Raw genomic sequence first — 49,348 nt, forward strand, 5'->3', positions numbered from 1 at the left:
GATCGTTGCCCGCGCCGCCCGCCAGCGTGTCGTCGCCCGCGCCGCCCCACATCTGGTTGTTCCCGGCATTGCCGATCAGCTGGTTCGCCAGTTCGCTGCCGGCGGCGTTGACGTTGTTCGTCCCCATCAGCCGGACCACCTCGACATGCGCGGTCAGGGTGTAGTGGTTCCAGGTCTCGACCGTGTCCCAGCCCTCGTTCGCGTTCTCGACGATCAGGTCCACGCCGTCGAAGACATAGGTGTCGTTGCCGGAACCACCGCGCAGCGTGTCGAAGCCCGCTTCGCCGCCAAGGCGGTCGTTGCCCGCGTCGCCCACCAGCAGATCGTTGCCCGGACCGCCCGCCAGCGTATCGTCACCCGCGCCGCCCGAAAGCTGGTTGTTCGCGGCATTGCCGATGATGGTGTTGGACAGGGCGTTGCCGGTGATGTTCGCGGCGGCGGTCCCGATGACCTGCGCGGCCTCGATATTCGCGGCCATCGCCCAGTGGCTGGTCGTGTGGACGGTGTCGTAACCCTCTCCCGCCGCTTCCACGATGACGTCAGCGCCATCGGTGATATAGAGATCGTTCCCCGCGCCGCCGATCAGCCGGTCCGCGCCGGGGCCGCCGTTCAGCGTATCGTTCCCGCCGAGCCCCAGCAGCGTGTCGTTGCCGGCCATCCCGTTCAGGGAATTGGCGGCGAAGTTGCCGGTCACGCGGTCCGCGCCTGCCCCGGCGATCGCATGCTCGATCACCGTGTTCCGCTCGATCGAGAGATTGCCGATCCTGCCATAGACGTCCGAGATGCTTCCCGGACGCAGGTCGATCCGCTGCCCAGCGGTGTCGTTGCGCAGGTCTAGCGTGTCGATGCCGCCCTGATCGAAGACCGTCATCGTCACCGGGCGGCGCTGGGTCAGCATCGTCATCGCCGCGCCGAACGCGCCAGTCGCGGTGCCGCCCACGCCCCAGATCGTCGCCCCCGCCATCACCCCGGCCGGCATGCCGTAGAGGGTCTGGATGGCGATGATGTCGGCCAGCATCGGCGTGATCGGCAGGGCGGCAGAGGCGTCGATATTGGGATTCTGGTCCTGGCTGAAATAGGACATGAGCGTCGCCTGCATGCTGTCATTGGCATACAGGTTGTCCCGCCCCCAGATCGCATTGCCGTTGTAGTTGCCCGCGTGACCCAGCCCGAGCGCGTGGCCGATCTCGTGCAGGAAGGTCGTGTAGCCGTAAGTGGCGATGCCGTCGGCCGGGGCGCCATACCATGAGGTCGGAATGTTGATCGCCACATGGTCGGTGGTGCTGCCGTAGATCCGCAGATGCTGGGCATAGGCGCCGCTCGGATCGCGGTCGTCGATGACGATATGGGCGTTGCTGCCCGCGCGCGAGCTGGTATCGAAATTGATGCCCGTCAGCTGCGACCAGGCGCCGAGCGCCGACCGGGCGAGGCTCTGCCCGTGGGCGTTCAGCCCGCTCAGATCGACGGTGAGGGTCTGCCCCTGCTCGACCGCGAAGGTGGGGGTCGGGAGGCCCAGATTCTCCCAATAGCCTTCGGAGAGCTGCCACGCGATCTGGTCCATCGTCCAGACCTCGCCCGAGGTCGGCGGCGGGTCGGGCGGGATCTGCACGGGCTGATAACCCAGCACATACTCGCCCGCGCTGCTGCCGTAACCCGCGGCGCCCATGAAATACGTGCCGGTCTGCGTCGCCGTGAAGGTGAAGTAGGATTCGTCCAGATAGCCGCCGTAATCGTCATTCTCGGCGACGATGTAGCCCTGCGGATCGAACAGCGCGAGAATGGTGTCGGGCAGCGGATTGCCCCCGTTTCCCGTCATGATGAATTCATAGGTGACGCCCGCCACCAGATTGACGGCGACCGCGTCCTGATCGCCGGGCGTGATCGTGCCGCCGAACAGCTGTCCCGCCGTGATCCGATAGGGCGTGTCGAAGTCGAGGGGGGCGTCGGCCCGTTCGACGACATCGGGGATCACGTCCACTGCGCGCACTGGCCCGAAAGGCAGCGGCGCGTTGCCCGTCAGGGGCGTCTGAAGCGGGGCGGAAAGCGGTGCAGCGGACATCGAAAAACCTCGGGAACGGTTGGAGGTGCAACGGCAGACAATCGCCGGGGCCGCGCCAACGGATACGAATCAACATCCGAACCGTGGCGGGTCCGCAGGCCCGGAGCAATCTAGAATCGCGGCGTAAACAGACCTTTAATAGCGGCTCCCCGGTGGCGGCGCGCCCGCAGGGAGATCGTTCAGGGGTTGGTAAGGAATTTCCGTTAGGGCTTGGCCAATTCGGATTCGCCGGAAAGGAAACGGGATGAAGCTGACGGTCGAACCTGCCGGGGACCGCACCATCGTGCGGATGGACGAGGCGCGGCTCGACGCCGCCATCGCGCTGTCCTTCAAGGAACGCATGCGCGAGATCGTGCCGACCGCCGGGCCGGTGCTGCTGATCGACATGGAGGCGGTGCAGTTCATGGACAGCTCGGGCCTCGGCGCGCTGATCGCGATCCACAAGGCGCTGCCGGCGCGGGCGCGGCTGGAGCTTGCCGCGCTCGGCCCCAACGTCATGCGGGTCTTCCGGCTGACGCGGATGGATTCGGTCTTCACCATCCACGACGCCGCCCCTTCGCGCCCTGCCCCTGCGATCCCGGCGGATCACCATCCCGGCGAGACCAGGACATGACCGGCCAGCGCGCCCGCGCGGCGGGTCAGGCGCAGACCGCGGGGGCGCAGGCACTGTTCCACCGGGTTCTGCCTGCAGACCGGATGAGCGTGCGGCAGACGCTGACCGACCTGAACGCGCGGCTCTCGCCCCATGTCTCGGCCGATGTGATGGGGCGGGTCGAGCTGGTCCTTGCCGAGGTGATGAACAACATCGTCCTGCACGGGGCCGAGGACGCGGCGGCTTTCCGGCGCATCCACCTCTCGGCGGCCTGCCATCGCAACGGTGTCGCCTGCGCGATCACCGATGACGGCGTTCGCCTTCCAGGCGCCTGTCTGGCCCCTCCCCCGGCACGCGACCTGCCGCCTGATGCCCCCCTGCCCGAGGGCGGCTTCGGCTGGCTCATCATCCACGACCTCACCCAGTCGCTCGCCTATTTCCGCGAGGATCAGCGCAACCTGCTGGCCTTCAACATCCCCCTGCTGACGGAGCCGCAATGACTGCGCGCAGACCCTCTGGCACCCCTCGGCGGCGTGTGTCAGGCTGAAGCCATGCAGATCGGCTCCCTTTCCTTCGACCGTCCCGTGATCCAGGCCCCGATGGCCGGGGTCGCCACGCCCGAGCTGGCCGCCGCCGTCAGCAACGCAGGCGGGCTGGGTTGCCTCGGGCTGGCGACGATGCCCGCCACCGAGGCCGCGCAGGCGATGGCCCGGACTCGCGCCATGACCGACCGGCCGTTCGGGGTGAACGTCTTCTGCCACGCGCGGCCGCAGCGTGATCCCGAGGTGGAGGCCGCATGGCTCGACCGCCTCGCGCCGCGCTTTGCGCAGTTCGGGGCAGCGCCCCCGGCGGAGCTGCGCGACATCTATCCCAGCTTCCTGACCAACGACGACATGCTTCAGGCATTGATCGACGCCAGGCCGGCGCTGATCAGCTTTCACTTCGGCCTGCCCGATGCGGACCGCCTTGCGCGGCTGCGGTCGAGCGGAGCCGTCCTTGCCGCAACCGCAACCTCGCCCGCCGAGGCGCGGGCCATCGTGGCGGCGGGGCTCGACGTAGTGATCGCGCAGGGGTGGGAGGCTGGCGGGCATCGCGGCATGTTCGACCCCAAGGGCGACGATGCGCGGCTGCCACTGCCCGATCTGCTTGCCGCGCTGCGCGACCTGCCCGTGCCGGTGGTCGCGGCAGGCGCGATCATGGAGGCGGCGGACATCCGCGCCGCCCTTGCCGCAGGTGCCGTCGCGGTGCAATGCGGCACGGCGTTCCTGCGCGCCCCGGAAGCGGCGACGACCCCCGCCCATCGCGCGGCGCTGTCGCTGGGGCGCACGAAAATGACCCGCGCAATCTCGGGCCGGCCCGCGCGCTCGGTCGAGAACCTGTTCACCGCCATCGACGATTCGGCCGCGCCCGACTATCCGGTGACCTACGACGCCGGCAAGGCGCTCAATGCGGCCGCGCTGGCCGGGGGTGAAACGGGCTATGGCGCGCAATGGGCCGGCACCGGCGCGGCAAGGTCGGTGGCCCGCCCCGCCGCCGAGACGGTGGCCGCGTTGGCAGGGTAACACGGCCGCGGAGCCGGGCTGCCAGCGGCGGATCACTCCGACGCAGGCGCCGTGCTCCTGCCTCTCCGTATCGGCAGTCTTGCCGCTGCACTCCGTCCGCGGTGAACGCCTCAGATCCCCCAAGCCAGCCGATGTCGTCAGTTCCTGACGAATTCATCCTCGGCATAGCCTTGGAGATACAGAAGCGAGGTAAGATCGCCGAAACTGATCCGCAGCGGCGCCAGCGCGGCCACCGCCGGCTTGGCGTGCAGCGCGACGCCCATTCCCGCGAGTTTCAGCATGCCCAGATCGTTGGCGCCATCGCCCACGGCGATCGCATCGGCGGGAGTCACGCCCCGCTCGGCGGTGATCTCCTCGAGCGCCTGCACCTTGGCCTCGCGCCCGAGGATCGGCAGCGCGACGCGCCCGGTCAGCCTGCCGCCCTCCGCCAGCAGCACGTTGGCGCGCTGCGCGTCGAAGCCGAGCCGCTCGGCGATCGGCGCCGTGAAGCCGGTGAACCCGCCCGAAACCAGCACCGTCCACGCGCCCTTCGCCCGCATCGTCGCGACCAGAGTCCGCCCGCCAGGGGTCGGGGAGATGCGGCAGTCGAGCACCTCCGCGATCACTGATTCCGGCAGCCCCTTCAGCACCGCCACCCGCTCGACCAGCGCAGGTTCGAACTCCAGCTCGCCGTTCATGGCGCGGGCCGTGATCGCGGCCACCTGCGCGCCGTATCCGGCAACGTCCGCCAGCTCGTCGAGGCATTCCTGCCCGATCATGGTCGAATCCATATCGGCGAGCAGCACCGCCTTGCGCCGCCCGGCGGTCGGAACGATGGCGAGATCGAGCCCGCGGGCCTGCCAGTCGCGCCAGATATCGTCGAAATCGCCGGGGACCTGTCCGACCGCAAACTCCGCCGCGATGCCGCGCGAGAGCCAGGCCACCGGCCCGCCCTCCCAGCGCGCCCTCAGCGCCCCGGCCGCCTCGTCGGTCAGATCGGCGCGGTCGGGGGCGGCAAGCATGATGACGGTAAACATCGCGGCTCCTTCAGATGGCGGCGCAGGCTTAGGCCGGATCCTCCGCTTGCGCCAGAGAGGCCGGGCGTTGGCGGCAGATGAGCCAACCAGGCGTTGCCGTGCACAACGAATCAGTTGCCTCGTAAATGGACTGGAAGCTCTGTCCCGGTGAATAGATTGCGCCCCGCCGCCTATCCCGCCGAGGCGTAAGCGTGCACACCGCAGGTCAACGGGCATGAAAAAAGCCCGCCTGCCGGGGGCTCTTCCATCTTCCAGATGGTGGGGCTGTCAGTTTTCTCGGGAGCGTCTCGAGAAGCCGATCCGGATCGAAGCTCTTTAGCGCCCACGCAAGCTCTGGCTACCGGGCGAAGCCGGAACCGGCTGACGGGCGTGAAGACCCGGCTCAACCCGCGGCTCGAAAAATCGACATGGCAGTCGGCGCGTCCGAACTTCCTGACCTGTCACCCCAGAGTCACACTCGCCCGGTAGGCGGAGACCAGCCGCGGCCTTCTCATGGTCGGCCGCGATTCTCAGCAGATCGAGCCAGGAACGTCCTCATGACCCAGCAACCCACCTCCCGCCATGTCTTCCGCAGCAGCGCGCTGGAAGAAGCGGACGGCCCCGGCCGCAACCCGACCGACAACCGCACGATGGGCGAGATCATCGCCGCCCGCTTCTCGCGCCGCGGATTCCTGAAAGGCGCGATGGCGGCGACCGCCATCACCGCCACGGTCAGCCCGCTGGCCATGTTCGCCGCCGGCGAGGCGCGGGCGCAGGGCGCGGTCGAAGGCTCGGTCTTCGACTTCCCCGAGGTCATGGCCGGCGTGGACCGCGACCACCATGTCGCGGAAGGCTATGACGCCGACATCCTGCTGCGCTGGGGCGACAAGGTCTTCGCCGACGCGCCCGAATTCGATCCGCTGAACCAATCAGAGGCCGCGCAGGAACGGCAGTTCGGCTACAACAACGACTTCGTAGGCTTCATCCCGCTGGATGGCGCGGACGATCACGGCCTGCTGGTCGTCAACCACGAATACACCGACCCGCATCTGATGTTCCCCGGCATCGTCACCATCGCCGACGGCAAGATCACGATCACCGACGCCGACGAGAACCGCGTCAATATCGAGATGGCCGCGCATGGCGGCACCGTCATCGAGATCCGCAAGGTGGACGGCAAGTGGCAGCCGGTGCTGGACGGCGCGCTGAACCGCCGCATCACCGCCAGGACGCCGATGCAGATCAGCGGCCCCGCCGCCGGCCACCCGCGCCTGCAGACCAATGCCGACCCGACCGGGCGCGAGGTGCTGGGCACCATCAACAACTGCGCGGGCGGCGTGACCCCCTGGGGCACCTACATCATGGCCGAGGAGAACATCCACGGCTATTTCGAGGGCACGCTGCCGGCGGATCACCGCGAGGCCGCCAACTACGAGCGGCTGGGCCTTCCCGCCGACGCCTATGACTGGGGCAAGTTCCACGACCGCTTCGACGTGTCGAAAGAACCGAATGAGCCCAACCGCTTCGGCTGGATCGTCGAGGTGGACGTGAACGACCCGAACTCGACCCCGAAGAAGCGCACCGCGCTCGGCCGCTTCAAGCACGAGGGCGCCGAAAGCGCGGTGGCTCCCGATGGCCGCGTGGTCTTCTATCTCGGGGACGACGAGCGGTTCGACTACGTCTACAAGTTCGTGACGGCGGGCAAATACAACCCCGACGACCGCGCCGCCAACATGGACCTGCTGGACGAGGGCACGCTGTATGTCGCCCGCTTCGACGAGGACGGCACCGTGGCATGGCTGCCGCTGACCCACGGCGAGGGCCTGCTGACCGCCGAGAACGGCTTCGAGAGCCAGGCCGACGTGGTGATCGAGACCCGCCGCGCCGCCGACCTGCTGGGCGCCACCCCGATGGACCGCCCCGAGGACATCGAGCCGAACGCCCAGACCGGCCGCGCCTATGTCATGCTGACCAACAACACCCGGCGCGAGGAAGCGGACGCCGCCAACCCGCGCGTCAACAACGCCTTCGGCCACATCATCGAGATCATCGAGGACAATGCCGACCTCGCCGCGACCAGCGGCACGTGGGAAGTGCTGCTTCAGTGCGGCGATCCCTCGGTCGCCGAAGTCGGCGCGACCTTCTCGACGGCGACGACCGAGAACGGCTGGTTCGGGATGCCCGACAACTGCGCCATCGACAGCGACGGGCGGCTGTGGGTCTCGACCGACGGTAACAACCCCTCGGCCACCGGCCGCACGGACGGGCTGTGGGCGGTGGACATCGACGGCCCGGCGCGCGGCACCTCGCGCCTCTTCTACCGCGTCCCGGTGGGCGCCGAGATGTGCGGCCCCTGCCCGACGCCGGACCTGACGACCTTCTTCCTCGCGATCCAGCATCCCGGCGACGGCGGCGAGGACTGGGAGGGCCACGGCCGCCCGTCCTATTACGAGGACCTCTCGACCCGCTGGCCGGATTTCGACGACGCCCTGCCGGTCCGTCCGGCCGTGGTCGCGATCACGAAGCAGGGCGGCGGCAAGATCGGCTGAGTCTGCGAGGGCCGCGATGACCCAGGGGGCGGCCAGCGGGCCGCCCTTTCCGCTCTGGCCACGCCAAGCTCGCCTGCCATGCGTCGATCAGGTCGCTCGGCACCGAATTCACCACGCCGCCGCCGCCAAATAGCCACAATTTGGGAGGGTAACGTACGTCTGGAGAACATCCGCGGCTTCCAACACTGCCGCGGTCGCCGAGGGATACGCGCTTCTTTGCACTAATTCAGAAAACGACGGTGAGGATCATCGGCGCAATCGAGGACCAGCGCGCGATCTCATCCTGCACATCGTATGGTGTCGTCAGCTTGTCGGAAAACCTGCCCGCGAACCATGCGCTGCCCCCCGCTAAGTTGGAAGCGACCCATAGCCGCCCTAAGAGGTCGCTGAATTAGTCGGCGTATCGGAGGGGTTTCCTGTCGGTGGGACCGTCGGCCTTGCGCGTCCGGCCCGTTTCCACGAACGGCATGGGCGGTCGATGCCGTTTTCGGGCTTCAAGGCGCCAGCAGCCTGGGCAGTCGGGCGAGGCTGCTGGCGGCCATCGTCAGGACAAAGCGGGATCGCACCCGTTCGATGCGACGGTAGACGGTCGGGGCCATGCCGCCGACGGTCTTGGCCCAACCGAAAGCCTCCTCGATGCGCTTGCGGTGTTTCTGAGACAGGGCATGGCTCTCATGCCGGGTGGTGCGGCCGTCTATCGCTGAATGTCGCGTTTTCTGCGCGACATGCGGGGTCACGCAGGCCGGGCGCAGGTCGGTGACAAACCCCCTTGCGTCATATCCCTTGTCGGCTCCAAGCATCAGCCGCCGGGTGGATCCGGGGGAGTGGCGGTGGATCATGTCCAGCGCCGCACGCCGTTCGGCATGGCCGTCGGCCCGGGTCAGGTCGCCCTGGACGATCAGGCCGCTGCGGTTCTCCATGAGCGCATGGCCGATGAAGCACAGCATCGCGCCGGTGCCGGGGGATTTCTTGTAAAGCCGCGCCTCGGGGTCGGTGGTCGAAACACGGGTGGCGTTCGAGCGCTTCTCGCCCCGGAAATCGACCTCGGCGTTGCGGTGCTGGCGGGTGGGTCGGGGCATCGGGTTGGTCTCGGCTTTGGTCGGGTCGGGCTGGTCTTCAGCGATGGTCTCAGGTCCGGGCGGATCGCCCGAGCCGTCGTCCTCGGGCGGGGTGTCCCCCGCCTTGGACTGAAAGCTCTTCATCGAGGCCCAAGCCTTCACCAGCGTGCCATCGACCGAGAAATGCTCGTCCGACAACAGCGGCGCGACCTCCCGATGCGCCAGGATCGCGGCCATCACCTTGCGCGACATCTCGGTCGTCAGCAGCCGGTCACGGTTCTTGGTGAAGACGGTCGGCACCCACACGGCATCGTCGATGCCCAGCCCCACGAACCAGCGGAACAACAGGTTATACTGCATCTGCTCCATCAACTGCCGGTCGGAGCGGACCGAGAACAGGATCTGGATCAGGCTGGCCCGGATCAGCCGCTCCGGCGCGATCGAGGGGCGGCCGAAGTCGGTGTAAAGCGCCTCGAACTCGGCATCGAGGCTGGCCAGCGCCTCGTTGACTCGGAAGCACCGGCGCGTCAAAGTTGGTTCACATTATGGAGCACATGGTGCACCAGCAAGACCGCTTGCGTGGTATTGGTCGCCCTGCCCATATACCCCATGAAGCCCCCGACGATCATTCTGCGTGAAAGCATCTGGCACATCCGCAAGCGGGTTCCCGTGCGCTGCGCGTCGGTTGAGCCACGCTCGATCGCCCACGTCAGCCTGCATACAGACAGCCGTGCCATCGCCTCCATGAAGGCACCGCAGGTCTGGGCCGAGTTGATTTAGGCCTGAGAGGCCCAGCTCGATGGGCATGACCAGATGGCAAAGGACCGAATGGCGGCTGCGCGGAACCTCGGGCAGCGCCGCGGCTACCGCTACATGCCGGCCACAAGGGTGGCGCACCTGCCGATTGAGGCGTTGCTGACCAGAGTTGAGGCGACTGTTGATGGCGCGGGAAGATTCAACAAGCGCGAGGCGGATGCTGCTTTGGGACTTCCCCCGCCTCCGCGGCTGACAGTCAGCAAGGCACTGGACGCCTTCTACGAGGTCGCGGCCGAAGACCTGCGGGACAAGAACGCGGACCAGATCCGGCGTTGGAAGAACTCGCGCAATAAGGCGACAAAGAACTTTATTGAGGTGATCGGAAACAAGGCCCTGCGCGAGATCACGACCGAGGACATGTATGCGTGCCGCAAGTGGTGGGGGGATCGCGTCCTCGAAGGCGAGGCTGCGCCGTCCCGCGAGACAGGTGTGGAGGGCTGGCAAACCGCACGCCACCAGCGAAAGGCAGCCCCGGTTCAGCGCCGCCTGCGGCCGCCTTTACGTTCCCCGCCAAGCAGCCCGAAAGCCGCATGCGCCAGCGCCTCGGACAGCAGCCCGACCGCCGCGCCTGCCACCACGTCCAGCGCGTGATGGCTGGCACGCGGCACCTGCACCGCGCCGACCGCCGCCGCGCCGAGCCAGAGCGGCGCCCCGGCGCCCGGCGCCACGCGCGAAATCGCCCGCGCCGCCGCCACCGCATTGGCCGTGTGACCCGAGGGGAACGAATTGTAGTCCGCCTCGTCCGGGCCATCGAGGCCGGTCTCGTATTCCCCTTCGTCCAGCAGCTTGTAGGGGCGCGTCCGCACGACCTTCGACTTGATCGCCGCCTTGACCTGCGTGGCGATGAACAGCGACAGAAGGACCCGCGCCCCGCCCTTGGTCAGCCTGGGCCTCCCGATCGCAATCCCGCCGATCACCGCCAGCGCAGCGAGCGTGAAGGCGGGCGGCTGGTCCGCGATCTCGCTGAGCGCGCCGACTGTTCTGACCGCCGGATCGTGCCGCATCTCGCCAGCGTCCACGGACAGCGCGACGTCGGCCTCGTGCAGGTCGTCGATGATGTTGTTTTCCATGCCGCGACAACACCCGCGCGGGCAGGAAGGTTGCCGCAAGGCGCGCCGCCCGGCGCGATTTTCACCGCGCCGCCCGAGGCCCTATTCCACCGTCACCGACTTGGCGAGGTTGCGCGGCTGGTCCACGTCCGTCCCCTTGGCGACCGCCGTGTGATAGGCGAGGAACTGCATCGGCACCGCATAGACGATCGGCGCGAAGACCCCCCCGCCCGCCGGCATCGTCAGGACCGCGCGGGTGCCCTCGCCCGCCGCTTCGACGCCCTTCGCGTCGGAGACCAGCAGCACCTGGCCGTGGCGGGCCAGCACCTCCTGCATGTTCGAGACGGTCTTCTCGAACAGCGGGTCTGACGGGGCCAGAACCACCACCGGCACATTGCGGTCGATCAGCGCGATGGGACCGTGCTTGAGCTCACCCGACGCATAGCCTTCGGCGTGGATGTAGCTGATTTCCTTCAGCTTCAGCGCCCCTTCCAGCGCGATCGGAAACAGCGCCCCGCGCCCCAGGAACAGCACGTCCTGCGCCTCGGCCAGCCAGTTGGCAAGCAGGCGGCAATCCTCGCCGGCCGCCACGGCCTGGCTGACGAGACCGGGAATGGCGTTCAGATCGTCCAGATGCGCGGCAAGCGTCGTGTCATCCATCATGCCCCGATCGCGCGCCGCCTTCAGTGCCAGCACCGCCAGCACCGCAAGCTGGCAGGTGAAGGCCTTGGTGGACGCCACGCCCACCTCGATCCCGGCGAGAATCGGCAGGGCGATGTCGGCCTCGCGCGCGATGGCCGAGGTGCCGACGTTCACCACGCCCAGCGTCTTCGCCACCTTGTCCTTGCAGTAATGCAGCGCCGCCAGCGTGTCGGCGGTCTCGCCCGACTGGCTGACGAAGATCGCCCAGCTACTCGGTGACAACGGCGGCTCGCGATAGCGGAACTCGGAGGCGACATCGACATCGCAGGGCAGCCCCGCCAGCCGCTCGAACCAGTATTTCGCGACATAGGCCGCGTAATAGGCGGTCCCGCAGCCCACCAGCGTGATCCGGTCCACGGCCGAAAAATCCAGCGAATCCGGCAGGACGATGCGGCCGTCCTTGATGTAGTGGCTGAGCGCGTCACCCAGCACGACCGGCTGCTGCGCGATCTCCTTCGCCATGAAGTGGCGGTAGCCGCCCTTGTCGATGGCGGTCGCGCCCACGTCGATCCGCGCCGTCTCGCGGCTGGTCTGCCGCCCCTCGGCGTCGAAGAACTGTGCCCCCGCGCGGGTCAGCACTACATGGTCGCCGTCTTCCAGATAGCTGATCCGGTCGGTGAACGGCGCCAGCGCGATGGCGTCCGAGCCGAGGAACATCTCGCCGTTCCCATGCCCCACCGCGAGCGGAGAGCCCTTGCGCGCACCGATCATCAGATCGCCCTGCCCCTCGAACAGGAAGGCGAGCGCGAAGGCGCCGTGCAGCCGCGAAAGCGTGGCCCGCACCGCCGCGACCGGGTCCATGCCCTGCGCCATGTGGTGCCCGGTCAACAGCGCGACCGTTTCAGTGTCCGTCTCGGTCTGCGCCACGATTCCGTGCTCCGCCAGTTCGGCGCGCAGGTCGCGGAAGTTCTCGATGATGCCGTTATGGACGACCGCGACCGGCCCGTGCCGGTGCGGGTGGGCGTTGCCCTGCGTCGCCGCGCCGTGGGTGGCCCAGCGGGTGTGGCCGATGCCGGTGCGGCCTTCCAGCGGGTTCAGCACCAGCGCGTCGGACAGGTTGACCAGCTTGCCGACCTCGCGCCGGCGGTCCAGCCGCCCCTCGTCGTCGATGGTGGCGATCCCTGCGCTGTCATAGCCGCGATATTCCAGCCGCCGCAGCGCCTCGATCAGCTGCGGGCCGACCTGGTGATTGCCGAGGATTCCGACGATTCCGCACATCTCAACGCTTCTCCTTCGCGGCGCGCAGCGCCTGCATGATCCGGGTGCCAAGCCCCGCCTTCGTGACCTGCCGCGAACGGCCCAGCCCCAGCGCGTCATCCGGCACGTCCTCGGTGATGACCGAGCCCGAGCCCGTCATCGCCCGCGCCCCCACCCGCACCGGGGCGACCAGCATCGTGTCGGAGCCGATGAAGGCATCCGCGCCGATTTCCGTCCGGTGCTTGCCGACGCCGTCGTAATTGCAGGTGACGGTGCCCGCGCCGATATTCGCGCGCTCACCGATATGGGCGTCGCCCAGATAAGTCAGGTGGCCGACCTTCACCCCTTCATCCAGAACCGAGTTCTTCACTTCCACGAAGTTGCCCACATGGACATCGCCGCCCAACTCCGCCCCCGGTCGCAGCCGCGCGAACGGGCCGACAGTCGCGCCGGCCGAGACGTGGCAGCCTTCCAGATGGCAGAAGGGCAGGATCTCGGCCCCGCTCTCGATGGTGACGCCGGGGCCGAAGACCACGTTCTGCCCGATGATCGCGTCGCGCCCGACCACCGTATCCAATGCGAGCCAGACGGTGCCGGGATCGGCCATCGTCACGCCGTCCTCCAGCGCCTCGGCACGCTTGCGGGTCTGGAACTGCGCCTCGGCCGCCGCCAGTTCGGCGCGGGTATTGATGCCCAGCGTCTCGGCCTCATCGCAGGTCACGACCGCGGCGCTGCGGCCCGCCGCGCGCGCAAGGGCCACCACGTCGGTCAGGTAATACTCGCCCGCGGCGTTGTCGTTGCCCAGGCGCCCGACCAGATCGCGCAGCAGCCCCGCATCGGCCGCCATCACGCCGGAATTGCACAGCGCGATCCCGCGGGTGGCGGCATCGGCGTCCTTGAACTCCACGATCCGGTCCAGCGCGCCGCCCTTCACGACCAGCCGGCCATAGCGGCCCGGATCGGCGGCCTCGAACCCCAGCACGACCACATCGGCGGTGTGCGAGGCCAGCGCCGCCAGCGTATCCGCGCCGATGAACGGCGTGTCGCCATACAGCACGACCACGCGCCCCTCGAACCCCTCCAGCAGCGGCAGCGCCTGCGCGACCGCGTGGCCGGTGCCGAGCTGTTCGTGCTGCATCGCGATCTGTGCGTCGGGATCGAACTTCGCGACCGCCTTTGCGACCGCCTCGCCGCCGTGGCCGGCGACGACGATCACCTGCTCGGGCTCCAGCGTGCGGCCCGCCGCCAGCGCGTGCGCCACCAGCGGGACGCCGCCCAGCCGGTGCAGCACCTTCGGCAGGTCCGACAGCATCCGGCTGCCCTGCCCCGCCGCGAGAACGATCAATGCGACCGAGCCTTCCGTCATGCTGCCACTTCCCGGTTCCGGTTTCGTTGCGGGCGTTCTAATCAGCCCAAGATTACGCCGGCAAGTGCGGCCGGATCACAAGCTGCGACAGAAGGTTACGGTGGATGACGGGAACGGTGGTATTCGATCTGGACGGAACGCTCGCCGACACGGCGGCCGATCTGGTCGCGGCGGCGAACGGCTGCTTCGCCTCGCGCGGGCTGGGGGCGCTGCTGGACCCGGTGGCGGATGCGAGGATCGCGTTCCATGGCGGCCGTGCCATGCTGCGCGCGGGCTATGCGCGGGCACCTGCCGACACCATCATCCCGCCGGGCGCGGAAGACGAGGACTTCCTGCGCCTGCTGGATTTCTACGCCGAGGACATCGCCCGCCACACCCGCCTCTATGACGGCGCCGGCGAGGCGCTTGAGGCGCTGCGCGGGGCCGAGCTGATCCTCTCGGTCTGCACCAACAAGCCCGAGCACCTGGCGGAAAAGCTGCTGCAGGCCCTCGGCATCCGCGATCATTTCGCGGCGCTGGTCGGCGCCGACACGCTGCCGGTCCGCAAGCCCGATCCGCTCGCCTACCGCGCGGCGGTCGAGCGGGCGGGCGGCCATGTGGCCCGCTCGTTCCTCGTCGGCGATACCGAGACGGACCTCAGGACCGCCCGCGCCGCCGGGGTGAAGGTGGCGCTGATCGGCTTTGGCCCGGAGGGGCCGGGGATCAGCCGGCTGGGCCCGGATTGGCTGCTGGAGGATTTCCACGGCCTGCCGGACCTCGCCGCGCAGTGGCTGGCGTCGGATCGGAAAACGCTTTGAAGGGTGATGCCGAAGCGCGACGCCGGAACCATGCCGAGGGTTGACCTCGCCCGAAGCCCCGCCGACAACCCGGTGATGCAGCTTTCCGATTTCGACTTCGACCTGCCCGAGGGGCTGATCGCCACGCGCCCCGCCCGCCCCCGCACCGCCGCGCGGTTGCTGGTGGCGCAGGAGGGCGCCATCGAAGATGCGACCGTCGCGGAGCTGCCCCGGTTCCTGCGCCCCGGCGACCTCTTGGTGCTGAACGATACCCGCGTGATTCCCGCGCGACTTTCCGGCACCCGCACCCGCGCCACGCCGCAAGGGGATGCCACCGCGAAGATCGAGATCACGCTGCTGGAGCCCGGCCCCGAAGGCACGTGGCGGGCGCTCGCCAAGCCGCTGCGGAAGCTGAAAACCGGCGAGGTGGTCCGCTTCGGCGACACCCTGTCGGCCGTAGTCGCGGCGATGTCCGATATCGACCTGAGGCTGCGTTTCGACGCCTCTGGCGCGGCGCTGGACGAGGCGCTGGCCCGCCTCGGCGCGATGCCGCTGCCGCCCTATATCGCCGCGCTGCGGGCCCCGGACGAGCAGGACCGCACCGACTACCAGACCGTCTGGGCGCGCGAGCCCGGCGCTGTCGCCGCCCCCACCGCCAGCCTGCATTTCGACGAGCCGCTGCTGGACAGCCTGCGCGCGCAGGGGATCGAAACCACGAACGTCACGCTGCATGTCGGCGCGGGCACCTTCCTGCCGGTCAAGGTCGAGGACGTCACCACCCACCGGATGCACGGCGAGCGCGGGATCGTCTCGGCCGAGGCCGCTGCCGCCATCAACGCCGCGAAGGGCGAAGGGCGGCGGGTGATCCCCGTGGGCACCACCGCGCTGCGGCTGATCGAAAGCGCCGCGGATGAAGGCGGGATCGTCCGTCCCTATGAGGGGGTTACGGAAATCTTCATCTATCCGGGCTATCGCTTCCGGGTGACGGACGCGCTGATGACCAATTTCCACCTGCCCCGCTCGACCCTGCTGATGCTGGTCGCGGCCCTGATGGGCAAGGACCGGATCGACCGCATCTATGCCCATGCCATCGCGCAGGGCTACCGGTTCTTCAGCTACGGGGACGCCTCGCTGCTGGTGCCGGAACGGACATGACAAAGGTGGCGACATGCTGAACGTCATCCGCTCCGCCTGGCCGCTGCTGCTGGGCATCCTGCTGTTCATGCTGGGCAACGGGATGCAGGGCACGCTGCTGGGCGTCCGCGGCGGGATCGAGGGGATCACGACCGGCCAGATGTCCTATGTCATGGCCGCTTATTTCGGCGGCTTCGTGGTGGGCAGCCAGGTGGTGCCGTCGCTGATCCAGCGCGTCGGCCATGTGCGGGTGTTCGCGGCCGTGGGATCGCTGATCTCGGCGATCCTCGTCGTCTATGCGGCGGTGCCGCACTGGATCGCCTGGGTCATCCTGCGCTTCATGATCGGGTTCTGCTTCTGCGGCGTCTACATCACCGCCGAAAGCTGGCTCAACGCCGGGGCCACGAATGAAAATCGCGGCCAGACCATGTCCACCTACATGATCGTGCAGATGCTGGGGCTGGTCACGGCGCAGCTGCTGATGAACGTGGGCGATCCCGCCGGCTGGATGCTGTTCGTGATCCCGTCGGTGCTGGTTTCGCTGGCGTTCACGCCGATCCTGCTGGCTTCCACCCCCGCCCCGAAGTTCGAGACGACGTCGCCGATGAGCATCCGCCAGCTCTACGAGGCCTCGCCGCTCGGCTGCGTCGGCATCTTCCTGATGGGCGGGGTCTTCGCCGCGCTGCTCGGGATGGCGGCGGTCTGGGGCACGGTCAGGGGCCTCAGCGTGCGCGAGATTTCTGCCTTCGTCGCGGCGATCTGGCTGGGCGGGCTGATCCTGCAGTACCCCATCGGCTGGATTTCCGACCGGATGGACCGGCGCGTGCTGATCATGGCGCTGACGGTGTTCGGCACGCTGGTCACGCTGGCGGTGGTGCTGGCCGATCCGGGCATCTGGGGCTATCTGCTGGGCGCCGCGCTGCTCGGCGGGGTCGCGAACCCGGCCTATTCGCTGCTGATCGCCTATACCAACGACTTCCTCGACGCCTCCGACATGGCCTCCGCCTCGGCGGGGCTGCTGCTTCTGAACGGCGCGGGATCGTTCCTCGGGCCCATCGTCACGGCGTGGCTGATGGCCGGGCTGGGGCCGCACGGGTTCTGGATCTACATGGGCGTGCTGCTGGCGGTGCTGTCCGTCTATGCCGGCTGGCGGATGACCCGCCGCGCCGCGCCCGCCGTGGCCGACACCGGCGCCTTCGCGATCCTGACGCCCGGCGCCACGCCGATCGCCGTCGAGACCGCGCTGACCGAAGCCGGCGAATCCACCAACCCACCGGAAGGGGAGTTCTACATGACGCCTGACGAGATCAACCGCTTCTGGCTGGACGAGGTCGGCCCCAAGGGCTGGTATGTCCAGAGCGATGAGCTTGACCAGCAGATCCGCGCCCGTTTCATGGGCGCGTGGCAGGATGCCGGGCAGCTGACGCAAGGCTGGGCCGACACGCCCGAGGGCGCGCTGGCCGCTTTGATCCTGACCGACCAGTTCCCGCGCAACATGTTCCGGGGCGACAGCCGGTCCTTCGCCACCGACCCGCTGGCGCAGAAGATCGCCGAGGCCGCCATCGAGGCCGGCCACGATCTGGCGACGCCCGAACCGGGGCGGCAGTTCTTCTACCTGCCGTTCGAACATGCCGAGGATCTCGACGCGCAGGACCGCGCCGTCGCGCTGTTCGCCGAGCGGATGCCGGGAGAGAACCTGCTCCACGCGCAGCTTCACCGCGACACGATCGCCCGCTTCGGCCGCTTCCCGTGGCGCAACGCGGCGCTGGGGCGCGAGAGCACGCCGGCCGAGCAGGCGGTGCTGGATGCGGGCGGCTATGGGGCGCTGGTGTCGGGCAAGGTCTCGCTTGCCGATCACGGCTGACCCTGCAACATTCCTCTCAACGGACACCGGAACGGCATTGGGGAACAGCATGGCGCAGAGCTTCGACATGGTGGTGATCGGATCGGGACCGGGCGGTTATGTCTGCGCGATCCGCGGCGCGCAGCTGGGGCTGAAGGTCGCCGTGATCGAGCGGGCCGACCTCGGCGGCATCTGCCTCAACTGGGGCTGCATCCCGACCAAGGCGCTGCTGCGCTCGGCCGAGGTGTTCCACCTGATGGGGCGGGCCAAGGATTTCGGCCTGAAGGCGGACGGCATCGGCTTCGACCTGGACTCCGTGGTGAAACGCTCGCGCGGGGTGGCCAAGCAGCTTTCGGGCGGGGTGTCGCACCTGCTCAAGAAGAACAAGGTCACGGTGATCGCCGGCCACGCGAAGCTGACCGCGCCGGGCAAGGTCTCGGTCAAGGGCGACAAGGGCGAGGAAGAGGTGACGGCCAAGGCCATCGTCGTCGCCACCGGCGCCCGCGCCCGCAACCTGCCGGGACTGGAGCCTGACGGCGAGCGGGTCTGGACCTACCGCGAGGCCCTGGTGCCAAAGCACATGCCGAAGAAGCTGCTCGTCATCGGCTCGGGCGCCATCGGGATCGAGTTCGCGAGCTTCTACAACACGCTCGGCGCCGAAACCACGGTCGTCGAGGTGATGGACCGCGTCCTGCCGGTCGAGGACGAGGAAATCTCGGCCTTCGCGAAGAAGCAGTTCGTCAAGCAGGGTATGACGATCCTGGAAAAGGCGACGGTGAAGAAGCTCGACCGCGCCAAGGACAAGGTGACGGCCCATATCGAGATCGGCGGAAAGACCGAGACGCGGGAATTCGACACGGTGATTTCCGCCGTCGGCATCGTCGGCAACGTCGAGGACAGCGGCTTCGAGGAAGTCGGCCTGAAGATCGACCGCACCCATATCGTCGTGGACGAATACTGCCGCACCGGAGTGGACGGCGTCTACGCCATCGGCGACGTGGCGGGCGCGCCTTGGCTCGCCCACAAGGCCAGCCATGAAGGCGTGATGGTCGCGGAACTGGTCGCCGGGCGGAAAGCCCATCCGATCCGCCCGAACTCGATTCCCGGCTGCACCTATTGCCATCCGCAGGTCGCATCGGTCGGGCTGACCGAGGCGAAGGCCAAGGAGGCCGGGCACGAGGTCAAGGTCGGCCGCTTTCCCTTCATCGGCAACGGCAAGGCCATCGCGCTGGGTGAGCCGGAGGGGATGATCAAGACCGTGTTCGACGCGAAGACCGGCGAGCTTCTGGGCGCCCACATGGTCGGCGCCGAGGTGACGGAACTGATCCAGGGCTACGTCGTCGGCCGCACGCTGGAGACGACCGAGGCCGAGCTGATGGAAACGGTCTTCCCGCACCCCACCCTGTCCGAAGCGATGCACGAATCGGTGCTGGATGCCTATGGGCGGGCGATCCACTTCTGACCGCCCTCTGACCGAAAGGACGCGCCGATGAGCGAAAAGGTTGCCCTGATCACCGCCGGCGGCTCCGGGATGGGGGCGGCGGCCGCGCGGCGGCTGGCCGCCGACGGGTATCGCGTCGCGGTGCTGTCATCATCCGGCAAGGGCGAGGCCTTGGCGCAGGAGCTTGGCGGCGTGGGCGTCACCGGCTCGAACCAGTCCGCGGACGACCTGCAAAGGCTGGTCGATCTGGCGATGGAGCGCTGGGGCCGGATCGACGCGCTGGTGAACTCGGCCGGACACGGGCCGCGCGCGGCTATCCTCGACATCCCCGACGAAGACTGGCACCGGGGGATGGAGGTCTATCTGCTCAGCGCGATCCGCCCGACCCGGCTGGTGACGCCGATCATGGCGGCGGCGGGCGGCGGCGCGATCGTCAACATCTCATCGGCCTGGGCGTTCGAGCCTGACGACATGTTCCCGACCTCGGCCGTGTTCCGCGCCGGATTGGCGAGCTTCACCAAGATCTTCTGCGACACCTATGCGGCGCAGAACATCCGCATGAACAACGTCCTGCCCGGCTGGATCGACAGCCTTCCGGGAACCGAGGAACGCCGCCGGATGGTCCCGATGGGCCGCTATGGCCGGGAAGACGAGATCGCGGCCACGGTCGCGTTCCTGCTGTCCGAGGGCGCGGGCTACATCACCGGCCAGAACCTGCGCGTGGATGGCGGGCTGACCCGGTCGGTGTGACGCGGGCTGGCGAGCCTCGGGGCCCGTCGCGGCCCGCACGGAAACGGGACTGCGCCCGTTTCCTTCAGCGGCACCGAAGCCGGCCTGAGAAGGCCAGCCCCCACCTGCCCGCTGGCTCACGCCACCGGCATCCGCGCCTCGACCATCCCGGCGAGCCAGCTCGACCCTGCCGGAATGGCGTCGTCGTCGAAATTATAGGCCGGGTGGTGCAGCATCGCCGTGTCGCCGTTGCCGAGGAAGATATAGGCCCCCGGCCGCGCGTTCAGCATGTAGCTGAAATCCTCGCTTGCCATCATCGGATCGACGCTCATATCGACCTCGCCCGAGACGGCGCGGGCGACCTCGGCGGCGTGAAGGGTGGCCTCCGGCGCGTTCATCGTCACCGGATAGCCGCGCTCGAAGATCAGATCGACCGCCCCGCCATGGGCCGCGGCGATCCCTTCGCAGACGCGGCGCATGGACGGCTCGATCATCTCGCGCACGTCCGGGTCCAGGCTGCGGGCGGTGCCCTTCATCCTCACGACCTCGGGGATCACGTTGCTCGCCGTCGAGTCCGTGTGGATCGTGCAGACCGAGACGACCGCGCTTTTCAGCGGGTTCACGTTGCGTGACACGATGGATTGCAGCGCGACGATCATCTGGGCCGAGATCAGCAGGGTGTCGATCCCGTCGTTCGGCTTGGCGGCGTGGCTGCCCTTGCCGGTCACGACGATCTCGAGCTGGTCGGCGGCGGCCATCATCGCGCCCTCGCGGATCGCGAAGCTGCCGGTCGGAAGACCCGGCATGTTGTGCAGCCCGTAGAACTCCTGGATGCCCCAGCGCTCGGCCAGCCCGTCCTCGATCATGGCGAGCCCGCCGCCGCCGCCCTCCTCGGCGGGCTGGAAGATCACGACCGCCGTGCCGTCGAAATTGCGCGTCTCGGCCAGGTATTTCGCCGCGCCCAGCAGCATGGCGGTATGGCCGTCATGGCCGCAGGCATGCATGGCGCCGGGACTCCGCGAGGCATAGGCCACACCGGTCCGTTCGGTGATCGGCAGCGCGTCCATGTCGGCCCGCAGCCCGATCACACGCCCGCTGCCGTCCGTGCGGCCCCTGATGACGCCCACCACGCCGGTCCGGCCCACCCCTTCGACCACCTCGTCGGCGCCGAAGCCGCGCAGCAGTTCGGCCACCTTGCCGGCGGTGCGATGGACCTCGTATCCGATCTCGGGATTTTCGTGGAAATCGTGGCGCCAGGCGGTGATTTCCGGCAGCAATTCGGCCATGCGGTTCTTGACGGGCATGATGGGTCTCCTTCGCGGCCACGTTGGCGCGGCGTCATGGCCCGCGCAAGTGCCGCGTCACCCCGCCGCTGCGGGAAAGACCGAATCAACCTTGTGTTTCGGCGTCGCCCCGTCGGACAATCCATACAACCGCAAGGACCGCGTCCGCCGGGGCGCCGACAAACGCGGACCGATATCGACACGGAGGAATGCATGAAATTCGGAACCCTGCTGCTGGGCGCCGCGGCCGCGGTCGCGATGGCGCCCGCGGCCCATGCGGAGCGCGGAACCGACGGGCAGGTCAACATCATCTATTCGCAGGCCGTCTCCACGATGAACGCCTATCTGTCGTCCGGCACCAAGGACGTCGAGGTCGGCAGCCTCGTGCTGGAGCCGCTGGCAGGGTTCGACGAGACGGGCGCGCTGATCCCGCGCCTCGTGACGGAAATTCCGACGCAGGAGAATGGCGGCATTTCAGGGGACATGCGGACGATCACCTGGAAGATCGCGCCGGACCTGAAATGGTCGGACGGCTCGGCCTTCACCGCGCAGGACGTGGTGTTCACCGCCGAATACTGCATGCATCCCGAAGGCGGCTGCGCCCAGCTTTCAAGGTTCGAGGGCGTCGGATCGGTCGAGGCGGTGGACCCGCAGACGGTGCGCGTGACCTTCACCGGGCCGAAGGCCAATCCCTACACCGCCTTCGTCGGGGCGCGGTCCCCCGTCCTGCAGAAGGCGCAGTTCCAGGACTGCCTCGGCCCGGCGGCGTCCGGCTGCACCGACCGGAACGCCGCGCCCATCGGCACCGGCCCGTTCCGCGTGACGGAGTTCCGCGCGGGCGACGTGGTGCATCTCGACGCCAATCCCGAATACCGCGACTCCGCCAGACCCGCCTTTGCCACGGCAATGGTCAAGGGCGGCGGCGACGCGGCGGGCGCAGCGCGGGCGGTGATGGAGACGGGCGAATACGACTATGCCTGGAACACTCAGCTCTCCCCCGAGGGTCTGGCGCAGATGGAATCCGGCGGCAAGGGGCAGCTCGTGACGGAGTTCGGCGGCCTGGTCGAGCGCATCCACTTCAACCTGACTGACCCATCCCCGTCGCTGCCCGAGGGCGAGCGTTCCAGCCCGCAGCACCCGCACCCGATCCTCGCGGACGAAAAGGTGCGCCGGGCGCTGTCGATGGCCATCGACCGGACCATGCTGAACGAGATCGGCTATGGCGCCGCCGGCCGCCCCACCTGCCATCTCGTGCCCGCCCCGGAAGGGGCCGTGCCCGACAGCGCCGAATGCCTGACGCAGGACATCGTGGGCGCACGGGCGCTGCTGGACGAGGCCGGCTGGCTGGTCGGCGGCGACGGCCTGCGCGAGAAGGGCGGGCGCAAGCTGCATCTGCTGTTCCAGACCTCGGCCAACCCGGTGCGGCATGATTTCCAGGCGCTCATCAAGCAGTGGTGGTCGGAAATCGGCGTCGGGACCGAGCTGAAGACCATCGACGGCTCGGTGTTCTTCGGCGGGGATGCGGGCTCTCCCGATACGGTCCAGCGGTTCCATGCCGACGTGCAGATGTATGCCGGCAGCTTCGACCGCACCGACCCGGAGGCGTATCTGGCGCAATGGGTCTGCGGCAATATCCCCGGCGATGAAACCCGGTGGCGGGGCGAGAATGTCAGCCGCTTCTGCAGCGAGGAATACGACGCCCTGCTGGCCGAGCTTGGCCGCACCGCCGACACGGGCCAGCGCAACGAGATCGCCCGGCGGCTCAGCGCCATGCTGACCACGGACAGCGTGGCGGTCGTGCCGCTGATCGACCGCGCCCGCGTGTCGGCCCATTCCGACACGCTGGGCGGCGTCGTGATGAACGTCTGGGACAGCGAGCTGTGGAACGCTGCGGAGTGGTATCGCATCCAGTGACGCGGGGTTGACGGCCCTGCCCGGTCCCGCCGGATGGCGGCCGGGCATCGTCTGCGCAGCGGATCAGCGGAGGGCGATCCCGCAGCCCGCAAGCGCCGCGGGCAGATGTGCTTTCGGCACGATGACGAGGCACGGGCCCTGGGTCCGCAGGGACACTGGCCCGGTCGCCTCGTTCGACGTGCCCACGCGGTCCGCCGGGGTGAAGGTCAGCCCGTCGATGGGCCAGCGCAGCCCCTCGCTGGTCCCGCGCACCTCGCCGAAGGGGAACAGCGACAGCCGCGTTCCGGCGGGCAGGTCCAGCGTCAGGGCAGGCGGCGCGGCGAACACCACGTCATCGGCGCCGAGCATGAAGCACGGCGGCGAGCGGCGCCGGATCAGCGTGGCCATCGCCGCAAGCGCGTGATCCAGCCTCGGCCCCGCGAACCCCAGCGCCAGCACGAAAGGGGCGTCGATGTTGCGAAGGCATTTGTCGAAATCGGTGCTGTCCTGCTCGGCAATCCGGTGCAGCCGCTCGGCCGGAATGGCCGCGCGGGACGCGGCGGAGATGCTGTCCAGATCGCCCGCCACCGCCTGCGGCGTCAGCCCCAGCGCCAGCGCGGTATCCGCACCGCTGTCGGCCGCCATCACCACCGGCGCGAGCGCCACGGCGGACCGGACGTCGCCGGCCAACATCTCGCCGCCGCCGATCAGCGTCACGCCGCCGCCGGTGCGAAGGATCACCGCCTTCTCACCGCCCGCTGCCGTGGAACACGCGGCGGAACGGGATCGCCCAGGCAAAGGCCAGCACGATGTAGAGCGGCAGTTCCAGCAGCAGCGGCAGCCGGCCCCAGCGGTCGAAGATGACGTTCAGCAGCCACCAGGCCAGGATCAGGTAGACGGGAAGCCAGACGACCAGAAGCAGCAGCGCCCAGCGTTTGCGTTGCTGCGGGCTCATGCGACGCCCTCCTGCACTTCGGCGGCGATGCGCCGGGCCACGGGGCGGCGGCGCAGGCGCGGGGCGGTTGCCGCGGCATCGGCCAGCCGGCGTCGCCAACGGGGCATGTTGCGCCCGGCCGCGCCCTCGCGCACCCGGCCCAGATAGATGCGGCGGATCGGGTCCAGCCCGCAATAGCCCAGAACCTGCCAACCCATCCGTGCCCCCAACGGGTCGCGCATCACCAGCCGATACAGCAGCGGCGGCGTGTCCATCGTCACGACCAGATCGACCGAACGCCCCGCGAGCATCGGTTCGGGCAGCAGCGCCCCCTCATCCACCGAGAACGCCTTGGCGGGCAGCAGAAGCCGGTCCCACAACCCCTTGAGCCGCGCGGGCTCGGCCCCCCACCACAGCGGGAAGCCCAGCACGATATGGTCGGCGGCCAGCATCGCCTGCCAGATCAGATGCAGATCCGGCTCCCATTCCTGGATCGTCTCGTAGCCGCGCCGCAGGTTCGGGTCGAAGTCGAGATCGCGGACGGCGATCCGGGCAATTTCCGTCTCCTCGGGCAGTCCGCTTTCATAGACATCCAGCAGCGCCTGCGTCAGCCGGTCGCCGTCTGGGTGGCCGTCGAGGATCAGGACGCGCATGGGTTCAATCCGCGAAAGGGTCGTGGACCAGGATCGTGTCATCCCGCTCCGGGCTGGTCGAGAGCAACGCGACCGGGCACTGGATCAGTTCCTCGATCCGGCGCACATACTTGATGGCGGCGGCGGGCAGGTCGGCCCAGCTGCGCGCGCCTTCAGTGGTTTCGGTCCAACCCTCCATCTCCTCATAGACGGGGACGGCGCGGGCCTGAAGGGCGGCGGCGGTGGGCAGGTGGTCGTAATGCTTGCCGTCCACCTCGTAGCCGGTGCAGATCTTCAGCGTCTCGAACCCGTCCAGCACGTCCAGCTTGGTCAGCGCGATGCCGTTCACGCCGGAAATGGCGCAGGTCTGGCGCACCAGCGCGGCATCGAACCAGCCGCAGCGGCGCTTGCGCCCCGTCACCGTGCCGAACTCGTGCCCACGCTCGCCGAGGCGCTGGCCGATCTCGTCGTCCAGCTCGGTCGGGAACGGGCCGGAGCCGACGCGGGTCGTATAGGCCTTCACGATCCCCAGCACATAGCCGATCGCGCCCGGCCCCATGCCGGTGCCGCTGGCCGCCGCGCCCGACATGGTGGTGGAGGAGGTAACATAGGGATAGGTGCCGAAGTCGATGTCGAGAAGCGCGCCCTGCGCGCCTTCGAACAGGATGCGTTTGCCGGCCTTGCGGGCGTCGGCCATGATCTTCCAGACCGGCTGCGCGAAGGGCAGCAGCTTCGGCGCGATCTCCAGCAGCTTCGCCTTGAGTTCGGCCCGGTCCACCGGCGTCGCCCCCAGCCCCTGCCGCAGCGGATCGTGATGGGCGAGCAGGCGGTCGAGGCGGCTGTCCAGCGTCTCGTCGTCCGCGAGGTCGGCGACGCGGATCGCGCGGCGGCCGACCTTGTCCTCATAGGCCGGGCCGATGCCACGGCCGGTGGTGCCGATCCTGGACGCGCCCGCCGCGTCCTCGCGCAGCTTGTCGAGGTCCTGGTGCAGCGGCAGGATCAGCGGCGTGTTCTCGGCGATCATCAGGTTGTCGGTCGAGATCTCGACCCCCTGCGCGGCGAGCTTGCCGATTTCCGAGAACAGCGCCCAGGGGTCCAGCACGACGCCGTTGCCGATCACGGCCAGCTTGCCCTTGCGGACGATGCCCGAGGGCAGCAGCGAGAGCTTGAACACCTCGCCCCCGATGACCAGCGTGTGACCGGCATTATGGCCGCCCTGAAACCGCGCGATCACGTCGGCGCGTTCGGACAGCCAGTCGACGATCTTGCCCTTGCCCTCGTCACCCCACTGGGCGCCGACCACCACCACATTCGCCATGTCCGGTCCTTTTCTGCGATCCGGCGGGGGTATAGCTGTCCCGGCCGCCGCGGAAAAGCCGGTAAAGCGGCACGGGCGGAAGCGGGGGCCGTCTGCCCCCGCCCTTGCGGGCCTGCCTCGCTGAAAACGGTCCACTGGACCGTTTTCCGGGCGCTCGGCAGCCCCGACGCTATTTGGGCACCAAAGACGCCCATCGCGGGCCGAGGCAACCTGCGGGCGCATTGCGCCGTTAACGCTAACTTCCTATGTCGAGGGAAGCGCAAGCCGGAGGCCCGCCATGCTCAACGACACCGTCGTCCGCGTCACCGACCGCATCCGCGAACGATCCGAGGGAAAACGCGCCGCCTATCTGGCGAAGATCGCGCGGCAGGCCGAGGAGGGCCCGCGCCGGGCGCATCTGAGTTGCGGCAACCAGGCCCATGCCTATGCCGCGATGGAGGACAAGGCCGACATGGCGCAGACCGCGCGTCCGAATATCGGGATCGTGACGGCCTATAACGACATGCTGTCGGCCCATCAGCCCTATGAGCGCTATCCCGACCTGATCCGCCGCGCCGCCCATGAGGCAGGCGCCACGGCACAGGTCGCCGGCGGCGTTCCCGCCATGTGCGACGGCGTGACGCAGGGACGCGCGGGGATGGAGCTGTCGCTGTTCTCGCGCGACGTGATCGCGCTGGCCGCCGGGGTCGCCCTGTCGCATGACGTGTTCGACGCCGCCGTGTGGCTCGGCATCTGCGACAAGATCGTGCCGGGGCTGGTGATCGCCGCCGCGACCTTCGGCCATGTGCCGGCGGTGTTCCTGCCGGGCGGGCCGATGCCGTCCGGCCTGCCCAATGACGAGAAGGCCCGCACCCGCGAGGATTTCGCGGCCGGGCGGGTGGACCGCGCCACGCTGATGGCGGCCGAGATGGCGAGCTATCACTCGCCCGGCACCTGCACCTTCTACGGCACCGCCAACAGCAACCAGATGCTGATGGAGTTCATGGGCCTGCACCTGCCCGGCGCAAGCTTCGTCAACCCGAACACGCCGCTGCGCGAGGCGCTGACCGTCGCCGGGGTCCACCGCGCGGCCCAGATCACCCGGCTGGGGAACGACTACACCCCCGTCAGCGCGATCCTGGACGAGCGGGCCTTCGTCAACGGGATCGTCGGGCTGATGGCGACGGGCGGGTCCACCAACCACGTCATCCACCTGCCGGCGATGGCGCGGGCGGCGGGGATCGTGCTGGACCTGCAGGACTTCCACGACCTCAGTGAGGTGACGCCGCTGCTCGCCCGCGTCTATCCCAACGGGCTCGCGGACGTGAACCATTTCCACGCGGCGGGGGGCCTCGGGTTCCTGATCGGCCAGCTGCTGTCGGGCGGGCTGCTGCATCCCGACACCACCACCGTCGCCGGCGAGGGGCTGGAGCGTTACACGACCGAGCCGCGCCTGACGGGTAACGGCGTGGAATGGGTGGACGGCCCGCGCGAGAGTCTCAATGACCGGATCGTGCGTCCGGTGGCGGCGCCGTTTGCCAGAGCCGGCGGGCTGCACACGCTGACGGGCAATCTGGGCCGTGCGGTCATCAAGGCCTCGGCGGTCAAGCCCGAGCTGCACGTGGTCGAGGCGCGCGCCCGCATCTTCGACGATCAGGACGCGGTGAAGGCCGCGTTCAGGGCGGGGGAGTTCACCGAGGATACCGTTGTCGTCGTCCGCTTCCAGGGACCGCGCGCCAATGGCATGCCGGAGCTGCATAGCCTGACGCCCACGCTTTCGGTGCTGCTGGACCGCGGATTGCGGGTCGCGCTGGTCACGGACGGGCGGATGTCGGGTGCCTCGGGCAAGGTGCCGGCGGCGATCCATGTCACGCCCGAGGCGGCGACCGGCGGGCCGCTCGCCCGGCTGCGAGACGGTGATCTGGTCCGGGTTGACGCGGTGACGGGCACGCTGGAATGTCTGGAGCCGGGCTTCATGGACCGCCCGCCCGCGCCCTACGATCCGGCGCCGAGCGCCGAAGGCATCGGGCGCGAGCTGTTCGCCGCCTTCCGCGCCCATGCCGCGCCCGCCGACGAGGGGGCGGGGCTGGTCGTCTGAGATTGCGCTTCCTTGGTGCCCGGACATGGTGCCGAACGAGCCGCTGGCCAGCATCACGCAAACAGCGGATTGCGGACCGGCGTCACGTTCAGGTCATGGCGTGAGCGCAGGAACGACGCGACCGGCAGCCTGACGCCGTCCCGCCCCACGAATGGGACGCAAAGCCACCCCCCCGGCGACGCTATCTCAGCTTGATCCAGGTCTGGCTCTTGCAGATCAGCCCGCCCGCCACGCAGCCCGACAGCTTCATCGACTGCCCGCTGAGCGAGGCCTTGCCCTGATAGACCTTGTCGTTCGCGGGCCGCCACACCTGCCCTTCGTATGAGCCGTCCCCGATCGGGGCCATGCTGCGGACGATCTGCTTGCCGACATTGGGCGAGGGGTATTCCGCGCCGTCCTTGTAGGTCTTGACGATGGTGCCGCAGAACGCGCCGCCGCAGGGCTCGATGCTGACCAGCGCCAGCGAGCCCTCATCGGCCTGGGTCTGCCAGATTCCCTCGATGGGGTCGGCGGCCACGGCGCCGGACGCCGCCAGCGCGAAAGCGGCGGCGAGTGCGAAAATCCTCATGGGTTCCTCCCTTGATCCCGGCTGACCATCATCCCGAGCGGCCCGATTCCCGCAAGAGCGACGCAGCGTGGAAATGCCGCGCTCTGCCTGCTTTCCCCCGCGCCGCCGCTGTGGCAATGAACGCGCGGCCCATCACCACAATCAGACGGAGAGCAGCCGGCATGATCCTCTATCCCGCCATCGACCTGAAGGATGGCGCCTGCGTGCGCCTGCTGCGCGGCGACATGAACGCGGCGACCGTGTTCGGCACCGATCCGGCCGCGCAGGCGCGCAGCTTTGCCGCGGCCGGGGCGCAATGGCTGCATCTGGTGGACCTCAACGGCGCCTTCGCCGGCCGCCCGGTGAACGGCGGGGCCGTCGAGGCGATCCTGTCGGCGGTGGAAATCCCCGTCCAGCTTGGCGGCGGCATCCGCGACATGGCGACGATCGAAGCCTGGCTTGCGCGCGGCGTGGCCCGCGTTATCCTCGGCACCGTCGCGGTCGAGCAGCCCGACCTGGTGGCCGAGGCCGCCGCCGCCTTTCCGGGCCGTGTCGCCGTCGGCATCGACGCCCGCGGCGGCCGGGTGGCGACCCGCGGCTGGGCCGAGGAGACCGAGGTGAAAGCCACCGACCTCGCCCGCCGGTTCGAGGACGCGGGCGTCGCCGCCATCATCTATACCGACATCGACCGCGACGGGGCGATGGAAGGGCCGAATATCCTGGCGACCGAGGCGCTCGCGCGGGCGGTCACGATCCCGGTGATCGCCTCGGGCGGCGTCTCGTCGCTCAGCGACCTGATCGCGCTGCGCGACACCGGCGCGATCGCCGGGGCGATCTCGGGCCGCGCCCTTTATGACGGGGCGCTGGACCTGAAAGAGGCGCTGGCGGCGCTTCGGGCATGACGGCGCGGGCCGGGCGCATGAGGGCCTGCCGCCCGGCTCGAGGCGCGTCCTTGCCACGCCTCCACCTGACGTTGCGGGACGCCCCGCGCGTCGCTTGCCATCACCCGCGCGCCTGACTAGTAAGGCGCGTCCCGCGAGAAAGGCCATTCCGTGCAGAACGTCGTCCTTACTGTGCATCTGATCCTCGCCCTGCTGCTGATCGGCGTGGTGCTGCTGCAACGGTCCGAAGGGGGCGGGCTGGGACTCGGTGGCGGAGGCGGCGGCGGGGGCGTGATGACCGGGCGTCAGGCGGCCAACGCGCTGACGCGGGCCACCTGGCTGCTGGCGGGCGCGTTCCTCGTCACCTCGATCGCACTGACCGTCATCGCCGCGCGAAACTCGGCGGGCGCCTCGATCATGGACCGTATCTCGCCCGCACCGGGCGGGCAGGCCGACGCGCCCGCTGGCGTGCCGTCGCTGCCCGACTATGCCCCGCCGCCCGGCGTGGGCCAGCCGATCCTGCCGCCCGGCGCGACCGGCCCGGCAATTCCCGGCACGGCGCTTCCGGCGTCCGATACCTCGGCCCCGCTGCCGGTGCTGCCCGGCACTGCAATCACGCCGCCCGCACCCGCTCCGGCAACCGAGGTGGAAGCCCCGGCCGCCGCCAACGGCGCGGTCCGCGTGCCGATGGGCGAGACCGCACCCGACGCGCCCGAGGGCGCGCGCACCATCCGCGTTCCGCTGACCGAACCGGCAAGCACGAACTGACAACCACCATCAGGGGGCGCCATCCGGCGCCGCCACTCTTTGTCGCGGTCCGTTGCGGGCTGGCGGAGAATCGGGTATTGCCCGACTCCCGTGATGCGGGTCGCATGGACCGCGCGCATCGACTGCAGGAAACATCACGGGGGCCCGCATGGCGCGTTACATCTTCATCACCGGCGGCGTCGTGTCCTCGCTTGGCAAGGGCCTTGCCTCGGCCGCGCTGGGGGCGCTGCTTCAGGCGCGGGGCTACACCGTGCGGCTGCGCAAGCTCGACCCCTATCTGAACGTCGATCCCGGCACGATGTCGCCGTTTGAACATGGCGAGGTGTTCGTCACCGACGACGGCGCGGAAACCGACCTCGACCTCGGCCATTACGAACGCTTCACCGGCGTCTCGGCCCGCAGCACCGACACCGTCAGCGCCGGCCGCATCTATTCCAACGTGCTGGAAAAGGAACGCCGCGGCGAATATCTCGGAAAAACCATCCAAGTGGTCCCCCACGTCACCAACGAGATCAAGGACTTCCTCTCCATCGGCGAGGACGAGGTGGACTTCCAGCTCTGCGAGATCGGCGGCACCGTGGGCGACATCGAGGGGCTGCCCTTCTTCGAGGCGATCCGCCAGTTCAGTCAGGACCGCCCACGCGGCCAGTGCATCCTGGTGCACCTGACGCTGCTGCCGTATCTGGCTGCGAGCGGAGAATTGAAGACCAAGCCGACGCAGCATTCGGTCAAGGAACTGCGGTCCATCGGGCTTCAGCCGGACGTGCTGGTCTGCCGCTCGGAACATCCCATCCCCGACCGCGAGCGGGCCAAGATCGCGCTGTTCTGCAACGTGCGTCCCGACGCCGTGATCCCCGCCTATGACCTCAAGTCGATCTACGAGGCGCCGCTGGCATATCACCGCGCCGGGCTGGACCGGGCCGTTCTGGACGCCTTCCAGATCAGCCCCGCCCCGCGCCCCGACCTGCGCCGGTGGGACGACGTGATGGACCGCCTGACCAATGCCGAGGGCGAGGTGAAGATCGCCATCGTCGGCAAATACACGCAGCTCGAGGACGCCTACAAATCCATCGCGGAGGCGCTGACGCATGGCGGGATGGCCAACCGCGTCCGCGTGCGCCCCGAATGGATCGACGCCGAGAAGCTGGAAAAGCCCGAGGGCACGCACCTGCTCGACGGCTATCACGGCATCATCGTCCCCGGCGGCTTCGGCGAGCGCGGGACCGAAGGCATGATCGCGGCGGCGAGATACGCGCGCGAGCGCGAGGTGCCGTATTTCGGCATCTGCCTCGGGATGCAGATGGCCGTGGTCGAGGCGGCCCGGAACCTCGCCGGCATCCCCGACGCCGGGTCCGAGGAGTTCGATCACGAGGCGGGCGAGGCCCGGTTCACGCCGGTCGTTTATCACCTCAAGGAATGGGTGCAGGGCAACCACCGGGTCGAGCGAAAGATCACCGACGACAAGGGCGGCACGATGCGGCTTGGCGCCTATACCGCCTGCCTCGCCCCCGGCTCGAAGATCAGCGAGATCTATGACGGCGCGACCGAGATGGAGGACCGCCACCGTCACCGCTATGAGATCGACGCCGCCTATCGCGACCAGCTGGAGGAGGCGGGGCTGTGGTTTTCCGGCATGTCGCCGGATGGGCGTCTGCCGGAAGTGGTCGAGGTCCGCGACCATCCGTGGTTCATCGGCGTGCAGTCGCACCCGGAACTGAAGTCGAAGCCCTTCGAGCCGGCCCCGCTGTTCCGCGACTTCGTGCGCGCGGCGAAGGAGCTGGAGCGGATGGTCTGAAGGCGCCGGTCGGTGCCTGAGAAGTGGGGCGTGGGAATCACGCACCCCACCGGGCAAAGCCTCAATGCTCAGGCTGACCCGCGCTCGCCGGTGTAAAAATCCCATCTCCTGCCTGCGCAGGGCGTAGATGTCGGACGGGGAACACTCCCCCAGGATGCGTGCCCCCACGCACCGGCAAACCGGGCTGCTCAGCCGCCCAGCACCGCCCGCAGCGCCACCATATCCACCCGATCGGTGACGAACGCCTGCCCGATCCCGCGGGCGAGGATCATCCGCAGCCGCCCCTCCACCACCTTCTTGTCCTGCCCCATCAGCGCGATCAGCGCGTCGGCACCGAGCAGGTCGCCCGGAATGTCGGCCAGCCGCGAGGGCAGTCCCATCGCCGCGAAGTGGGCGGCGACGCGCGAGGGGTCTTCCTGCGGGGAAAGGCCCATGCGCGCCGACAGATCGAACGCCAACGTGCAGCCGATGGCGACCCCCTCGCCGTGCAGCAGCCGGGCGGAATAACCCGTGGCGGATTCCAGCGCATGGCCGAAGGTGTGGCCGAGGTTCAGCAGCGCCCGGTCGCCCTGCTCGGTCTCGTCCCGCGCGACGATATCGGCCTTCATCGCCACCGAATGGGCGACGGCGTGCTGCAATGCGGCCCTGTCATCGCGCAGCCTGGGGCCGTTCTCCTCCAGCCAGGCAAAGAACGCCGCGTCCCCCAGCAGCCCGTATTTCGCGACCTCGCCGTAACCGGCGCGAAAATCGCGTTCGGGCAGGCTCGCCAGCACGTCGATATCGGCCAGCACGACGCTCGGCTGGTGGAACGCGCCGATCAGGTTCTTGCCCTGAGGAGAGTTGATCCCCGTTTTGCCGCCGACCGAGCTGTCCACCTGCGCCAGCAGGGTCGTGGGCAACTGCGCGAAGCGCACGCCCCGCCGCAGGATCGCCGCCGCGAAGCCCGCGAGATCGCCGATGACCCCGCCGCCCAGTGCGACGATCAGATCGCCGCGCTCGACCTTCTGCGCGATCAGCCATTCCACCGTGCGGCCAAGCTCCGCCCACGACTTCGTCGCCTCACCGGCCGGCAGAGCAAGCGCCGCCGCTTCGATCCCCGCGGCCGCCAGCGCCGCCGTCAGCGCCGGCAGATGCAGCGCGGCGACGGTCTCGTCGGTGACGATGGCCACGCGCGGGCGTTTGAGCAGCGGCGCGAGATGCGCGCCCGCATCCGCGATCAGGCCTGGGCCGATGCGGACGTCGTAGGAACGCTCACCCAGGGCGACGGGAACGGTCTGGATGGTGGTCATGCGGGCTCCAGCAGGTCGGGGCGGGTGGACTTGATGGCCGCGGTGACGCGGTCGGCGGTGGCCGCGATGGTGTCCTCGCGGGCGACATCCACGACGATGTCGGCGGTGGCATAGACGGGCATCCGCTCGGCCAGCAGGCGTTCCAGCGTGCCGCGCGGGTCGGGGGTCTGCAGCAGCGGGCGGGTGGTGCGGGCCTTCACCCGCCGCCACAGCGTCTCGAGATCGCAGTTGAGCCACAGCGCCGCGCCCGAGCGATGGATCAGATGGCGATTGCGCGGCTGGATCCACGCGCCGCCCCCGGTCGCCACGATGCGCGGCCCGGCGGCAAGCAGCCGGTCCAGCACCTCGGTCTCGCGGTCGCGGAAGAACGCCTCGCCATCGCGGGCGAAGATTTCCGACACGGACATGGCGGCGGCGGCCTCGATCTCGGCGTCCGAATCGACGAATTGCCGGCCGAGGCGGCGACCGAGTTCGGTCCCGACGGCGGTCTTGCCGGCCCCCATCATGCCGATCAGAACGATATTCCTGCCCATCCTTCGCGTCCTGCCATTCCCGTTCCAGCTGTGCTTCGCGGCATTTTCATGCCGGTTACGGTCAATGGCGTGATCTTGCCGGAAATTCCATCTATAATTCCGCCGAGCCGGCGGGCAGACCGGCGCACAAGCAATGATGAGGCGAACGAGATGCGGCTTTTGCGGCTGGTGGTGGTCCTGCTGATTCTGGCCCTGATCGGGCTGGCGGGCTACGCCTATTTCGGGGACATGGCGGCCGACCCGACCGAAATCCGGGTGCCGGTCCAGCTTGAACTGGGCGCCCCCGACCCCCAGGACGCGGCGGCGGTTCCGAACGTCGCCCCCGTCCCGTCCGCCGAAGCCGATGCCGACACCGCGGGCGAGTCTGCCGATGACCTGGACTGATCGCCCCGCCACCGCCGGGCTGCGGGCGGGTCTGCTGGCGCTGGCCTGCGCCGCGCTGCCGGGCCTTTCGGCCGCGCAGGCGCCGCTGTCGGCGAATGACTGGATCGCGGGCAATGCGCCGCCGCCGGATACGACCTCGGGCTGGCGCCCCTCGGACGGCGTGCCGCCCGACGCCGCCCGGCGCCGGCCGCCGTCTCGGGGGACGCTCGCCGCGCCGCCGGGCCAGCCCGCTGCGCCAGCGGCAGGCAGCCGCGCGCCCGTGGCTGAAAGCGCGGCCCCCTCGCCCATCACCGTGACGCGGCTCGGCCAGGGCAATGCCGATGCGGCGGGGCTGCAATCAGCGCGGGCGGCAGGGCTTCCCGCCGATCTGTGGAGCGGGATGACCGCCGACGAGATGGCGGCCCTGATCGCCGAAACCGACCCGCGCCTGCCCGCCATGCAGGCGCTGTTCCACCGCATCCTCAGCGCCCAGCTTGCCGTGCCCCCGCGCGAGAGCCTGCCCGAAGGCGGCCTGCTGCTGGCCCGCGTGGACCGGCTGATCGCGGCGGGCGACCTGCCCGGCGCGCGGGCGCTGCTGCAGGCGGCGGGCACGAACGATCCGCAGCGATTCGCCCGCAGCTTCGATCTGGACCTGCTGGCGGGCGAGGAGCTGCGCTCCTGCGCCGATCTCGCGGCCCGGCCGGGGCTGGCGCGGGACATGGCGACCCGCATCTACTGCCTCGCGCTGAACGGCGACTGGGCGGCGGCGGCGCTGAGCCTCGGCGGGGCCGAGCCGCTGGGGCTCGTGGACGCCCCCACCGCCGCGCTGCTGGCCCGGTTCCTCGACGATGGCTACGCCGAGATCGAGGACGGCCTGCCCGACCCCGCCTCCGTCACCCCGCTGATCTTCGATCTGCACGAGGCGGTGGGCCAGCCGCTCGCCACCGGCCCGCTGCCGCTGATCTACGCCTGGGCGGATATCACCCAGAACGGCGGCTGGAAGGCCCGGCTGGAGGCGGCCGAGCGGCTCGCCCGCGCGGGCGTCCTGCCGCCGGCGCAGCTCGCTTCGATCCATACCGAGCAGAAGCCCGCCGCGTCGGGCGGCGTCTGGGACCGGGCGGCGGCGCTTCAGGCGCTGGCCGCCGCGCTGGAATCGGGCGATCCGGCAGCGCTGGATACGGCCCTGCCCGAGGCCCTGCGCCAGTTCTCGGCGGCGGGGCTTGCGCCTGCGCTGGCCGACATGATCGCCGGGCGCCTGCCCGAGCGTCCCGCCGCCGGCCCGGCAGGCGATGCCGCCGTCACGCTGCGGCTGCTGGCCGGGCTGCCGGTCACGCCGGCCGAGGATGCGCCCGAAAGCCTGCGCTGGACCGCCAGCCTTGCCGCAGGCGCGCAAGCCGCGCCGCCGGGCAGCGACCCGCAGAACCGCGCCGCCCGACTGGGCGAGGCGCTCGCCGCCGCCGAATCCCCTTCGGACGCGCCGGTCGGCCGGGCGCTGCTGGAGGCCATCGCCGATGTCGATGCGGGGCTCGACGGCGACATGGACCGTGCCGCGCGGGGGCTGCGGACCCTGCGGGCGCTGGGTCACGCCGATGCCGCCGGGCAGGCCGCGGTCGAGCTGATGCTGCTGCCCGAACTGCCGCGGGGCGCGCCGTGAGCGCCCTGCTTCCATGACCGGACAGGCGGCCATGGCGGATCTGCGGCGGATCGGCGCGTTCCTCGACGCGCAGGCCGCCGATGCGGGCGCAGCGCGGAACACGATCCTCGCCTATGGCCGCGACCTGCGCGATTTCGCCGAGTGGCTGTCCCGGCGCGGGCTGACCATTCCCGCCGTGCCGCGCGAGGGGATCGAGGGCTACCTGTCCCATTGCGACTCCATCGGCCTCGCGCGCGCGACACGGGCGCGGCGGCTGTCGTCGATCCGCCAGCTTTTCCGCTTCGCGCTGGAGGAGGGCTGGCGGCAGGACGACCCCGCCATCCGCATCAGCGGCCCCGGCCGGGCGCGGCGCCTGCCGCGGACCCTCACGCAGACCGAGATGACCGCCCTGCTGGACGCCGCCGCCACGCTGGACCGCTCGCCCGAGGATGCGGCCCGGACGATCTGCGCGATGGAACTGCTCTATGCCACCGGGCTGCGGGTGAGCGAGCTGGTGGGCTTGCCCGTCGATGCCTGCCGGGGCAATCCGCGCCTGCTGCTGGTGCGCGGCAAGGGCGGGAGGGAGCGGATGGTCCCCCTGACCCGCCCGGCGCAGCAGGCGCTGTCGCGCTGGCTGGAACTGCGCGACGGCGCGGATGCCGACACGCCGCTCGGCAGGCTGGTGCGCGGCAACGGCGCGCGCTGGCTGTTCCCGGCACGGGGCGCGGCGGGGCACATGACGCGGCAGGCGTTCCACGGGCTGCTGGGCCGCATCGCCGCCGCCGCCGGGCTGCCGCCTCAGCGGGTGACGCCCCATGTCATCCGCCACGCCTTCGCCACCCACCTGCTCGAAGGCGGGGCCGATCTGAGGTCGATCCAGACCCTGCTGGGCCACGCCGATCTGGGCACGACCGAGATCTATACCCATGTCCTCGATGAACGGAAACGCGAGCTGGTGCTGAAGCATCATCCGTTGGCGAGGGACGGCTGAGCGGGGAGGGACGTCCGCGCCCGCAGAGCCGCGCCAAGCCGAAGCCGGGCGCGCATGTCTTGGCATCGGCACGGCCAGCCAGATTGTTGGCGCTTGAGCCGCGCGGCACGGGCTGCACCCCGACGTCAACCGCCTGCGGGTGATGCTCGAGCCGCGCTCGCCGGGTCGGCGGCCCGCGCCGCCTGCTTCTTCAGCCGCCGCTGCACCCTTTCCGCCATCCCGAACTCCGGCCACAGCCGGACGGCGGCGGCGAGATGGTCGCGGCGGCGGTTCGGGAAGCCGTGCTCATGCGCCCGCAGTCCCGCCGACAGATGCAGCAGCGCGTTGCCCGGCGCACGGGAAATTGCGTTGTCGAGCCACATCCATCCGGCCTTGCGGTTGCCCGCCTGGAAGAAGGCGTTCGACAGCCGCCTGGCGGTGATCGCATCGGCGGGGCGGACCTTCTCCAGCCAGTTCAGCAGCGGATAGGCCCGGCGAAGGCGCCCGTGCAGGACCATGACGCTGGCCGCATAGCCGAGGAGCAGGGCGACATCGTCGTCAGGCTCGGGCGGGTCGATCCCGGCGCCTGCCGCCGCCTCGAACAGGTGCAGCGGCCGCTCGGCCGCGGCCAGCTTGACGTTGATCGCCGGGCGGTGGCGCATCCCGGCGCGCAGGCTCTCGCTGCGGACCAGATCGTCCCAGTCGCACAGGAACGCCCACAGCGGCAGCAGCTTTTCCGCCTGCGGGTCCGGCTCGGCCGCGGACTGGATCATCTGCCCCAGAAGCGGCGGGAACAGAAGCTGCGTCCCCGCGGCACCCGGCCGCGACAGGATCAGCCACGCCGAGGCGGCCAGCGACCGCGAATCCGCGCCCTGCGCCTTGAGCGCCCGTTCGACAAAGGCGGCGTCCAGATCCCCGGCCTCCTCGTCCTGCGCCGGCTCGGTCCGCGACAGCTTCGCCCGGCTTTGCCCCAGCATGATGAGGTTGCGCGCCCGGTTCCGGTCGCGGGGGCGGAGCATCTTTTCGGCCAGCGCCCGCTCGGCCAGATCCTGCGCCACGGCGGCATGGCCGGTCTGCTCGGCCGCCTCGGCCAGCGCGACGAGTACGAACGGAAAGCGCCTCGTGAAATCCGCGCGGCCCTCGAAGGCGGCCAGCAGGTCGGGGACGCGATTCGTGCTGACCACGTGGCGGATGGCATAGGCGGCGGACTGCGCCAGATCGCCCGGCGCGTAGAAGCTGTCCGGCGCCGCGATGACCCGGTCCAGCAGCGCGTCATAGGCCTGCCGGTTGACCTGCACCGGCAGGTCATAGGGCAGCGCCACGACCTCGCCCCCGCCGACCACCTGCGCGGCGCGCGAGAACGCGCTTTGCGAGGGCGCCCCGACCGAGCGGCAGCGGGCCATCAGCAGCAGTTCCAGCACGTCGCGGGCGGCGCCCGGCGGGACATCCCCGGCATGTTCCGCCAGCAGGCGATCCACCGGGATGATCCGCTCGCGGCCCTTCGCGAGATGCAGCACCGCATCGGGCGTGTCGGAAAAGGCCACCACCGGCCCCGGCTGGCGATCCGCATAGGCCTGCAGGAACTCGTCGGGCACATATTTGCTGGGCCAAGCGCTGTAGGACCACGGATCGCCGTCGAGGATGTCGCCGCGCCGCACATGGATCGCGGCGGGCGGACCGCCGCCCATCTTCTCGATCTGCCGCTGCATCTTCCGCAGCGCCTTGGCGAGCGGGGCGGCCAGCTTCAGCTCGGCGGCGATATCACGGACCCGCATGGCGACCTGCGCGGCATCCTCGCCCTGAAAGCGGTCCACGGCGAAGGCCGACTCGCTGTGAAACAGCGCCCCGCCCTCCAGCGCCCTGCCGAAGTTCGCCAGGTTGAGCTGCGCCGATGCCGCGGTGACGCTGCGCCGCCCGCCCAGATCCGGCGCCTCGGTCACCACGTCGATATGGCGGGCGATGAAGTTCGGCTTGAAGAACGCCGCCGGGTCGGAAAGCTCGGGGTAAGGGCCGCCCGGCTGGCTGAGCCACTGGAAACGCGCCTCCACGCCGAACAGCCGCGACAGCCGCATGACGTTCAGGATTCCGACGATCCGCGCCCCCGCGCGGTCCTGCCGAAATCCGATGATGGCGGGCGCATTGCTCATCGCAGCGGTCCTTTGGCGGAGGGCACGCCCCCGTGCTTACGGCCTGCGCTGGCAGGCGGCAACCACCGAAGCCGCGCAGCTTGCAACCGTCCCGGCCTCTGCCTATCAGGGCGGGCAATCCCGCACATGAAGGACCGCCGTCATGGATCTGACCCCGCACCGCCTGGCCGACCCCGATCACTGGAGCCTCGCCAGCGCCATCCGCGTGCTGTCGATGGACGCCGTGCAGGCCGCGAACTCGGGCCATCCGGGGATGCCGATGGGCATGGCCGATGTCGCGACCGTCCTGTGGGGGCGGCACCTCAAGTTCGACGCCTCGGCCCCCAACTGGTTCGACCGCGACCGCTTCATCCTGTCGGCGGGCCACGGGTCGATGCTGATCTATTCGCTGCTGCACCTGACCGGGTTCGAGCAGATGACGCTGGACCAGATCAAGAACTTCCGCCAGTGGGGCGCGGCGACGGCGGGTCACCCGGAATACGGCCATGCCGAGGGGATCGAGACGACCACCGGCCCGCTGGGTCAGGGCCTCGGCGCCGCCGTGGGCTTTGCGATGGCAGAAGAGAAGATGCGGGCCGAGTTCGGCGCGGAACTCTGCGACCACCGCACCTGGGTCATCGCCGGCGACGGCTGCCTGATGGAAGGGATCAGTCAGGAATCGATCGCGCTCGCCGGGCACCAGAAGCTGGGCAAGCTGATCGTGCTGTGGGACAACAACGACATCACCATCGACGGCGCGGTGTCGCTGTCGGATTCGACCGACCAGCTGAAGCGGTTCGAGGCGTCGGGCTGGCGCACGATCTCCTGCGACGGCCACGACCCCGCCGACATCGACCGCGCGCTGACCGAGGCGAAGCAGGATGACGGCCGCCCGGTTCTGGTGTCCTGCAAGACCATCATCGGCTTCGGCTCGGCCGCCAAGGGCGGCACCTCGGGCGTCCACGGATCGCCGCTGGGGATCGAGGAGATCGCGGCGACGCGGCTCGCCTATGCCTGGGACCACGGCGATTTCGAACTGCCGGACGAGCTGGTCGCCCGCTGGCGCGAGCTTGGCGCGCGCGGCAGGGCCGAGCGCGAGTCGTGGGCCGCCCGCGTCGATGCGCTGCCCTCGGACCGCCGCAACGCCTTCGCCGCCCGCGTGGCCGGCGAGGCGAACGACCGGCTCGCTCCGGCCATCGCCGACCTCAAGCGCAAGGCCAGCGCCGACAGGCCCAAGGTCGCGACCCGCAAGGCGTCGGAACTGGTGCTGGAGGCCGTGAACCCGATCCTGCCGGAAACCATCGGCGGCTCGGCGGATCTGACCGGCTCGAACAACACCCGGACCAAGGACCTCGGCATCTTCTCGGCCGAGAACCGGCTGGGTCGCTACGTCCATTACGGCATCCGCGAACACGGCATGGCGGCGGCGATGAACGGCCTCTACCTGCATGGCGGCTTCCGTCCCTATGGCGGCACGTTCCTGGCCTTCACCGACTATGCGCGCGGCGCGATGCGGCTGTCGGCGCTGATGGGCGTGCCGGTCGTCTATGTGATGACCCACGACTCGATCGGTCTGGGCGAGGACGGCCCGACCCACCAGCCGGTCGAGCATCTGGCGCTGCTGCGGGCGACGCCGAACACCTGGACCTTCCGCCCCGCCGATCTGGTGGAAACCGCCGAGGCGTGGGAGTTGGCGCTGACGACCGAAAGCACCCCCTCGATCCTCGCCCTGTCGCGGCAGAACCTGCCGACCGTCCGCACCGAGCACACCGACGAGAACCTGACCGCCCGCGGCGCCTATGTCCTGCGCGAAGCGTCGAGCGAACCGAAGGCGATCCTGCTGGCCTCCGGCTCCGAGGTGGAGATCGCGGTGAAGGCCGCCGAAACGCTCGAAGCCGAGGGCACGCCCACCCGCGTCGTCTCCGTCCCCTGCATGGAGCTGTTCCGCGATCAGGACGAGGATTACCGCGCCGGCGTCCTGCCCGAAGGTCCGGTCCGCGTCGCCATCGAGGCGGCGATCCGTCAGCCGTGGGACTGGCTGCTGATGGGCGAGCGCGGCGCGGAAAAGCGCGCGGGCTTCATCGGCATGACCGGCTTCGGTGCCTCCGCCCCGGCGGAACGGCTGTATCAGGAGTTCGGCATCACCCCGGAAGCAACGGTCGCCAAGGTCAAGGCCCTGCTGTGATCGCCGCTTGGGGACGGCCGGCCCATCTTCTGTCCCCAAATATCCCCCGCGGAGCGTCCGGCAGTGACGCTCCGCCCAAGGCGCGCCGCTGATGCGCCCCCTGCCCCGCGCCAAGGCCCTGATGGGGCGCGAGGCTGACGGCCTGCGCCATACCCCCCGCGATGCCCCGACCATGAGCGCGCAGAGCACCGGCATCCTCATGCTGCTCGGCTCGGTGCTCATGTTCACGCTGATGGACGCGACCGGCAAGCACCTGACCGCGCATTACCACCCGGCGCAGGTCGTCTGGACGCGCCTTGCCATCAACCTCGCCATCGTCCTGCTGCTGCTCGGGCCGAGGCTGCCGAAGGTGGTCCGCTCGAACTCGCCCTGGCTGCAGGTCGGGCGCGGGCTGACGCAGCTCGGCTCGCTGGCGCTGTTCTTCGCGGCGCTGCAGTATATCGGGCTGGCCGAGGCGACGGCGATCATGGACATCAACCCGGTGCTCATCACGCTGGCCGCGGCGATCTTCCTGGGCGAGCGGATCGGCATCCGCCGCGTCCTCGGCATCCTGGCCGCGCTGGTCGGGGCGCTCATCATCATCCGCCCCGGCTCGGGCGTGCTGCATCCGGCCGCCATTCTGCCGCTGTTCGGGGCAGTCAGCTATGCCGCCGGGGCGGTCCTGACGCGGATGGTGCGGGGCGACGGCACGGCGACCTCGATTCTGTGGTCCACGGGGGTCGCGACGCTCGGCGCCTCGCTCGTCGCGCCATTCGTCTGGGAACCGATCCGGGCCGAGGATCTTTGGGCCTTCGCAACTCTGGGAGTCCTGGGGACGATGGCGCAGGCATTGCTGATCAAGGCCTTCTCGCTGGCCGAGGCCTCGGCCGTGGCGCCGTTCGGCTATACCGGGCTGATCTGGGCCGGGCTTTGGGGGTGGCTGTTCTTCGGCGACGTGCCGGACGGCTGGACCTTCCTCGGCGCCGCCATAATCGTCGCCGCCGGGATCTACGTCTGGACGCGAGAGGCGCAGGCCATGCGCCGGGCCCGCTGATGGCGGAGGGCCGCATTCCCCTGCGCGACCGGCTGACAAGCGGGCTGTTCATCGGGATGATCCGGCTGGCCCGGCTGCTGCCCTATCGCCGGCGCATCCCGGCGATGGGCTGGGCCTTCGCCCATATCGCCGGCCCGCTGGCCGGCTGGCCGAAGCGGGTGCGCGCCAATCTCGCCCTCGCCCGCCCCGACCTGCCGGAAGCCGAGGTCCGCCGCCTCACCCGCGCCGTCCCCGACAATGCCGGCCGCGCGATGATGGAGACCTATTCGGGCGCCGAGTTCACCGCCCGCATCGCCGCATCGGACCCGCTGACCGGCCCCGGCCTTCCGGCGCTGGAACAGGCGGTCGCGGCGGGGCGTCCCGTGGTCCTCGCCGCCGCGCATTTCGGCAATTACGACGCGATGCGCGCGGGGATGATCGCGCGGGGCTGGAAGGTCGGCGGGCTCTACCGCCCCATGAACAACGAGGCGTTCAACCGCCATTACGTCCCCGCGATCTCGACCATCGGCGAGCCGCTGTTTCCGCGCAGCCGCGCCGGGCTGATCGCCATGATCCGCTTCCTGCGCGGCGGCGGGCTGCTGGCGCTGGGGTTCGACCAATATGACCATCACGGCACGACCCTGCGTTTCTTCGGCCTGCCGACGGAAACCGTGCTGACCCCGGCCGAACTGGCGCTTCGCCATGACGCCCTGCTGATCCCTGTCACCGCCATCCGCCAGCCGGACGGTCTGAGCTTCCGCATCCGCGTGGGCGAGCCGGTGCCGCATGGCGAGCCCGCCGAGATGATGCAGGCGCTGAACGACGATCTGGAGGTCATGGTCCGCGCCCATATGGAGCAGTGGCTGTGGGTCCATCGCCGCTGGAAGAAGCGGCGCGGCGGCGACGTGGAACCGGGCGACGAGCCGGACGATCGTCCCGCCCCGGTCGGCGGGCCTGAAACGGTTTCCCTTGACCCGGACAACAGTCTATAAGCGGCGCACCGCCGCAACCGCAGAACGGCACGAGGCAGAGACCCGATGAGCGACAAAGACGAAAAGACGCATGAAAGCGACGTGGCCTTCATCCAGGCCTTGGCCGAACTGCTGAACCGCAACGAACTCACCGAACTCTCGGTCGAGCGTGAATATGGCGAGAACGACCGCCTGACAGTGCAGCTCGCCAAGCAGGGCGCGCAGGTGGTGATGCAGGCGCAGGCGCCCGCCTATCAGATGGCGCCGCAGATGCTGGCCGCGCCCGGCCATGCCCCGGCAGGCGCCGGCCCCGCTGCGGCCCCGGCCGGCAACGATCCGGCGAACCTGCCCGGCGCGGTGCCTTCGCCCATGGTCGGCACGGTCTATCTCGCGCCCGAGCCCGGCGCGGCGCCGTTCGTCACCCCCGGCCAGCAGGTCGCCGAAGGCGACACGCTGCTGATCGTCGAGGCGATGAAGACCATGAACCACATCCCCGCCCCGCGCGCCGGCACCGTCCGCCGCATCCTCGTCGAGGACGGCACCCCGGTCGAGTTCGGCACCCCGCTGATGATCGTCGAATAAGATGTTCGACAAGATCCTGATCGCCAACCGGGGCGAGATCGCGCTGCGCGTCATCCGGGCCTGCCGCGAGATGGGCATCGCCTCGGTCGCCGTCCACTCCACCGCCGACGAAGAGGCGATGCATGTCCGCATGGCCGACGAATCGGTCTGCATCGGCCCGCCGCCCTCGTCCGCGTCCTACCTGTCGATGCCCGCCATCATCTCGGCGTGCGAGATCACCGGCGCGCAGGCGATCCATCCCGGCTACGGCTTCCTGTCCGAGAACGCGACCTTCGTGCAGATGGTCGAGGATCACGGCCTGACCTTCATCGGCCCGAAAGCGGACCATATCCGCATCATGGGCGACAAGATCACCGCCAAGGAAACCGCCGCGGCCTTGGGGATTCCAGTGGTCCCCGGCTCGGAAGGCGGGGTGAACGACGTCGGGGACGCCCGCCGCGTCGCGGCCGAGATCGGCTATCCGGTCATCATCAAGGCCACCGCCGGCGGCGGCGGGCGCGGGATGAAGGTCGCCCATGACGAGGCGGGGCTGGAAGTCGCCTTCCGCACCGCGCGGGCCGAAGCCAAGGCCGCCTTCGGCAATCCCGACGTCTATATCGAGAAATACCTTCAGAAGCCGCGCCATATCGAGGTGCAGGTCTTCGGCGATGGTCGCGGGGGCGCAATCCATCTGGGCGAGCGCGACTGCTCGCTGCAACGCCGCCACCAGAAGGTGCTGGAGGAAGCGCCCGGCCCCGCCATCACCCCCGAGGAACGCGCCCGCATCGGCAAGGTCTGCGCCGATGCGATGGCCAAGCTGGGTTACTCCGGCGCGGGGACAGTCGAGTTCCTGTTCGAGGACGGCGAATTCTACTTCATCGAGATGAACACCCGGCTTCAGGTCGAGCATCCCGTGACCGAGGCGATCTTCGGCGTGGACCTTGTCCGCGAGCAGATACGCGTGGCGGCGGGCGAGCCGCTGAGCCTCACGCAGGACCAGCTGTCGATCCGCGGCCACGCGATCGAGGTGCGGATCAACGCCGAGAAACTGCCGAACTTCGCCCCCTGCCCCGGCCGGGTGACGCAGTATCACGCGCCGGGCGGACTTGGCGTGCGGATGGATGCAGCAATCTATGACGGCTACACGATCCCGCCCTATTACGATTCGCTGATCGGCAAGCTGATCGTCCACGGCCGCGACAGGCCCGAGGCGCTCGCCCGGCTGAACCGCGCTTTGGGCGAGCTGATCGTGGACGGCATCGACACCACCGTGCCGCTGTTCCGCGAGCTGCTGAAGGACCCCGACATCCAGCGCGGCGATTACTCGATTCACTGGCTGGAACGCTGGCTGGCACGCAATCTGACAAGTTGAGCGTAACCTTGCCGCATCGCGGCAGGGCGGGCCACATTCGTTTGCACTTGCGGCGGCGCGCGGGTTAGGGTCCCCCGACTTCTGGGAGGGAGGTTCCGGTCATGGCGTGGAAGCCCGACGGGTATACCAGTGTCAGCCCCTATCTTTATGTGCGCGATGCCGAACGGACGCTGGCCTTTCTTCAGGCCGTGTTCGGCGCCGAGCGGCTACGGGTGATCCCCCGCCCCGGCGGCGGTGTGATGCACGCCGAAGCGCGGATCGACGACACCGTCGTGATGATGGGCGAGGTCGCCGAGGCCCCGGACAGCCAGGTCCATGTCTATGTCCCTGACGTTCTGGCCGCATTCGAGCGCGCGAAGGCCGCGGGCGGAACCGTGGTCCAGCCGCCCGAGCGGGCGGCCGACGGCGACCACCGCGGCGGCATCACCGACGGGAACGGCACCGTCTGGTGGATCAGCACGCAGGAGTGACGACAGCCTTGCGCAGCACGGTGGTGGAAACGGGCCCGACGCCCCCGCTGACGGCGGCACAGCTTCTGGGCGGCTATGCGCTCGGCGTGTTTCCGATGGCGCAGGCGGCCGCCAGTCCCCGGCTCAACTGGTTCGACCCGCCTTACCGGGGCATCCTGCCGGTGGGCAGCGTCCACGCCTCGCGCAGCCTGCGGCGCAGCCTGCGCGGCGGCGGCTGGACTGCGACCACCCGCCCCGACTTCGACAGCATCGTCGCCCATTGCGCGGACCGGCCCGAGACGTGGATCAACGCGACGCTGGCCCGCACCTATGCCGAGCTTCACGCCCTCGGCCACGCCCACGCGCTGGCGGTCGAGCATGACGGCAAGCTGGCCGGCGGCATCTTCGGCGTGACCCTGGGCGGGGCGTTCTTCGGGGAAAGCATGTTCTCCACGCAAACCGACGGCTCCAAGATGGCGCTGGTCTGGCTGTCGCGGCACCTTGCCGACTGCGGCTTCACGCTGTTCGACACCCAGTATCTTACCCGCCACCTCGCCAGCATGGGCGGGCAGGAGATCACCCGCGCCAGCTATCGCCGCCGCCTGTCGCAGGCGCTGACGCATGAGGCGGACTTCCACGCAAGGCCGCTGCGGGACGCGGAAGGCCTGCTCGCCGCGATGGAATGAGAGCGGCGCGGCCGCAGCAGGCATGCCGCTGTCCCGCCGGGGCCGCGGCCGGAATGGCGGCGCAACACGCCGCGGGGCACAGGCTTCTCCCCGCGCCCTTGCGGCAGGGCTTGGCCTTGGAACATCGGGACGCCGCATCGCCCCTCATGCGAACGCGTCCGGCGCTGGCTCCTACGTCGCACGGCACTCCGCCCCCAAGACAGCGGCATATGTCGGCGGACGATCGGCTCGCCGGCGCGGCAGCACCACAATGCTGGCGCGCCTGCCAACGCTCGATGATGAGGCGGAACCGGCGCTTTACTCGACTCAGACAGCGCTGGCGCGATGCCAGGGAGTAATGTCGGTATGTCCGGCAGAATGATCGCGGAGTAAACGCAGGGGGATCATCCAAGCCTATAATTCGGCGACTCCCGCGTGATCTGGACGTCCTGCATATGAGCTTCGTTCAGGGTCAATGCGCTGATATACATTGACATTCTTGATTGTTGCATCAGTTGCATCAGTAATCCGAGCACTGTATCAGTGGTGCGTCAGCCAACTGATGCAGTTGCAAGCTCATCGCGCTTCGGTCAGAATACTACTGGGTAGCACCAGCACAGGGTTCACGATGATGACCGTCAAGGCCTCGATCTCTCTCACGGATCGGCAGGATGCCTTCGCGCGCAGCCTTGTCGCCGAAGGGAAGTATTCCAGTGTCAGTGCCGTCGTCCAGCGTGCGCTGGACCTTCTCCACGAAGAAACCGAGGCGCGCGAGACTGACACCGCAGCCCTGCGCAGCCTGCTGGAGCAGCGCCGCGCTGGCGCCTTCCTCGGGGCAGACGAGGCACGCAAGCGCACCGAGACGATGCTGGCACGGAAGCGGGCGGCCCTTGGCCTGGACGGTTGAGCGTTCGGCAGAGGCTGATCTTGATCTTGCGCTGATCTTCGACTTCCTGCTGGCCGCCGCTCTCGACTTTGGCGAGCAGACCGACAGAGCATACGATCAGGCCGCGCGGCGCGTGAGAGCCATCGAGAACGCAATCTTCGCGCTCGGCGATGCTCCACATCAGGGCACGCTGGATCACGATCTTCTACCCGGCCTGCGGCGCGTAACCAAGGAGCGGGCGATCCTGTATTTCGATATTGACGAGGACGCGCAGGTGGTGCGCGTCCTCGCGGTGTTCTTCGGCGGACAGGATCATCGTCGGCGGATGCTCATCCGCCTACTCGGAGACGAGCCGCCGCGCGCAGGATGACGGGCATCAGCCCCGCTGCAAGGTTCGGGATCGCTTGATGATCTCCGGCCACCAGTCTGCTGCCAACGCCTCCCCGACATCGAGAACGGGCTGGAGCTGCCGGCGCTTGTAGATCTCGGTCGTGGGCGAACCTCCGGCGAACAGGCGATCCCGCTCGGACATCGTGATCGAAGTGTGGCCCATCACCGCCGAGATGGCGAAATCCGGCACGCGCCCGGCCAGAAAATCACCGAAGGTGTGCCGGATCGAATACCAGTTCGCCCCCGTCTGTCCTTTCGCCAAGCCCTTGTCGATCCCGGCACGCCCCACCAAGCGATGAATCATCTGGGTCCAGTTGCGCGAGCCCTCGGCCAATGGCTTGCCCCCTGCCCGCAACAGGTATCCGCCGCCGTGCTGGGCCGTCAGCCGAGTGAGTACCTCTCCCATTGGCCCGCTGATTGGGACGATGGGCTTGCGCTTGTTCGACTGCAGTTCCCCCCATTTCATCAGGTTGATGACGCCCAGATCCAAATGAACATACGCGCCCTCGATGTCGCACAAGGCTCCGACACGGGCGCCGGTGCCGAGCGCAAGGATCAGGAGGTCGCGCATATGCTCGCGCTCTGCAGCGTCGGTCAGTGCTGCAATCTCGTCGAACGAGAGATAGCGCCCCTTCTTCGGCCGGTCCGCCGGCGCGGTCCGCCCGCTGATGATCGTGGACGAGGCGCATAACGCCGTCACGGGCCTGTCGCGCGACGTGCAGGCCCGCGTGCGCCCGGCTGCGGTGATCGAGTTCACCGCGACGCCCAAGGACCGCAACAACATCCTGTTCAACGTGACCGCGACGGCGCTGAAGGACGAGCAGATGATCAAGCTGCCGATCCGCCTGCGACCTCACGGCGATTGGCGATCCGCCGTCGATGGCGCGCTGCGGACCCAACGGATGCTGGAAGAGAAGGCGAAGCGCGACAAGGATCACATCCGCCCGGTGGTGCTGTATCAGGCACAGGCCAAGGGCCGCGAGCCGAATGTCGATCAGATCCGCGACTATCTGCACCGCGAGCGGCTGGTCTCCCCGTCATGGATAAAGATCGCTACCGGCGACCGGCGCGAACTGGACGGGGTGAACCTGCGCGACCCTTCGGAGCCCACGCGCCACGTCATCACCGTGCAGGCGCTGCGCGAGGGCTGGGACTGCCTCTCGGCCTATGTCCTCTGCGCGACGCAGAAGCTCCGCAGCGCCACGGCGGTCGAGCAGTTGCTCGGCCGTGTATTGCGGATGCCTTATGCCGAGCGCCGCAAGAATCCCGCGCTGAACATGGCTTATGCCCATGTCTCGGAACCCGAGTTTCACGACACCGCAGAGGCGCTGACCGACAAGCTGCGCCAGCGCATCTCCGAACAGCGCGAGGCGGCACGAGGGGCGATGCGGCAGGCCGCATTGTTCGGTGAAGGCGCCGCACCCACGGTGTCGAAGGACGCTACGATCCGCTTTGGCGCCTCGACCTACCGCGATGTCGCCTTGACGCCGCTGAACCGGCTCCGCTTCCAGAAACACCTGCTCGGCAACGATGCCGTCCCCGCCTTCGACGGCGACGAGACCGGCGAGGAGTTCGCCTGCGCTCAGGCTCTCGATGCGCTGGAGGAGGTCGAAGTCTGGCTACGTAACATCCCGCGGCATCGCGACAGCTTCTCGCTGCCGCTGCTGAAGGACAACTTCTACCCCGACTTCGTGGCGAAGCTGACGGACGGACGCCTGTTCGTGCTCGAATACAAGGGCGCTGACCGGGCCACCAACGAGGATACCCGCAACAAGACCCAGATCGGCGCGTGCTGGGCGCGGGCGTCCGGGCATGTCTATGCGACCGTGGAGAAGGTCAGGCACGGGGCCGGGAGGCAGTGTCCCAGCGGTTGGTGTAGGAGGCCGCGCGCGGAGCCCCGGCGTAGCGCAGCGCGCGGCCGGGCGTGACGCTGGCGGCCATCGCCGA

General features: G+C 69.3%; 44 protein-coding genes and 2 pseudogenes. 30 read left to right on the forward strand and 16 right to left on the reverse strand.

The genetic code is table 11. The features are described from left to right. Positions 1-2,059, reverse strand: a 2,059-nt coding sequence (locus KTN05_RS18570; protein WP_217329812.1) for a M10 family metallopeptidase, incomplete at its 3' end; no start/stop codon positions are given. Between the two features lie 244 nt (positions 2,060-2,303). Here KTN05_RS18570 and KTN05_RS12845 point away from each other — a divergent pair. From KTN05_RS12845 to KTN05_RS12855, 3 genes are read left to right on the forward strand one after another with little or no spacing between them, the layout of a single operon-like run. Beyond that, complete coding sequence (locus tag KTN05_RS12845; RefSeq protein ID WP_217329813.1) at positions 2,304-2,672, forward strand: STAS domain-containing protein; 369 nt, start codon at positions 2,304-2,306, stop codon at positions 2,670-2,672. Next, the gene (locus KTN05_RS12850) at positions 2,669-3,151 is read left to right on the forward strand and encodes an ATP-binding protein (protein WP_217329814.1); all 483 of its coding nucleotides are present in this window, start codon (positions 2,669-2,671) and stop codon (positions 3,149-3,151) included. The genes KTN05_RS12845 and KTN05_RS12850 overlap by 4 nt, the downstream gene beginning before the upstream one ends. A 51-nt stretch (positions 3,152-3,202) precedes the next feature. Then, entirely contained in the window at positions 3,203-4,213 is a 1,011-nt protein-coding gene (locus tag KTN05_RS12855) for a nitronate monooxygenase family protein (RefSeq protein ID WP_217329815.1), read from the forward strand. A gap of 137 nt (positions 4,214-4,350) precedes the next feature. On the opposite strand, the gene serB is transcribed toward KTN05_RS12855, so the two are convergent. Beyond that, complete coding sequence (gene serB, locus KTN05_RS12860) at positions 4,351-5,229, reverse strand: phosphoserine phosphatase SerB (RefSeq protein ID WP_217329816.1); 879 nt, start codon at positions 5,227-5,229, stop codon at positions 4,351-4,353. A 536-nt stretch (positions 5,230-5,765) separates the two neighbouring features. On the opposite strand from serB, the gene KTN05_RS12865 reads away from it, so the two are divergent. Next, complete coding sequence (locus KTN05_RS12865) at positions 5,766-7,757, forward strand: PhoX family phosphatase (protein ID WP_217329817.1); 1,992 nt, start codon at positions 5,766-5,768, stop codon at positions 7,755-7,757. 494 nt (positions 7,758-8,251) lie between these two features. Here the strand turns inward: KTN05_RS12865 and KTN05_RS12870 are convergent. Next, positions 8,252-9,325, reverse strand: a pseudogene (locus KTN05_RS12870) (IS5 family transposase); the annotation flags it as partial. Between the two features lie 99 nt (positions 9,326-9,424). On the opposite strand from KTN05_RS12870, the gene KTN05_RS12875 reads away from it, so the two are divergent. Together KTN05_RS12875 and KTN05_RS12880 are read left to right on the forward strand one after the other, a co-directional pair. Further along, on the forward strand, positions 9,425-9,595 hold the full coding sequence (locus KTN05_RS12875) for a DUF6538 domain-containing protein (RefSeq protein ID WP_217329818.1): 171 nt from the start codon (positions 9,425-9,427) through the stop codon (positions 9,593-9,595). A gap of 33 nt (positions 9,596-9,628) precedes the next feature. Continuing rightward, positions 9,629-10,222 (forward strand): hypothetical protein, encoded by a 594-nt coding sequence (locus tag KTN05_RS12880; RefSeq protein WP_217329819.1) that lies wholly within the window; start codon positions 9,629-9,631, stop codon positions 10,220-10,222. Here KTN05_RS12880 and KTN05_RS12885 read toward each other — a convergent pair. The 3 genes from KTN05_RS12885 to glmU all read right to left on the reverse strand — a co-directional run bounded on the left by KTN05_RS12885 (position 10,108) and on the right by glmU (position 13,945). Then, a complete protein-coding gene (locus KTN05_RS12885) occupies positions 10,108-10,701 on the reverse strand; it encodes a phosphatase PAP2 family protein (RefSeq protein ID WP_217329820.1) in 594 nt (197 codons plus the stop codon). The two genes, KTN05_RS12880 and KTN05_RS12885, sit on opposite strands and share 115 nt — an antisense overlap. Before the next feature lie 81 nt (positions 10,702-10,782). Then, complete coding sequence (gene glmS / locus KTN05_RS12890; protein WP_217329821.1) at positions 10,783-12,600, reverse strand: glutamine--fructose-6-phosphate transaminase (isomerizing); 1,818 nt, start codon at positions 12,598-12,600, stop codon at positions 10,783-10,785. Position 12,601: 1 nt separating this feature from the next. Beyond that, entirely contained in the window at positions 12,602-13,945 is a 1,344-nt protein-coding gene (gene glmU / locus KTN05_RS12895) for a bifunctional UDP-N-acetylglucosamine diphosphorylase/glucosamine-1-phosphate N-acetyltransferase GlmU (protein ID WP_217329822.1), read from the reverse strand. Positions 13,946-14,049: 104 nt separating this feature from the next. On the opposite strand from glmU, the gene KTN05_RS12900 reads away from it, so the two are divergent. The 6 genes and pseudogenes from KTN05_RS12900 (at position 14,050) to KTN05_RS12920 (ending at position 19,889) form a co-directional block, all read left to right on the forward strand. Beyond that, entirely contained in the window at positions 14,050-14,742 is a 693-nt protein-coding gene (locus KTN05_RS12900; RefSeq protein ID WP_217329823.1) for an HAD-IA family hydrolase, read from the forward strand. 75 nt (positions 14,743-14,817) lie between these two features. Beyond that, complete coding sequence (gene queA, locus KTN05_RS12905) at positions 14,818-15,876, forward strand: tRNA preQ1(34) S-adenosylmethionine ribosyltransferase-isomerase QueA (protein WP_217329849.1); 1,059 nt, start codon at positions 14,818-14,820, stop codon at positions 15,874-15,876. Between the two features lie 13 nt (positions 15,877-15,889). After that, positions 15,890-17,134, forward strand: a pseudogene (locus KTN05_RS12910) (MFS transporter); the annotation flags it as partial. 12 nt (positions 17,135-17,146) lie between these two features. Beyond that, positions 17,147-17,719, forward strand: coding sequence for a DUF924 family protein (locus KTN05_RS18170; RefSeq protein WP_254368196.1), 573 nt, complete (start codon positions 17,147-17,149; stop codon positions 17,717-17,719). A gap of 49 nt (positions 17,720-17,768) precedes the next feature. Then, positions 17,769-19,160 (forward strand): dihydrolipoyl dehydrogenase, encoded by a 1,392-nt coding sequence (gene lpdA / locus KTN05_RS12915; RefSeq protein WP_217329825.1) that lies wholly within the window; start codon positions 17,769-17,771, stop codon positions 19,158-19,160. 27 nt (positions 19,161-19,187) lie between these two features. Beyond that, entirely contained in the window at positions 19,188-19,889 is a 702-nt protein-coding gene (locus tag KTN05_RS12920) for an SDR family oxidoreductase (RefSeq protein ID WP_217329826.1), read from the forward strand. Positions 19,890-20,005: 116 nt separating this feature from the next. Here the strand turns inward: KTN05_RS12920 and KTN05_RS12925 are convergent, their stop codons facing one another. Next, a complete protein-coding gene (locus KTN05_RS12925; protein WP_217329827.1) occupies positions 20,006-21,172 on the reverse strand; it encodes a M20 aminoacylase family protein in 1,167 nt (388 codons plus the stop codon). Positions 21,173-21,364: 192 nt separating this feature from the next. On the opposite strand from KTN05_RS12925, the gene KTN05_RS12930 reads away from it, so the two are divergent. Next, positions 21,365-23,065 carry a peptide ABC transporter substrate-binding protein gene (locus KTN05_RS12930; RefSeq protein WP_217329828.1) on the forward strand — a complete coding sequence of 567 codons (1,701 nt, stop codon included), beginning with the start codon at positions 21,365-21,367 and terminating at the stop codon, positions 23,063-23,065. Between the two features lie 63 nt (positions 23,066-23,128). Here the strand turns inward: KTN05_RS12930 and KTN05_RS12935 are convergent, their stop codons facing one another. The 4 genes from KTN05_RS12935 to KTN05_RS12950 are packed head-to-tail and all read right to left on the reverse strand — an operon-like array spanning position 23,129 to position 25,928. Beyond that, positions 23,129-23,785, reverse strand: coding sequence for a thiamine diphosphokinase (locus KTN05_RS12935; protein ID WP_371823359.1), 657 nt, complete (start codon positions 23,783-23,785; stop codon positions 23,129-23,131). A 7-nt stretch (positions 23,786-23,792) separates the two neighbouring features. Next, positions 23,793-23,999: a DUF2842 domain-containing protein gene (locus KTN05_RS12940; protein ID WP_217329829.1), complete on the reverse strand. Its 207-nt coding sequence runs from the start codon at positions 23,997-23,999 to the stop codon at positions 23,793-23,795. Next, entirely contained in the window at positions 23,996-24,631 is a 636-nt protein-coding gene (locus KTN05_RS12945) for an NAD(P)H-dependent oxidoreductase (RefSeq protein ID WP_217329830.1), read from the reverse strand. Before KTN05_RS12945 ends, KTN05_RS12940 begins: the two co-directional genes overlap by 4 nt. Before the next feature lie 4 nt (positions 24,632-24,635). Continuing rightward, the gene (locus KTN05_RS12950) at positions 24,636-25,928 is read right to left on the reverse strand and encodes an adenylosuccinate synthase (RefSeq protein ID WP_217329831.1); all 1,293 of its coding nucleotides are present in this window, start codon (positions 25,926-25,928) and stop codon (positions 24,636-24,638) included. A 277-nt stretch (positions 25,929-26,205) separates the two neighbouring features. On the opposite strand from KTN05_RS12950, the gene edd reads away from it, so the two are divergent. Continuing rightward, positions 26,206-28,005: a phosphogluconate dehydratase gene (gene edd / locus KTN05_RS12955; RefSeq protein WP_217329832.1), complete on the forward strand. Its 1,800-nt coding sequence runs from the start codon at positions 26,206-26,208 to the stop codon at positions 28,003-28,005. A 181-nt stretch (positions 28,006-28,186) separates the two neighbouring features. Here the strand turns inward: edd and KTN05_RS12960 are convergent, their stop codons facing one another. Beyond that, the gene (locus tag KTN05_RS12960) at positions 28,187-28,573 is read right to left on the reverse strand and encodes a DUF2147 domain-containing protein (protein WP_217329833.1); all 387 of its coding nucleotides are present in this window, start codon (positions 28,571-28,573) and stop codon (positions 28,187-28,189) included. Between the two features lie 161 nt (positions 28,574-28,734). Here KTN05_RS12960 and hisA point away from each other — a divergent pair, with 161 nt between their 5' ends. The 3 genes from hisA (at position 28,735) to KTN05_RS12975 (ending at position 31,996) form a co-directional block, all read left to right on the forward strand. After that, on the forward strand, positions 28,735-29,454 hold the full coding sequence (gene hisA, locus KTN05_RS12965) for a 1-(5-phosphoribosyl)-5-[(5-phosphoribosylamino)methylideneamino]imidazole-4-carboxamide isomerase (RefSeq protein ID WP_217329834.1): 720 nt from the start codon (positions 28,735-28,737) through the stop codon (positions 29,452-29,454). A 150-nt stretch (positions 29,455-29,604) separates the two neighbouring features. Continuing rightward, positions 29,605-30,201, forward strand: coding sequence for a preprotein translocase subunit SecG (gene secG / locus KTN05_RS12970; protein ID WP_217329835.1), 597 nt, complete (start codon positions 29,605-29,607; stop codon positions 30,199-30,201). 148 nt (positions 30,202-30,349) lie between these two features. Beyond that, positions 30,350-31,996 carry a CTP synthase gene (locus KTN05_RS12975; protein ID WP_217329836.1) on the forward strand — a complete coding sequence of 549 codons (1,647 nt, stop codon included), beginning with the start codon at positions 30,350-30,352 and terminating at the stop codon, positions 31,994-31,996. 188 nt (positions 31,997-32,184) lie between these two features. Here the strand turns inward: KTN05_RS12975 and aroB are convergent, their stop codons facing one another. Both aroB and KTN05_RS12985 read right to left on the reverse strand, forming a co-directional pair. Next, entirely contained in the window at positions 32,185-33,285 is a 1,101-nt protein-coding gene (gene aroB / locus KTN05_RS12980) for a 3-dehydroquinate synthase (RefSeq protein ID WP_217329837.1), read from the reverse strand. Further along, a complete protein-coding gene (locus tag KTN05_RS12985; RefSeq protein WP_254368191.1) occupies positions 33,282-33,818 on the reverse strand; it encodes a shikimate kinase in 537 nt (178 codons plus the stop codon). Before KTN05_RS12985 ends, aroB begins: the two co-directional genes overlap by 4 nt. Before the next feature lie 150 nt (positions 33,819-33,968). On the opposite strand from KTN05_RS12985, the gene KTN05_RS12990 reads away from it, so the two are divergent. From KTN05_RS12990 to KTN05_RS13000, 3 genes are read left to right on the forward strand one after another with little or no spacing between them, the layout of a single operon-like run. Further along, on the forward strand, positions 33,969-34,202 hold the full coding sequence (locus KTN05_RS12990; protein WP_217329852.1) for a hypothetical protein: 234 nt from the start codon (positions 33,969-33,971) through the stop codon (positions 34,200-34,202). Then, positions 34,189-35,835 carry a hypothetical protein gene (locus KTN05_RS12995; protein WP_217329838.1) on the forward strand — a complete coding sequence of 549 codons (1,647 nt, stop codon included), beginning with the start codon at positions 34,189-34,191 and terminating at the stop codon, positions 35,833-35,835. Before KTN05_RS12990 ends, KTN05_RS12995 begins: the two co-directional genes overlap by 14 nt. Before the next feature lie 13 nt (positions 35,836-35,848). Continuing rightward, positions 35,849-36,805, forward strand: coding sequence for a tyrosine recombinase (locus KTN05_RS13000; protein WP_217329839.1), 957 nt, complete (start codon positions 35,849-35,851; stop codon positions 36,803-36,805). 125 nt (positions 36,806-36,930) lie between these two features. Here KTN05_RS13000 and KTN05_RS13005 read toward each other — a convergent pair whose 3' ends face one another. Then, positions 36,931-38,931 (reverse strand): hypothetical protein, encoded by a 2,001-nt coding sequence (locus KTN05_RS13005; RefSeq protein WP_217329840.1) that lies wholly within the window; start codon positions 38,929-38,931, stop codon positions 36,931-36,933. Between the two features lie 142 nt (positions 38,932-39,073). Here KTN05_RS13005 and tkt point away from each other — a divergent pair, with 142 nt between their 5' ends. From tkt to KTN05_RS13050, 9 genes are all read left to right on the forward strand, one after another. After that, positions 39,074-41,095, forward strand: a complete 2,022-nt coding sequence (gene tkt / locus KTN05_RS13010) for a transketolase (protein ID WP_217329841.1) — start codon at positions 39,074-39,076, stop codon at positions 41,093-41,095. Between the two features lie 91 nt (positions 41,096-41,186). Then, positions 41,187-42,128 (forward strand): DMT family transporter, encoded by a 942-nt coding sequence (locus KTN05_RS13015; protein ID WP_254368192.1) that lies wholly within the window; start codon positions 41,187-41,189, stop codon positions 42,126-42,128. Next, positions 42,128-43,099 carry a lysophospholipid acyltransferase family protein gene (locus KTN05_RS13020; RefSeq protein ID WP_217329842.1) on the forward strand — a complete coding sequence of 324 codons (972 nt, stop codon included), beginning with the start codon at positions 42,128-42,130 and terminating at the stop codon, positions 43,097-43,099. Before KTN05_RS13015 ends, KTN05_RS13020 begins: the two co-directional genes overlap by 1 nt. Positions 43,100-43,144: 45 nt before the next feature. Beyond that, positions 43,145-43,660, forward strand: coding sequence for an acetyl-CoA carboxylase biotin carboxyl carrier protein (gene accB / locus KTN05_RS13025; protein ID WP_217329843.1), 516 nt, complete (start codon positions 43,145-43,147; stop codon positions 43,658-43,660). A gap of 1 nt (position 43,661) precedes the next feature. After that, positions 43,662-45,011 carry an acetyl-CoA carboxylase biotin carboxylase subunit gene (gene accC / locus KTN05_RS13030; RefSeq protein WP_217329844.1) on the forward strand — a complete coding sequence of 450 codons (1,350 nt, stop codon included), beginning with the start codon at positions 43,662-43,664 and terminating at the stop codon, positions 45,009-45,011. Positions 45,012-45,112: 101 nt separating this feature from the next. Beyond that, the gene (locus KTN05_RS13035; RefSeq protein WP_217329845.1) at positions 45,113-45,481 is read left to right on the forward strand and encodes a glyoxalase/bleomycin resistance/extradiol dioxygenase family protein; all 369 of its coding nucleotides are present in this window, start codon (positions 45,113-45,115) and stop codon (positions 45,479-45,481) included. After that, complete coding sequence (gene aat / locus KTN05_RS13040; protein ID WP_371823360.1) at positions 45,478-46,146, forward strand: leucyl/phenylalanyl-tRNA--protein transferase; 669 nt, start codon at positions 45,478-45,480, stop codon at positions 46,144-46,146. Before KTN05_RS13035 ends, aat begins: the two co-directional genes overlap by 4 nt. 607 nt (positions 46,147-46,753) lie before the next feature. Beyond that, on the forward strand, positions 46,754-47,032 hold the full coding sequence (locus KTN05_RS13045; protein ID WP_254368193.1) for a type II toxin-antitoxin system ParD family antitoxin: 279 nt from the start codon (positions 46,754-46,756) through the stop codon (positions 47,030-47,032). Continuing rightward, positions 47,016-47,381: a type II toxin-antitoxin system RelE/ParE family toxin gene (locus KTN05_RS13050; protein WP_217329846.1), complete on the forward strand. Its 366-nt coding sequence runs from the start codon at positions 47,016-47,018 to the stop codon at positions 47,379-47,381. The genes KTN05_RS13045 and KTN05_RS13050 overlap by 17 nt, the downstream gene beginning before the upstream one ends. A gap of 6 nt (positions 47,382-47,387) precedes the next feature. Here the strand turns inward: KTN05_RS13050 and KTN05_RS13055 are convergent, their stop codons facing one another. Next, on the reverse strand, positions 47,388-48,185 hold the full coding sequence (locus tag KTN05_RS13055) for a tyrosine-type recombinase/integrase (RefSeq protein ID WP_256449514.1): 798 nt from the start codon (positions 48,183-48,185) through the stop codon (positions 47,388-47,390). Between KTN05_RS13055 and KTN05_RS13060 the strand changes: the two genes are divergently transcribed. Next, entirely contained in the window at positions 48,070-49,329 is a 1,260-nt protein-coding gene (locus tag KTN05_RS13060) for a hypothetical protein (protein ID WP_217329848.1), read from the forward strand. The two genes, KTN05_RS13055 and KTN05_RS13060, sit on opposite strands and share 116 nt — an antisense overlap. The last annotated feature ends 19 nt before the right edge of the window (positions 49,330-49,348 follow it).

The organism is Paracoccus sp. Z118, assembly GCF_019061185.1.
Classification (GTDB): Bacteria; Pseudomonadota; Alphaproteobacteria; order Rhodobacterales; family Rhodobacteraceae; genus Paracoccus.

What these genes read in the sequence shown, in the direction of transcription:
- KTN05_RS12845 (WP_217329813.1), top strand. Translation starts at nt 2,304, where the DNA reads ATGAAGCTGACGGTCGAACCTGCCGGGGACCGCACCATCGTGCGGATG.
- KTN05_RS12850 (WP_217329814.1), top strand. Translation starts at nt 2,669, where the DNA reads ATGACCGGCCAGCGCGCCCGCGCGGCGGGTCAGGCGCAGACCGCGGGG.
- KTN05_RS12855 (WP_217329815.1), top strand. Translation starts at nt 3,203, where the DNA reads ATGCAGATCGGCTCCCTTTCCTTCGACCGTCCCGTGATCCAGGCCCCG.
- serB (WP_217329816.1), bottom strand. Translation starts at nt 5,229, where the DNA reads ATGTTTACCGTCATCATGCTTGCCGCCCCCGACCGCGCCGATCTGACC.
- KTN05_RS12865 (WP_217329817.1), top strand. Translation starts at nt 5,766, where the DNA reads ATGACCCAGCAACCCACCTCCCGCCATGTCTTCCGCAGCAGCGCGCTG.
- KTN05_RS12875 (WP_217329818.1), top strand. Translation starts at nt 9,425, where the DNA reads ATGAAGCCCCCGACGATCATTCTGCGTGAAAGCATCTGGCACATCCGC.
- KTN05_RS12880 (WP_217329819.1), top strand. Translation starts at nt 9,629, where the DNA reads ATGGCAAAGGACCGAATGGCGGCTGCGCGGAACCTCGGGCAGCGCCGC.
- KTN05_RS12885 (WP_217329820.1), bottom strand. Translation starts at nt 10,701, where the DNA reads ATGGAAAACAACATCATCGACGACCTGCACGAGGCCGACGTCGCGCTG.
- glmS (WP_217329821.1), bottom strand. Translation starts at nt 12,600, where the DNA reads ATGTGCGGAATCGTCGGAATCCTCGGCAATCACCAGGTCGGCCCGCAG.
- glmU (WP_217329822.1), bottom strand. Translation starts at nt 13,945, where the DNA reads ATGACGGAAGGCTCGGTCGCATTGATCGTTCTCGCGGCGGGGCAGGGC.
- KTN05_RS12900 (WP_217329823.1), top strand. Translation starts at nt 14,050, where the DNA reads ATGACGGGAACGGTGGTATTCGATCTGGACGGAACGCTCGCCGACACG.
- queA (WP_217329849.1), top strand. Translation starts at nt 14,818, where the DNA reads ATGCAGCTTTCCGATTTCGACTTCGACCTGCCCGAGGGGCTGATCGCC.
- KTN05_RS18170 (WP_254368196.1), top strand. Translation starts at nt 17,147, where the DNA reads ATGACGCCTGACGAGATCAACCGCTTCTGGCTGGACGAGGTCGGCCCC.
- lpdA (WP_217329825.1), top strand. Translation starts at nt 17,769, where the DNA reads ATGGCGCAGAGCTTCGACATGGTGGTGATCGGATCGGGACCGGGCGGT.
- KTN05_RS12920 (WP_217329826.1), top strand. Translation starts at nt 19,188, where the DNA reads ATGAGCGAAAAGGTTGCCCTGATCACCGCCGGCGGCTCCGGGATGGGG.
- KTN05_RS12925 (WP_217329827.1), bottom strand. Translation starts at nt 21,172, where the DNA reads ATGCCCGTCAAGAACCGCATGGCCGAATTGCTGCCGGAAATCACCGCC.
- KTN05_RS12930 (WP_217329828.1), top strand. Translation starts at nt 21,365, where the DNA reads ATGAAATTCGGAACCCTGCTGCTGGGCGCCGCGGCCGCGGTCGCGATG.
- KTN05_RS12940 (WP_217329829.1), bottom strand. Translation starts at nt 23,999, where the DNA reads ATGAGCCCGCAGCAACGCAAACGCTGGGCGCTGCTGCTTCTGGTCGTC.
- KTN05_RS12945 (WP_217329830.1), bottom strand. Translation starts at nt 24,631, where the DNA reads ATGCGCGTCCTGATCCTCGACGGCCACCCAGACGGCGACCGGCTGACG.
- KTN05_RS12950 (WP_217329831.1), bottom strand. Translation starts at nt 25,928, where the DNA reads ATGGCGAATGTGGTGGTGGTCGGCGCCCAGTGGGGTGACGAGGGCAAG.
- edd (WP_217329832.1), top strand. Translation starts at nt 26,206, where the DNA reads ATGCTCAACGACACCGTCGTCCGCGTCACCGACCGCATCCGCGAACGA.
- KTN05_RS12960 (WP_217329833.1), bottom strand. Translation starts at nt 28,573, where the DNA reads ATGAGGATTTTCGCACTCGCCGCCGCTTTCGCGCTGGCGGCGTCCGGC.
- hisA (WP_217329834.1), top strand. Translation starts at nt 28,735, where the DNA reads ATGATCCTCTATCCCGCCATCGACCTGAAGGATGGCGCCTGCGTGCGC.
- KTN05_RS12975 (WP_217329836.1), top strand. Translation starts at nt 30,350, where the DNA reads ATGGCGCGTTACATCTTCATCACCGGCGGCGTCGTGTCCTCGCTTGGC.
- aroB (WP_217329837.1), bottom strand. Translation starts at nt 33,285, where the DNA reads ATGACCACCATCCAGACCGTTCCCGTCGCCCTGGGTGAGCGTTCCTAC.
- KTN05_RS12985 (WP_254368191.1), bottom strand. Translation starts at nt 33,818, where the DNA reads ATGGGCAGGAATATCGTTCTGATCGGCATGATGGGGGCCGGCAAGACC.
- KTN05_RS12990 (WP_217329852.1), top strand. Translation starts at nt 33,969, where the DNA reads ATGCGGCTTTTGCGGCTGGTGGTGGTCCTGCTGATTCTGGCCCTGATC.
- KTN05_RS12995 (WP_217329838.1), top strand. Translation starts at nt 34,189, where the DNA reads ATGACCTGGACTGATCGCCCCGCCACCGCCGGGCTGCGGGCGGGTCTG.
- KTN05_RS13000 (WP_217329839.1), top strand. Translation starts at nt 35,849, where the DNA reads ATGACCGGACAGGCGGCCATGGCGGATCTGCGGCGGATCGGCGCGTTC.
- KTN05_RS13005 (WP_217329840.1), bottom strand. Translation starts at nt 38,931, where the DNA reads ATGAGCAATGCGCCCGCCATCATCGGATTTCGGCAGGACCGCGCGGGG.
- tkt (WP_217329841.1), top strand. Translation starts at nt 39,074, where the DNA reads ATGGATCTGACCCCGCACCGCCTGGCCGACCCCGATCACTGGAGCCTC.
- KTN05_RS13015 (WP_254368192.1), top strand. Translation starts at nt 41,187, where the DNA reads ATGCGCCCCCTGCCCCGCGCCAAGGCCCTGATGGGGCGCGAGGCTGAC.
- KTN05_RS13020 (WP_217329842.1), top strand. Translation starts at nt 42,128, where the DNA reads ATGGCGGAGGGCCGCATTCCCCTGCGCGACCGGCTGACAAGCGGGCTG.
- accB (WP_217329843.1), top strand. Translation starts at nt 43,145, where the DNA reads ATGAGCGACAAAGACGAAAAGACGCATGAAAGCGACGTGGCCTTCATC.
- accC (WP_217329844.1), top strand. Translation starts at nt 43,662, where the DNA reads ATGTTCGACAAGATCCTGATCGCCAACCGGGGCGAGATCGCGCTGCGC.
- KTN05_RS13035 (WP_217329845.1), top strand. Translation starts at nt 45,113, where the DNA reads ATGGCGTGGAAGCCCGACGGGTATACCAGTGTCAGCCCCTATCTTTAT.
- KTN05_RS13045 (WP_254368193.1), top strand. Translation starts at nt 46,754, where the DNA reads ATGATGACCGTCAAGGCCTCGATCTCTCTCACGGATCGGCAGGATGCC.
- KTN05_RS13060 (WP_217329848.1), top strand. Translation starts at nt 48,070, where the DNA reads ATGATCGTGGACGAGGCGCATAACGCCGTCACGGGCCTGTCGCGCGAC.
- KTN05_RS13055 (WP_256449514.1), bottom strand. Translation starts at nt 48,185, where the DNA reads ATGTTGTTGCGGTCCTTGGGCGTCGCGGTGAACTCGATCACCGCAGCC.